Origin of the sequence: Enterococcus sp. GC34 (assembly GCF_040886645.1) — a bacterium.
Classification (GTDB): Bacteria; Bacillota; Bacilli; order Lactobacillales; family Enterococcaceae; genus Enterococcus; species Enterococcus faecalis.
On sequence record NZ_JBFOEF010000002.1, the window covers coordinates 115,343 to 173,013 of the forward strand.

45 protein-coding genes, 1 tRNA gene and 2 other annotated features (2 of these 48 running past the window's edge) are annotated in these 57,671 nt (G+C 36.5%); of the genes, 40 read left to right on the forward strand and 6 right to left on the reverse strand.

Annotated features, from left to right (window positions below; all coding sequences use genetic code 11):
* The 32 genes from AB3I72_RS02955 to AB3I72_RS03110 all read left to right on the forward strand — a co-directional run.
* On the forward strand, nt 1-1,572 hold the 3' portion of the coding sequence (locus tag AB3I72_RS02955; RefSeq protein ID WP_368023537.1) for a glycosyltransferase. 1,572 nt of this gene lie to the left of the window's left edge; the window shows 1,572 of its 3,144 coding nt (coding positions 1,573-3,144); the start codon falls outside the window, past its left edge; it ends in the stop codon at nt 1,570-1,572.
* 11 nt (nt 1,573-1,583) lie between these two features.
* Nucleotides 1,584-3,725: a glycosyltransferase family 2 protein gene (locus AB3I72_RS02960; RefSeq protein WP_368023538.1), complete on the forward strand. Its 2,142-nt coding sequence runs from the start codon at nt 1,584-1,586 to the stop codon at nt 3,723-3,725.
* On the forward strand, nt 3,726-5,729 hold the full coding sequence (locus AB3I72_RS02965; RefSeq protein ID WP_368023540.1) for a hypothetical protein: 2,004 nt from the start codon (nt 3,726-3,728) through the stop codon (nt 5,727-5,729). It begins immediately after the preceding gene.
* Between the two features lie 28 nt (nt 5,730-5,757).
* A complete protein-coding gene (locus tag AB3I72_RS02970) occupies nt 5,758-7,059 on the forward strand; it encodes an EpaQ family protein (protein WP_368023541.1) in 1,302 nt (433 codons plus the stop codon).
* A gap of 105 nt (nt 7,060-7,164) precedes the next feature.
* Nucleotides 7,165-8,562, forward strand: a complete 1,398-nt coding sequence (locus tag AB3I72_RS02975; protein ID WP_002356909.1) for a sugar transferase — start codon at nt 7,165-7,167, stop codon at nt 8,560-8,562.
* Between the two features lie 121 nt (nt 8,563-8,683).
* Nucleotides 8,684-9,517, forward strand: coding sequence for a glycosyltransferase (locus AB3I72_RS02980; RefSeq protein WP_086280175.1), 834 nt, complete (start codon nt 8,684-8,686; stop codon nt 9,515-9,517).
* Nucleotides 9,518-9,532: 15 nt separating this feature from the next.
* Nucleotides 9,533-10,375: a phosphorylcholine transferase LicD gene (locus tag AB3I72_RS02985; RefSeq protein WP_086280178.1), complete on the forward strand. Its 843-nt coding sequence runs from the start codon at nt 9,533-9,535 to the stop codon at nt 10,373-10,375.
* A 319-nt stretch (nt 10,376-10,694) separates the two neighbouring features.
* On the forward strand, nt 10,695-12,806 hold the full coding sequence (locus tag AB3I72_RS02990) for a GW domain-containing glycosaminoglycan-binding protein (protein ID WP_368023542.1): 2,112 nt from the start codon (nt 10,695-10,697) through the stop codon (nt 12,804-12,806).
* A gap of 575 nt (nt 12,807-13,381) precedes the next feature.
* Complete coding sequence (locus tag AB3I72_RS02995) at nt 13,382-14,086, forward strand: 2-C-methyl-D-erythritol 4-phosphate cytidylyltransferase (protein WP_002419736.1); 705 nt, start codon at nt 13,382-13,384, stop codon at nt 14,084-14,086.
* A 13-nt stretch (nt 14,087-14,099) separates the two neighbouring features.
* The gene (locus AB3I72_RS03000; protein ID WP_002419735.1) at nt 14,100-15,158 is read left to right on the forward strand and encodes an NAD(P)-dependent oxidoreductase; all 1,059 of its coding nucleotides are present in this window, start codon (nt 14,100-14,102) and stop codon (nt 15,156-15,158) included.
* Nucleotide 15,159: 1 nt separating this feature from the next.
* Complete coding sequence (locus tag AB3I72_RS03005; RefSeq protein WP_002369106.1) at nt 15,160-16,134, forward strand: glycosyltransferase; 975 nt, start codon at nt 15,160-15,162, stop codon at nt 16,132-16,134.
* A 40-nt stretch (nt 16,135-16,174) separates the two neighbouring features.
* Nucleotides 16,175-17,605: an O-antigen ligase gene (locus tag AB3I72_RS03010; protein WP_016614744.1), complete on the forward strand. Its 1,431-nt coding sequence runs from the start codon at nt 16,175-16,177 to the stop codon at nt 17,603-17,605.
* Nucleotides 17,606-17,659: 54 nt separating this feature from the next.
* On the forward strand, nt 17,660-18,484 hold the full coding sequence (locus AB3I72_RS03015) for a phosphorylcholine transferase LicD (protein WP_002419734.1): 825 nt from the start codon (nt 17,660-17,662) through the stop codon (nt 18,482-18,484).
* A 39-nt stretch (nt 18,485-18,523) separates the two neighbouring features.
* Complete coding sequence (locus AB3I72_RS03020) at nt 18,524-19,495, forward strand: glycosyltransferase family 2 protein (protein WP_002366937.1); 972 nt, start codon at nt 18,524-18,526, stop codon at nt 19,493-19,495.
* Nucleotides 19,496-19,505: 10 nt separating this feature from the next.
* Nucleotides 19,506-20,927: a lipopolysaccharide biosynthesis protein gene (locus AB3I72_RS03025; RefSeq protein ID WP_002366935.1), complete on the forward strand. Its 1,422-nt coding sequence runs from the start codon at nt 19,506-19,508 to the stop codon at nt 20,925-20,927.
* A gap of 92 nt (nt 20,928-21,019) precedes the next feature.
* Nucleotides 21,020-21,979, forward strand: a complete 960-nt coding sequence (locus tag AB3I72_RS03030; protein WP_029656444.1) for a GDP-mannose 4,6-dehydratase — start codon at nt 21,020-21,022, stop codon at nt 21,977-21,979.
* Nucleotides 21,980-22,135: 156 nt separating this feature from the next.
* A complete protein-coding gene (locus AB3I72_RS03035; protein WP_010816632.1) occupies nt 22,136-22,882 on the forward strand; it encodes a glycerophosphodiester phosphodiesterase in 747 nt (248 codons plus the stop codon).
* Complete coding sequence (gene miaA / locus AB3I72_RS03040; RefSeq protein ID WP_368023544.1) at nt 22,883-23,812, forward strand: tRNA (adenosine(37)-N6)-dimethylallyltransferase MiaA; 930 nt, start codon at nt 22,883-22,885, stop codon at nt 23,810-23,812.
* 3 nt (nt 23,813-23,815) lie between these two features.
* Nucleotides 23,816-25,057, forward strand: coding sequence for a GTPase HflX (gene hflX, locus AB3I72_RS03045; protein ID WP_368023546.1), 1,242 nt, complete (start codon nt 23,816-23,818; stop codon nt 25,055-25,057).
* A 202-nt stretch (nt 25,058-25,259) separates the two neighbouring features.
* Nucleotides 25,260-25,643, forward strand: a complete 384-nt coding sequence (locus AB3I72_RS03050; RefSeq protein WP_002388239.1) for a MerR family transcriptional regulator — start codon at nt 25,260-25,262, stop codon at nt 25,641-25,643.
* A 42-nt stretch (nt 25,644-25,685) separates the two neighbouring features.
* A complete protein-coding gene (glnA, locus tag AB3I72_RS03055) occupies nt 25,686-27,026 on the forward strand; it encodes a type I glutamate--ammonia ligase (protein WP_002356929.1) in 1,341 nt (446 codons plus the stop codon).
* Between the two features lie 257 nt (nt 27,027-27,283).
* The gene (gene nifJ, locus AB3I72_RS03060) at nt 27,284-31,015 is read left to right on the forward strand and encodes a pyruvate:ferredoxin (flavodoxin) oxidoreductase (RefSeq protein ID WP_368023547.1); all 3,732 of its coding nucleotides are present in this window, start codon (nt 27,284-27,286) and stop codon (nt 31,013-31,015) included.
* Nucleotides 31,016-31,211: 196 nt separating this feature from the next.
* Complete coding sequence (gene cdaA, locus AB3I72_RS03065; protein ID WP_002389035.1) at nt 31,212-32,096, forward strand: diadenylate cyclase CdaA; 885 nt, start codon at nt 31,212-31,214, stop codon at nt 32,094-32,096.
* Nucleotides 32,093-33,256 carry a YbbR-like domain-containing protein gene (locus tag AB3I72_RS03070; protein ID WP_002374494.1) on the forward strand — a complete coding sequence of 388 codons (1,164 nt, stop codon included), beginning with the start codon at nt 32,093-32,095 and terminating at the stop codon, nt 33,254-33,256. The genes cdaA and AB3I72_RS03070 overlap by 4 nt, the downstream gene beginning before the upstream one ends.
* Entirely contained in the window at nt 33,249-34,604 is a 1,356-nt protein-coding gene (glmM, locus tag AB3I72_RS03075; protein ID WP_002356936.1) for a phosphoglucosamine mutase, read from the forward strand. Before AB3I72_RS03070 ends, glmM begins: the two co-directional genes overlap by 8 nt.
* A 229-nt stretch (nt 34,605-34,833) precedes the next feature.
* A complete protein-coding gene (locus AB3I72_RS03080; RefSeq protein ID WP_002356937.1) occupies nt 34,834-35,385 on the forward strand; it encodes an ECF-type riboflavin transporter substrate-binding protein in 552 nt (183 codons plus the stop codon).
* Nucleotides 35,386-35,485: 100 nt separating this feature from the next.
* A complete protein-coding gene (locus AB3I72_RS03085; RefSeq protein WP_002356938.1) occupies nt 35,486-37,192 on the forward strand; it encodes an ABC transporter ATP-binding protein in 1,707 nt (568 codons plus the stop codon).
* The gene (locus AB3I72_RS03090; RefSeq protein ID WP_002356939.1) at nt 37,189-38,022 is read left to right on the forward strand and encodes an energy-coupling factor transporter transmembrane protein EcfT; all 834 of its coding nucleotides are present in this window, start codon (nt 37,189-37,191) and stop codon (nt 38,020-38,022) included. Before AB3I72_RS03085 ends, AB3I72_RS03090 begins: the two co-directional genes overlap by 4 nt.
* 442 nt (nt 38,023-38,464) lie before the next feature.
* Nucleotides 38,465-40,273, forward strand: a complete 1,809-nt coding sequence (gene glmS, locus AB3I72_RS03095; RefSeq protein WP_368023549.1) for a glutamine--fructose-6-phosphate transaminase (isomerizing) — start codon at nt 38,465-38,467, stop codon at nt 40,271-40,273.
* A gap of 316 nt (nt 40,274-40,589) precedes the next feature.
* Entirely contained in the window at nt 40,590-41,828 is a 1,239-nt protein-coding gene (locus AB3I72_RS03100; RefSeq protein WP_033600882.1) for an aminoacyltransferase, read from the forward strand.
* Between the two features lie 47 nt (nt 41,829-41,875).
* Nucleotides 41,876-42,166 (forward strand): hypothetical protein, encoded by a 291-nt coding sequence (locus tag AB3I72_RS03105; protein WP_002419723.1) that lies wholly within the window; start codon nt 41,876-41,878, stop codon nt 42,164-42,166.
* A 175-nt stretch (nt 42,167-42,341) separates the two neighbouring features.
* Nucleotides 42,342-43,307: a hypothetical protein gene (locus tag AB3I72_RS03110; protein ID WP_002419721.1), complete on the forward strand. Its 966-nt coding sequence runs from the start codon at nt 42,342-42,344 to the stop codon at nt 43,305-43,307.
* A gap of 87 nt (nt 43,308-43,394) precedes the next feature.
* Here AB3I72_RS03110 and AB3I72_RS03115 read toward each other — a convergent pair whose 3' ends face one another.
* The 3 genes from AB3I72_RS03115 to AB3I72_RS03125 all read right to left on the reverse strand — a co-directional run bounded on the left by AB3I72_RS03115 (nt 43,395) and on the right by AB3I72_RS03125 (nt 45,507).
* Nucleotides 43,395-43,574, reverse strand: a complete 180-nt coding sequence (locus AB3I72_RS03115; RefSeq protein ID WP_002383739.1) for a hypothetical protein — start codon at nt 43,572-43,574, stop codon at nt 43,395-43,397.
* A 213-nt stretch (nt 43,575-43,787) separates the two neighbouring features.
* Entirely contained in the window at nt 43,788-45,278 is a 1,491-nt protein-coding gene (locus AB3I72_RS03120; RefSeq protein WP_368023551.1) for a glucosyltransferase domain-containing protein, read from the reverse strand.
* Between the two features lie 156 nt (nt 45,279-45,434).
* A tRNA-Thr gene (locus AB3I72_RS03125) sits at nt 45,435-45,507 on the reverse strand.
* Nucleotides 45,508-45,714: 207 nt separating this feature from the next.
* Nucleotides 45,715-45,960 (forward strand) — a binding site (T-box leader).
* A gap of 199 nt (nt 45,961-46,159) precedes the next feature.
* Nucleotides 46,160-46,410 (forward strand) — a binding site (T-box leader).
* An 85-nt stretch (nt 46,411-46,495) separates the two neighbouring features.
* Here AB3I72_RS03125 and AB3I72_RS03130 point away from each other — a divergent pair.
* The 5 genes from AB3I72_RS03130 (at nt 46,496) to AB3I72_RS03150 (ending at nt 52,233) form a co-directional block, all read left to right on the forward strand.
* Nucleotides 46,496-47,566, forward strand: coding sequence for a methionine ABC transporter ATP-binding protein (locus AB3I72_RS03130; RefSeq protein ID WP_289853686.1), 1,071 nt, complete (start codon nt 46,496-46,498; stop codon nt 47,564-47,566).
* A gap of 18 nt (nt 47,567-47,584) precedes the next feature.
* Nucleotides 47,585-48,265 carry a methionine ABC transporter permease gene (locus AB3I72_RS03135; protein WP_002366918.1) on the forward strand — a complete coding sequence of 227 codons (681 nt, stop codon included), beginning with the start codon at nt 47,585-47,587 and terminating at the stop codon, nt 48,263-48,265.
* Between the two features lie 18 nt (nt 48,266-48,283).
* The gene (locus tag AB3I72_RS03140; RefSeq protein WP_368023552.1) at nt 48,284-49,117 is read left to right on the forward strand and encodes a MetQ/NlpA family ABC transporter substrate-binding protein; all 834 of its coding nucleotides are present in this window, start codon (nt 48,284-48,286) and stop codon (nt 49,115-49,117) included.
* 14 nt (nt 49,118-49,131) lie between these two features.
* Complete coding sequence (locus AB3I72_RS03145; RefSeq protein ID WP_368023554.1) at nt 49,132-50,325, forward strand: amidohydrolase; 1,194 nt, start codon at nt 49,132-49,134, stop codon at nt 50,323-50,325.
* Between the two features lie 369 nt (nt 50,326-50,694).
* The gene (locus AB3I72_RS03150) at nt 50,695-52,233 is read left to right on the forward strand and encodes an ABC-F family ATP-binding cassette domain-containing protein (RefSeq protein ID WP_194177497.1); all 1,539 of its coding nucleotides are present in this window, start codon (nt 50,695-50,697) and stop codon (nt 52,231-52,233) included.
* 54 nt (nt 52,234-52,287) lie between these two features.
* Here AB3I72_RS03150 and AB3I72_RS03155 read toward each other — a convergent pair whose 3' ends face one another.
* The 3 genes from AB3I72_RS03155 to AB3I72_RS03165 are packed head-to-tail and all read right to left on the reverse strand — an operon-like array spanning nt 52,288 to nt 54,816.
* Nucleotides 52,288-53,214: a metal ABC transporter substrate-binding protein gene (locus tag AB3I72_RS03155; protein ID WP_002356954.1), complete on the reverse strand. Its 927-nt coding sequence runs from the start codon at nt 53,212-53,214 to the stop codon at nt 52,288-52,290.
* Nucleotides 53,201-54,070, reverse strand: coding sequence for a metal ABC transporter permease (locus tag AB3I72_RS03160; RefSeq protein ID WP_002364373.1), 870 nt, complete (start codon nt 54,068-54,070; stop codon nt 53,201-53,203). Before AB3I72_RS03160 ends, AB3I72_RS03155 begins: the two co-directional genes overlap by 14 nt.
* Nucleotides 54,067-54,816 carry a metal ABC transporter ATP-binding protein gene (locus AB3I72_RS03165; protein ID WP_002425953.1) on the reverse strand — a complete coding sequence of 250 codons (750 nt, stop codon included), beginning with the start codon at nt 54,814-54,816 and terminating at the stop codon, nt 54,067-54,069. The genes AB3I72_RS03160 and AB3I72_RS03165 overlap by 4 nt, the downstream gene beginning before the upstream one ends.
* A gap of 212 nt (nt 54,817-55,028) precedes the next feature.
* Here AB3I72_RS03165 and AB3I72_RS03170 point away from each other — a divergent pair, with 212 nt between their 5' ends.
* The 3 genes from AB3I72_RS03170 to AB3I72_RS03180 all read left to right on the forward strand — a co-directional run.
* Nucleotides 55,029-56,003 (forward strand): ribose-phosphate diphosphokinase, encoded by a 975-nt coding sequence (locus AB3I72_RS03170; protein WP_002362076.1) that lies wholly within the window; start codon nt 55,029-55,031, stop codon nt 56,001-56,003.
* Nucleotides 56,004-56,159: 156 nt separating this feature from the next.
* Nucleotides 56,160-57,305: a cysteine desulfurase family protein gene (locus AB3I72_RS03175; protein ID WP_002366913.1), complete on the forward strand. Its 1,146-nt coding sequence runs from the start codon at nt 56,160-56,162 to the stop codon at nt 57,303-57,305.
* Between the two features lie 67 nt (nt 57,306-57,372).
* A protein-coding gene (locus tag AB3I72_RS03180; RefSeq protein ID WP_002356959.1) for a DUF1831 domain-containing protein crosses the window boundary here: on the forward strand, nt 57,373-57,671 show its 5' portion. It continues 46 nt past the right edge of the window; only the first 299 of its 345 coding nucleotides appear in the window; the start codon lies at nt 57,373-57,375; its stop codon lies beyond the right edge, outside the window.

Below are 57,671 nucleotides of genomic sequence, written 5' to 3' on the forward strand. Positions count from 1 at the left end.
AAGTGGTACTTTAAACGACAAGAAAAAGCAGAAGCCCCTGTTGACGTGGAGGCAGTTCTAGCGGAAATTAAAACGTTCCAATTTCAGCCTAAAATTTCTGTCGCTGTGCCTGTTTATAATGTCGAAGAAAAATGGCTTGCAGCATGTGTCTCTTCTTTACAAAATCAGTACTATGAAAATTGGGAGTTATGTTTAGCAGATGATGCATCGCCAAGCGAACATATTAAGCCCATGCTAGAAAAATATAAAGAACTAGATCAACGAATCAAAGTTATTTATCGCGAAGAAAACGGACATATTTCAGAAGCAACTAACTCAGCTTTGTCGATTGCTACTGGCGATTTTGTTGGTTTCATGGATAACGATGATGAATTAGCGCCACAAGCATTATATGAAGTGGTCAAAGCTTTAAATACAGACCCAACGATTGATTTTCTTTATACTGATGAAGATAAAATTACAGAAAATGGTCGTCGCTTCAACGCGTTTTACAAATCGGACTGGAATCCAGAACTGATTTTAAACCATAATTACATTACACACTTTGTTGTTGTGAAACGTGATTTATTAGAAAAAGTAGGCGGACTGAACTCAGCATATAACGGCGCTCAAGACTATGATTTCGTATTACGAGCAACGGAACAAGCAACGAAAATCAAGCATATTCCTGGTATGATGTATCATTGGCGTGCCATTGAATCATCGACTGCTCTAAACCCTGAAAGCAAAGGTTACGCCTATGTAGCTGGTCAAAAAGCGGTCCAAGCGGCAACGGAACGCCGTGGCTTAAAAGCACAAGTAGAGATTGCCGAATTTTATGGTTCCTATAAAATTAACTATCTTTATGATCATGTGCCGATGGTATCATTGATTATTACGAATGATACAGAGAATATGAGTAGCTACTTACGTCAATTATTAGAAAAAACTGCCTATACAAATTATGAAATTCTATTGCCTGCACGCTTCGAGAATCAAATAAATATCCAAAATGACCGTCTTCGTTATGTTTCAACAGAAACTCGTCATGGCATGATTCAAGCTGCTAAGGGAGAATATGTAGCTTTATTAAATGCTGGATTGGTACCAACGAAAAATGATTGGTTAAAAGAGTTAATGAACATTGGTCAACAAGAGACCTCTGGTTTAGTGACTGGCCGCGTAGTTGACGCACGCTATCGTGTGGAAACAGTAGGAGTATCAGTTGATACAGACAAAGGTCGATTACTTTATCCCGAAAAAGGCACCCCTGGTAAAAGCTTAGGTTACTATTACAGAATTGCTTTACCAAGAAATATTCAAGCAGCAACTGAAGACTGCTTACTATTCAACAAACAACTTTACCTAAATTTAGAAGGAATTAACGAAAACTTAGGAAAAGAATGGATGGGTGTCGATTTATCGTTACAATTTGCTAGCGCTGGTAAACGAAATGTATATGTGTCCTATGCAATTTTGAAAGCAGACGAAAAAATGCAAAACCATGATAAAAAAGGATCTTATAAAGAACTTGCGGAAAAATGGACCGCGGAAGCTTTAGTTGATCCCTACCGAAATCCGAAACATCTATAAGGAGAATGCACATGAATGAAGACATTAAGGTGATCTTTGATAGTATCTATCGCGACAAAACAACAAATAATTTAACCATTACAGGTTGGGCGTTGGATACAATCACTAAAGAAAGCCCAACTTTCACAATTAATAATGAAAACCAAGTGTCCGCTTATAACATTCAGCGCGTTTTACGTGAAGATGTTAATCAAATTTATCAAACAGAGCCTGCGATTGAAGCTGGCTTTGTTGTTACACTTGAAGGAATTAAACAAAAAAAAGTACTCCCTTTTCATTTTCAATCATCAGCACATGTTGTAACGGTGGATTTTCCCTTGAATAAAAAATATCCAGTGATTCCAGGGACAGAAGATAAAGTGACTCGTCTCTGGATAAAAGCCAAAAAAGGATTTAAGTATATGGCTAAAAATGGTATTTCTCATACCATTCAACGAGCGAAAATTGAGAAACTAAGAAATCAAGCTTCGTATCCTAACTGGTTAGCTAGAAATGAAGTACTAGACATAGAAGCGATGACGCAAGAAATCGCAACATTTCATTATCAACCTAAAATTTCCATTGCGATGCCAGTGTATAATGTTGAAGAAAAATGGCTTCGGTTGTGCATTGATTCTATTTTGAATCAAGTCTATACTAATTGGGAATTATGTATGGCCGATGACGCCTCAACAGATCCCAATGTCAAAAAGATTTTAACAGAGTACCAGCAATTGGATGAGCGAATTCGGGTCGTCTTTCGTGAACAAAATGGTCATATTTCCGAAGCAACCAACTCTGCTTTAGCGATTGCTACCGGAGAATTTGTCGCCTTACTAGACAACGATGATGAATTAGCGATCAATGCTTTTTATGAAGTGGTTAAAGTGCTTAATGAAAACCCAGAACTGGATTTAATTTATAGTGATGAAGATAAGATTGACATGGATGGAAATCGTTCTGATCCAGCCTTTAAACCAGATTGGTCACCTGATTTACTTTTAGGAACCAATTACATTTCGCATTTAGGCGTGTATCGTCGGAGTATTCTAGAAGAAATTGGTGGCTTTCGAAAAGGTTACGAAGGTTCTCAAGACTACGATTTAGTTTTAAGATTTACTGAAAAAACGACAAAAGAACGCATCAAACATATTCCAAAAGTTCTTTACTATTGGCGGATGCTGCCAACCTCAACAGCAGTGGATCAGGGCTCAAAAGGTTATGCTTTTGAAGCGGGGCTAAGAGCCGTGCAAGATGCGCTCGTTCGTCGAGAAATTAATGGTCACGCAACGCACGGGGCGGCGAATGGCTTATACGATGTTTATTATGACATTGAATCTGAAAAGTTAGTCTCAATTATTATTCCAACTAAAAATGGCTATAAAGACGTACAACGTTGTGTTTCATCGATTATTGAAAAAACAACCTACCAAAATTACGAGATTATTATGGCAGACAATGGAAGTACAGATCCAAAAATGTACGAATTGTATGCAGAATTTGAACAACAATTACCTGGCCGCTTTTTCGTTGAATCAATCGATATTCCATTCAATTTCTCAACTATTAACAATCGTGCAGCGAAAAAAGCGCACGGAGAGTATTTGTTATTTTTAAATAATGATACCGAAGTGATTACAGAGAATTGGTTAACTTTGATGGTTTCATTTGCTCAGCAAGAACGGATTGGCTGTGTAGGTGCGAAATTATTGTATCCAAATAATACGGTCCAACACGCAGGCGTTATTTTAGGATTAGGTGGCGTCGCTGGGCATGGTCATTATGGTTATCCCCATGGTGACTTAGGCTATTTTGGTCGGTTAGCTATTAATGTTAATTATTCAGCAGTAACTGCCGCATGCTTACTTATGAAAAAAGCAGATTTTGATGCAGTTGGTGGTTTTGAAGAAGCGTTTACCGTAGCTTTCAATGATGTTGATTTATGCCTGAAAGTCCAAGCTTTAGGACGTGACAATGTTTGGCTTCATGAAGCAGAGCTTTATCATTTTGAATCTCAAACTCGTGGATATGATGATAAAGGCAAAAAGAAAAAACGTTTTGAACAAGAAAAAGTGATGATGGAAGAAAAATGGGGACCTTTAATTGAAAATGATCCATTTTATAATCCTAATCTGACAAGGGATATTCCCAACTTTTCATTACGAATTGACTAGATGCAATTGCGGATGACGAAATGGAGCGAAAAGATGGAACAACAACTAACTACAAGAAAAGAAAAACAACCATTACGCAACCAAGCTGAGCAGAGCGCTCGCTTGGTTGATCATTTGTTACGCTGGCGCTATCTGCTAGCGGCAGTCATTTTTATTTTACTGGTCGCCTTTAAAGTCCATGGTAGTTCATTAAACATGTGGGATGCGTATGTTTCTGAATATGCGGATGGCCAAAAAAGTTCATTAATTGCTGGTGAACCAAGAGGTGTTCGTTCGGATGAATGGCTCGTTCAAACCCCATTTAGTCTGTCGCAAACACAAACGGGTTTGAAAACACATAATGATGTGATTACGTTAAATGGTCAAGACATGGTGGTAGGCTATAATTCGCCAGCGTGGAATTTGGCCACGTTAGCGAAACCTTTTACGTGGGGCTACGTGCTACTAGGTAAAGAATACGGCTTATCGTGGTATTGGAATCTTAAATTAATTGGTTTGATTTTATTCTCTTTTGAAATTGGTTTGATCGTCACACGGCGGAATAAATATTTAGCTTTGTTAGCAAGTGTTTGGATTCCGTTTTCTTCGGCCCTTCAATGGTGGTTTGTCTCGCCAGTTGGAGATTTAGTATTTTTTGGCTTAGGTTTTTTAGTGGGAATTTATAATTATTTCTATTATCATAGTAGTGTTCGACGTCGTGTCATATGTGCGATAACGGCTGTTATTATGGCCTCAGGATTTGTTTTAGTTATTTATCCTGCGTTACAAGTACCACTTGGTTATTTGATTTTATTATTTTTAATTTTATTCTTTTTAGAATTTCGTAAAAAAATTAAGTTGGATAAGTGGGATGGGGTCCTGATAGGTGGGGCACTCTTGATGACGGCGATTATTGTTGGCGGATCGCTATATGGCTCATTAGATTCCTTAAAAGCAGTAATGGATACCGCTTATCCAGGAAAACGGGTAAGTTTAGGTGGCGATATGCCTAAACGCGACATTTTGTTATTTTTAACAAATTGGAAAATGCCGTTTCAAGATGTTCCATATTCAAATAATTCGGAAATCAGTAGTTTTTATCAATTATTTTTTGTTATTTTACCGCTCTCACCATTTATTTTTTATAAAAAAATCAAAGAAAACATTTACGGTTTTGTCTTATTCGTGTATTGTTTATTTAACTTAGTTTGGATGAGCGTGCAATTTCCAACAATTTTTGCTAAGTTGACATTGTGGTCTTATGTGCCAGAACAACGGGCGATGTTATCCTTTGGGTTTGCCGCTGTGTTGTTGAGTTTATGGTTCATCGATTATTTATGGAATCGTCAAGCAAAAATTCCAATGATGGCCTGGTTAGGGGCGCTAGGATTAAATGTTGTTCTGTATTTCTTTGTTTTATATACGGGCAATTTACGGTTATATGTTACACGAATGGACATCATTGGTGTCTTGGTTGTCGCTACCGTTTTAATTGTTGCTTTATTTAAACGTTGGCGCACGTTATTTGTCCTTGTCTTATTAGGAATCATTCTGGTTTCTGGAGCCTTTGTAAATCCAATTTCTCGTGGCGTTTCTGCTGTCTATGGAAAAAAATTAGCGGTAGAAGTGGAAGAAATTAACAAAAAAGACCCCAACCAATTGTGGGTGGGCGAACGCTTGATGTATGGCTATTTGCCAATGTTAGGCGTGCATACATTTAACGGTGTCGCTTTTACACCTGACTTAGAGGCTTGGAAACCATTAGATCCAAAAGGAAAAGACACATTTATTTATAATCGCTATGCGCATATCAATGTCGAAGTAGGGAATCAGACCCCTGTTTTAGAGTTGATGCAAAAAGACGCGATTATTGCTCGTTTATTTCCAGAAAAATTAAAAGAATATGGGATTAAATATGCGGTCGTTTATAAACCATTAGAACCGTTAGACACACCAACGATTCATTTTGAAAAATTATATGGACCTGATCAGAACGGGGCATATATTTATCGAATAAACGACTAGTGATTCATTCATGGAATGAGGTTTGAATATGGGAAAAGTATTGAATAGAATCGGTCGACTTATTTTATTAGTTACAATGATCGGCTCGTATACGATGTGGGTCGTAGGAATTGATGCGCCAGTCACAAAATATATGTATGCCAATAGTTCAATTTTATTATTAATAGCAGTAATACTTGTATTGCTATTAAATTGTACGAAATTAAAATTTATTGACTGGCTAACCGTTGCGTTGGCGTTAGCCACCTGGCTCTTGTTTCACTTTACGGAATCAATCCGTCATAGCACGATGCAAACAGATACAATGATTCCTTTAATTATTTTGTTGGTCCTTTGTTTTAAAGTTTGTGTCTTTGATCGTTTGGATCAAACACTTTTATTAATTGTCTCTTTAGTTGCTTTGAGTGCGACTTTGTATCGGATGTCCGTGGAGTTACCTCAGTTGATTCCAGCAGACGAAATTTTTAAAGAATCAAATAAACTAGAAAGTATTTGGATTAATACCAATACGATTGGTGCAACGTTGATGTTTTCAACAATGATGGCCAGTAGTTTGATCAAAGCATACAGAAACAAGGTTTTTAACCTGCTGCTTTTACCTGTATACATTGGTGGTGTTTTAGGTACATGGGTCAGCCAATCAAAAACCTCTTTTGCCATTTTAGTTGGTTTTATTCTGGTGGATAATCTTTTACCCAAACGTTTCTTGCAACGTTCGAAAGTTTGGCTGTTTGGTTTTGTCGGAGTAGCTGCATTGGGACCATTGTTATTTTACTTATGTGCGGAATCGGATACTGTGGATTTATTTACAGGAAGAGAACGAATTTGGCATGAGTTTTTTGCTAAATGGTTATCTGATCCTCAACATATTAAAGTCGGTATGGAGCCTTTTGTGGCCTCATGGAAACCGCTGGGGACACATAATGCTTTTCTATTTACGTTAAGTAATTTTGGTGTCATCGGCTATCTGATTTTATTTGGTTTTTTAGTCAGTATGATTTTATTGATTGGTTTCCGCAAAAAAACATTGGATCGTTTGCAAGTTAGTTTACTTTTAGGCTTCCTTTTAATCTGGATTCATTCATTTATGGAAGATATTTTATTAGCGCCTCATTGGATGCCGATTGTTTATAGTTTCCTTGGGCTAGCCTTCTACTTCCGGCCAGAGAAAAAACGAGGAAGACATGAAAGACCAACGACGCCTAAAAGAAGAAAACGAATGAAACAAACAAGTCCTGTTAGCAATGAAGAGCGCCCGATAGCACCTGTTGACGAAGAGGGCTGGGACCAACCTGAAGAATTAAGTCGTGTCCAAAGACATCGCAGATAATTTTCATCCTATAGAACTTTCTTGTCCGCTGACATTATGGTAATATAGGGGTTGCATGTTATTACAAATAATGTAATTACTGGAAGTGAAGAGAGGAAGTTTTTAATGACATCAAAAAGTGAATGGAGTAATGCAAGACGAATTGTAATTATTTTAGCAGACGTTTTGCTCTATAATTTATCAATCATCTTAGGGTTTATGGTGAAATTTGGCCGAGAAATTCCTTCATTTAACTTTGTGGCTTATGAAAAATCTGCAATTTACATTTCAATCTTTTTTATCTTTTTGAATTTGTTGTTAGGTGCGTATATTTTTTATAATCGCAAAATTAGTGACATCATTTTTGTCACGGTGATTGGTCAAATTTTAATGACTTTAACGATTATGATTGTGACATTTGCCGGACGTTGGTTTACGTTCCCGCGTTCTGTTTTAGGATATTCCTTTATAATCGGAATTATTGTTCTAAGTCTTTGGCGAATTCTTGTTTATTATCTTTACTTAAAGGTCAGCAATGAGCGAAAAGTTGTTTTACTAGGTAAAGAAAATCAAGTTATGCGGTCAATTCAAAACTTTATGTCTGATAAAAATAACAAGCATAAAGTAACGAGCGTTGTTGTCAGCAATTACTATGAAAACTTAAAAAAAATTATCGATGAAATCGATATTGTTTATATTTCAAGTAATGTTGATGAGAACGAAAAAGTAAAATTGTATCAATTAATTGTCAAACACAAGAAAAAAATCTTTTTAGATACAAGTTTTGAAAATCTAATTATGCTAAAACCAAACATGATGAACTTTGAAGATGAAAGTATTATCGAAGTCTCAAATTTTGAAATCCAACCAGAAGAGAATTTTATTAAACGTTTATTCGATATTTTAGTCTCTGTTTGCCTATTTGTGATTACCTCCCCCTTAATGCTTATTGCAGCAATTTTAGTCAAAGCAACCTCACCGGGACCAGTGATTTACAAACAAACTCGGATTACATTAGATCAACGTGAGTTCTCGATTTTAAAATTTAGAACGATGTCGGCAACAGCGGAAGCAAAATCAGGTCCAGTCTTATCTACAAGTAACGACAGTCGCGTCACTACAGTTGGTAAATACTTGCGCGCTTTACGTATTGATGAGTTGCCACAACTAATCAACGTTATTCGCGGAGATATGTCTATTGTCGGACCACGTCCTGAACGACCATTCTTTGTTGATCAATTTAATCAGGAAAACCCGAATTACTATTTACGTCACAATGTACGTGCGGGGATTACCGGCTATGCCCAAGTTTATGGGAAGTATGCTTCTGACTACAATAGTAAATTGAACTTTGATTTACTGTACATCAAGAATTATTCATTACTATTGGATATGAAAATTCTGCTTCAAACCATCAAAATTCTCTTTGATAAAGTATCATCAAGAGGATTGGATGAGTCTGAAGAACGTGAAGAATTGACGATGGATTATTGTAAAGAGAATGCTATTAGAATTTACCGTTAAGAGGAGCTATGGCTTCTCTTTTTTTTTGAAAAAAAGAGAGACTTCTAACAAAGCTTGAAAAATCAGGTATTCTATGTAAAAATATACAAGCGTGGATGAAAAAAGAAATAGGGGTGAAGAAATGGAAAAGGTACCAGTAAGTGTCTTACTTTCCATTTATATAAAGGAGCGTCCTGAATATGTTATTGCATGTTTAGACAGTATTTTTAATCAAACTGTAAAAGTCGATGAAATAGTATTAGTAGAAGATGGTCCTGTAACTGAAGAAATGACAGTCATTGTAGATAAATATAAAGAAACGTATCCAGAAGTGCTTCATGTTTTACCTCTAGAAAAAAATGTTGGTTTAGGTAAAGCGTTGGCAGAAGGGGTTAAAGCTTGTCGTAATGAACTGATTGCACGAATGGATGCAGATGATATTATGAAGATGGATCGGATTGAAAAGCAGTGGCAATTATTTCAAAAAAATCCTAACTTGGTCATTACCGGTTCTAACATTATCGAATTTGAAGGGAACATAGAAAATATTTTGGGGTATCGTAACCTTCCCAGTTCTAATGAGGCTATTCGTGAATTTTCCAAAAGAAGAAACCCGTTTAATCATATGACTGTCATGTATAAGAAGTCAGACATTTTAGAGGTCGGTAACTATCTGCCAATGTCAGGATTTGAAGATTATTATTTATGGGTACGATTATTGAAAAAAGGAAAGAAAGCGCAGAACCTTTCTGAACATTTAGTCTATGCTCGAACAGGCAGTGATATGTACGCACGGCGTGGTGGTTGGCAGTATTTTAAGTCAGGACTAAAAGGACGCAAAGCAATCTATCAAGCAGGACTTGGTAGTTTTAAAGATTTTTTTGTGAGTTCCAGTGCACATGTTGTCGTAAGTTTGATGCCGAATACTTTACGAGGTAAATTTTATGAGAAGTTTTTAAGGAAAGAAAATGATTAAGATTGAGGTAAAATTATGCAAGAGATGTCCCAAACAGATTTAAAAAAAATACAAGCTGTAACATTAACTATGTCCAAATATTTTGTGCAATTTTGTCAAGAAAATAATTTATTATGTTATTTCTGTGGCGGTGGTTGTATTGGTGCTGTACGCAGTCAAGGATTTATTCCGTGGGATGATGATTTGGATTTTTTTATGCCACGACCAGACTATGAAAAATTAAAAAAGCTATGGCCACAGAAAGCAGACATAAATAGATATCCATTATTAGTTGCTTCTAAAACATATAATGATCATAATTCATTTATAACTATTAGGGATACTGCCACTACTTTTATTAAACCCTATCAAGAGGATTTAGATATCCCTCATGGTTTACCAATTGATATTTTTCCGTTAGATGGTGCGCCAGAAGGGAAATTGCGAAGAAAAATTCAAAAGTTTTGGGCACTGATTTATGCGTTATTTTGTTCGCAAGTTGTTCCAGAAAAACATGGTGGTCTGATGGCTACAGGAAGCAAGGTTTTATTAGGGATTTTTTCTTCAAGCAAAATTCGCTATCATATTTGGCGCTTCGCTGAAAAAAGAATGACCAAGTATTCCTTTGGTTCAACTCCTTATGTCACTGAATTATGTGTCGGACCACGCTACATGGGCAATATTTATCATTTAGAAGATTTTAAATCTGCTATTTTTGTTCCATTTGAAGATACAAAAATGCCAATACCAGTGGGATACAATCGCTATTTGACACAAGTTTTTGGAGATTATATGCAATTGCCACCAGAGGAAGATCGTCAACCTCATCATGAAGCGCTAATTGTTGATACTAAAAAATCGTACACAGAATATATTTAAAAACTTCAATTATTTATACTAAGGCTGAACGTTATCTATAAATAGCGTTCAGCATTTTGTTGTAAAAAAATAAATAACACAATCAATGTAATAAAAAGATAAAGTTTAGAAACAAAATAGTAAAAAAAAGTTAGCAAGATTTTCTTGACGTAAGCTAAAATTTATTAGAAAATTATTTGAAACTAGTGCTCATTCTAATCAGTTTTGAGAAATTTCAATTTGAAAAGTAAAAAATTGTTGGTTTCAAGTAAAATTTACATACTATAATTAAATGAGGATTAATTGTAAAGAATACGTAAAAAGAAGGGTTAAATAAATAATGAAGAGAATAAATAAAATATCTGTTATTACAATGCTAATGCTGACAACATTGGTTCCTAGTTCATCGATAGTGTATGCAATCGATGCATCAAGTAGTGAAAGTGCAGAAGAAGTAATTTCTGCGGATACAGCAGAAACACTAAACTCTACGTCATCTAGTGAGGAAACTTCGACAGAAAGTTCTTCTAGCACCTTATCATCAGTTCCTTCGGAAACAAAAAATAGTTTGGACACGAGTGGTACTACAGACACTCGGCAATCAACAGATGCTGAAGAAACTTCGGAAACGACTAGTTCTTCAGAAGCTAATAAGAAAGATGAAGACGAAATCGTAATAACAGAGGATATGAACAAACCTATGGGATCAGGAATGAAAGGAACGAGAAGAAAAAGAGCCGCATATGCCTACGGTGATCCTATTAGCATAACAGAGGCAAATCGTCCGCCTAAAAACTTTATCGATGTATCTTCTTGGAATGGTAGTTTAAGTGTAGCAAATTATCAAACTATGAAAAGTTATGGGATAGGCGGAGTGGTCGTTAAAATGACCGAAGCGACAACTTATCAAAATCCAGAAAGATTTGCACAAGTTCAAAATGCAAATGCAGTGGGAATAAAAGTATCCGCCTATCACTATAGTCACTTTACAACAAAAGATCAGGCAATAAAAGAAGCAAACTACTTTGCCGATACAGCAATTAATACTGGATTACCAAAAGACACTTTAATGATTAATGATGCAGAAGAAGGTAGCATGAATAATGGACAATTGACAGCTAATTCAATTGCTTTTGCTAATCAATTAAAAGCAAGAGGTTTTACGAATGTATTACATTATTCAATGGCAGCCTGGTTTACAGAAGGAGTTTTATCGCCGACACAACTAGGGACTGAAAATATTTGGATTGCTCAGTATCCTTTTGAACCGACTGCAGATCAGTTATGGCACAAAAATGAAGGTTATGCGGCATGGCAATGGTCTTCATTATTAACGATTCCAGGTGTTGATATCGGCGTAGGTGTGTTTGATATTAATGCTGATTACACTGGACGATTTACATCTAGTGGTGGAAAACAGTATGATGTAATTTTAGATGAAAAACAATATGATTACACGGCAAGGGTAAAACCAGCAGATGAATCAGGAAAACACGGCGTGTTTAATGGGATTATGAATACAGCTCCTGGAATCGTTAATATCGGTATGGGAGATAAATATGCGAACCAAAGCGTTCATATCATAGGATATGCCAAAACAAGCCGGACAGAGTTACTCCATTTTACAGTAGGTGGAAAAGATGCAGGCTGGATGGACAAACGAGCATTCACAGCTACACTAGATAAAGCCACGTATAGTAAAATGAGTCGAGGAGCCAAAATAGGCGATGCAGCAGTTTCATCGAAGCATGGATTATATACAAAACCAAATAATACAGCAGAAGATGGAGAAAAAATAGGTTTAGGCTCTCTATATGCGAATCAAAACGTGCAGATTATTCAATCCGCTAAACTATCAACAGGTGTTACGGCTTATCAATTTCAAATAAATGGACAAACAATCGGCTGGTTGGACAGCCGTGCCTTCAGCAATGTGTATGATGAGCTGCTAGATGAAAAACGCTATGATTACATGGCAAAAGTAAAACCAGCAGCTGAATCAGGAAAACATGGCGTGTTTAATGGAATTATGAATACAGCTCCTGGAATCGTTAATATCGGTATGGGAGATAAATATGCGAACCAAAGCGTTCATATCATAGGATATGCCAAAACAAGCCGGACAGAGTTACTCCATTTTACAGTAGGTGGAAAAGATGCAGGCTGGATGGACAAACGAGCATTCACAGCTACACTAGATAAAGCCACGTATAGTAAAATGAGTCGTAGAGCCAAAATAGGCGATGTAGCAGTTTCATCGAAGCATGGATTATATACAAAACCAAATAATACAGCAGAAGATGGAGAAAAAATAGGTTTAGGCTCTCTATATGCGAATCAAAATGTGCAGATCATTCAATCCGCTAAACTATCAACAGGTGTTACGGCTTATCAATTTCAAATAAATGGTCGAACAATTGGTTGGTTAGATAGCCGCGCCTTTAAAATGTAGAATAAGTTTATAAAGGTAACGACCAACGACCAAACAATCTATCGAGGTTCTTTGTCAAATAGTATTGCTAAATAAAAATAGTGAACATCGTGAAAGTCAGAGGAGAAAATCCTCTGGCTTCTTTATTTTTTATTAAGTGCTTTTTATTATGAAATTATTTTTTCTCAAACATATGATCATGGTCTATTTAACGTATTTAAATAATAAATAGTATTTTCTGAAATACTTATATCCGCGATAAATGGCATTGACATGCCTGATATTTAAATCGATTTTTACTCACTTCTAAATACAGCTTGAGTTCTACTATTTGAATTCTACAGAATTTTGAGATGTTTTTTGTGAATCAAAAAGTATAGAGTTTTTCTCGTTTGTCCGTAATTTTTTTATTAAAATAACGAACAAAAATATTTACAGTTCGATTAAGGTCTACGATAAATTATTGAAACTTACTGATAGTTATGAGAAAATGTAAAAGATTGAATGCAGTTTTGGCTGTATTGATGAATATATAAGTTAAACAAAATTGAAATAAAACTAGTCATTGACTAGTTAGGGAAAGGATTTTGTATCAAATGATTACAGCTTTAATTATTGCCGGTGGAGTCGGTAAACGAATGGGGCAGGATATTCCTAAACAGTTTATTATGATTGAGGAAAAGCCAATCATTATTTACACATTGGAATCTTTTCAAAAGCATCCACTCATTGATCGAATCTTAGTTGTGTGTAAAAAAGGTTGGGAACAAACACTAGATGCCTATGCAAAAGAGTACCATATTGACAAATTACAATGGATTATCCCAGGGGGAAATTCTGGTCAAGAATCAATTAACAATGGGGTTAATTTCTTAAAAGAACATTCAAACCCAGAAGATACTATTGTTATCCATGACGGAATTCGTCCATTAGTTGATGAATTAGTTTTATCTGATGTAATTGTTAAGTGTCAAGAATACGGCAATGCAGTGACTTCGTTGCCATATAATGAACAAATTTTTGTAAAAGAAACTGAGGAAACAACTCGACAATATATTAATCGTGAAACATTACGTCGCGTGTCAACGCCACAAGCCTATAAATTTGAAAAATTAACTTGGGCTTACGAAAAAGCATTCCGTGAGAATATTGGTATTTCTGAATCGTCATATACGAATACTATGATGGTGGATTTAGGCGAAACATTGTATTTTGCTTTAGGCTCAGATAAAAACATTAAGTTAACCACACAAGATGACTTACAGTTATTTAAAGGCTTCTTGAAAATGAAAGAAGAGTAGTGGAGGGGATACCATGTTATTTACAGATGATAATTATTTATCAGACGTTGAACGAGTTTTAGAGAAGACACCAGATTGGACGAAAGTAACAAATAAATCTGTTTTTATAACTGGTGCTTCAGGCATGATTGGGACCTTTTTAATTGATGTACTTATGTACCAAAACAAAACGAGAAATGCGAATATTTCAATCTGGGCGATGGGACGAACATTGTCGCGTTTGGAAGAGCGATTTACTAGTTATTTAGAAGATCCGTTATTCCATATAGTTATCGGAGATGTGACAGAAGAAATTCAGGTAGCAGAAGCTTGTGACTATGTGTTGCATTGTGCTAGTAATACACATCCTAAATCATATGCCAGTGATCCAATTGGAACGATTATGACCAATATTGCTGGTACGCAGCATATTTTAGATTATGCAGTTAAAGCGAATAGTGAAAAAGTGTTATTTTTATCAACTGTTGAAATCTATGGAGAAAATCGTGGAGATGTTGATAAATTTACAGAAGACTATTGCGGTTATATTGACTGTAACACGCTACGGGCTGGTTATCCTGAAGGGAAACGAGCAAGTGAATCATTATGTCAAGCTTATATTCAAAAATATGGTATTGATGTTGTTATTCCAAGAATTAGTCGTACGTTTGGGCCTACGATGTTACTTTCGGATAGTAAAGCTTCTTCTCAATTTATTATGAATGCAGTCCATAAAGAAAACATTGTGTTAAAAAGTGCAGGGACCCAACTATACTCTTATGCATACGTTGCAGATATTGCATCTGCTCTTCTGTTTTTATTAGTTAAAGGGCAAACAGGGGAAGCTTACAATGTTTCAAACGAACATTGCGATATTACGTTACGCACTTTTGCGGAAACATTAGCCAATGTGGCTGGAACAAAAGTGATTCATGGGGAAGCCACCGCCCAAGAAAAACAAGGATTTTCTAAAGCAACAAAAGCACTACTAGACAATCAAAAAATCTACGCATTAGGTTGGCGGCCACTGTTTGACAGTATGGAAGAACCATTAAAACATACAATTAAAATTTTAGAAGGTAGCGGAAATTGATATGCCCAAAATTAGTATTATTGTTCCTGTATACAATGTAGAAAAATATTTAGAAAAATGCGTACGCTCTATTTTAGCTCAAACGTTTACTGACTTTGAATTGATTCTTGTAGACGATGGCTCTCCAGATAGTTCCGGAGCAATGTGTGATCAGTTTGCTGAACAAGATCAACGAGTAAAAGTTATCCATAAAGAAAATGGAGGGCTCAGCGATGCTCGTAATGCTGGAATTGAAATAGCAACAGGTGAGTATTTAGGTTTCGTAGATAGTGATGATTACATTGCAGATGATATGTATGAACTATTATATACAAATATCGTAAAAGAAGATGCCGATTTATCAATCTGTGGTATTTATGATGTCTATGAGGGGAAAGAGCCAATTGTAAAAAGTTTAATACAGGGAACTTTTTCCAGAGAAGAAGCATTATTGTTAATTTTACAAGGAAATATTATCTCCGTACATGCTGTAAATAAGTTATATAAACGAAAACTCTTTGCGGATCTAAGATATCCTAAAGGAAAGTATCATGAAGATTCATTTATTATAGTAGATTTGTTGTCTGAATGTCAGAAAGTTTCTATTGATTCAACACAAAAATATTACTATTATCATCGAATGGGCAGCATTAATACAGAAACATTTTCAGATAAACAATTTGAGTTTATAGAAGCTTGGGAGAAGAATGAACTTAAATTGAAAGGTAAGGGAGCAGTTATAGAAGAAGCTGCCCATCAAAGAGTTTGTTTTGCGAATTTTTTAGTATTAGATAAAATTTTGATTAGTAATGCTTCGAAGGAAAAAGAAACGAAACAAATTGTTCGCTATCTTCGGAAAAACTTTATTTTTATTATGAAAAATAAAGTTTTTACAAAAAGTCGTAAACTATCAATGATTTTACTTATGTTTGGTCTTCCTTTTTATAAAATACCAATTAAATTGAAAAGAAAATATATAGAAAAAACAATAGATTAACAAGTTGTAATCTAAAAGTTGTTTTAAATAATTGGAGGATATGATGATTATTAATTTATCACAGCAGATGCAAAAAATAGAAAAAAGGATAGCTATACCATATATTGTTTTTTTTGAGTTAGTTCTAATTTGTCGAATGGTTAGCATTTATTCGACTTTACCAACAAAAATAGATTCATTATTTACCTTGATAATTATGCTATTGTCAGGTGTTTACTTCATATGTCACTTCTTGCCAATTTTTATAGAAAAAAAACAAAGAAGAATAGAATACTGGCTAATTGCTTTTATAGGAATTTTATTTTTAACAACATTTATTAATCATACGTATGCTTTTTCAGAGAACATTAAGTTGATCATTTGGCAATGTATCTTTTTCTTTTCCGTTTACGAAGTAGGGCGTTCGAATGATGAATCTGTTTTTAAAGCTTTTGAGTATGTACTTTTAATTGTTTGGACCGCATTAGTCATCGTTGGGTTATACTTATTTTTTGCGCGAATCAGCTTTTCAAAACCAGTAGAGTCTTTGTATTACGGAATGAGAATCGGTTTTTTTGAAAATCGATTATATGGTGTTTTTGTGGAGCCTAACTATGCATGTACCATCTCATTAGTTTGTATTTTGGTTGGCGTGCGGAATTTTATTAATACCAATAGCAAATGGTTAAAAGTGGTTTGTGCAATGGTGATTTTTCTACAATTTAGTTATGTAGCATTGTCTGGATCAAGATCAGGAGTTATTCAGTTGATTTCAATGGTAATTTTCGGGATGTTCTTTACAATTTGGTTCTTTCAAAAAAATACATCCAAAGCAGTTATAAAAAAAGTTGTGCAAGCAGTATTAGTTTCTTTTTTCTGTGGTGCTATTGTTTTCGGGGGCTTACAGTTAATAGAAAAAGGGTATATTGCTGCTGCAAATTCAGTGAATATTGAAGTACCAAAAGTTTTAGATAATAAAGAAAATGAAATTCTAGGAAATAAGAAAATTACTACTAAGAGACCAGATGTTGAGGGGAAAGACGATATTTCAAATAGTCGATTTGCTCTTTGGCAAAGTGCGATAGATTTAATGAAATTAAATCCTATATTTGGCACTTCTCCAAAAGGTTTTGCAGATATAGCTAAAGATAAATTGCCTCAATCTCATATTGCTAAGACAGCTCAAACACCGCATAGTTTTTTCTTCTATTTATTAGCAGCTACAGGGATTTCAGGTACAATTGTATTTCTAATTTTCTTGCTATCTAAAATGTTTAACTCTGCTAAATTGCTGTTTAGCGTTCGAATTAAAAATTATATGGATTTTGTGTTAGATAACCAAATTGTGTTAGTCATTTTAATTTCTGGATTACTGATAACTGAAGTCATTTTAACAAGACGTTTTGCAACAGTTATCTTTTGGTTATACTTAGGTAAAATTCAGTATCGTACTGACATGGAAAATGATTTGATTAGAGGAAATGAGCAATGATGCTCATTTTTTCTACTATACAATTGATTATTATATAAGTGGGAGAGTAATATCATGCAAAAACTTACGTTAAACGAAGTTCAGGCGAAGGCTGTTGAAATATTAGTGTATATCGATAATATTTGTCGATCTAACAACTTGCATTATACATTATTTTATGGAACCTTGATTGGTGTAGAACGTCATAAAGGTTTTATTCCTTGGGATGATGATATTGATATAGTTATGCCGAGACCAGATTATGAAGTGTTAATTAAAATCCTTGAAAACGACTCTAACTATCAATTACTTTCTTTTGAAACAAGGAAACATTTTCGTTATCCTTTTGCAAAGTTAGTTGATCCTAATACTGTAGCTCATTCAAAACAATATTTTGGTGGAGAAGATAAGGACTTAGGAGTTTTTGTAGATATTTTTCCAATTGATGGCATCCCTGATAGTCAAAAGGAGAGAAATGAACTGAGAAATAAAACGGAACAGTATCGGTTAAACTTAATGGATACTTTAGGCTTAAGCTATGCGCGAAGTTTTTATCTTAGTAAGGCTTTAATAAAATTAATAACACGTTATCCTCATCATTTTAAAACAAAAAAAACAGGAAACGATCAATATTGGCGTGATTTATATCAAACGGAGGCAAAAAAAATCCCATTTGGAACAACAAATCATTGTGGTTATCTCGAATGGATTCATATAGATTGGGGTGTGTTTCCTAATGAGTGGTTTTTGGAATATGAAGATGTAGAGTTTGAAGGACATCAATTTATGGCCATTAAAAAGCGAAAACAATTTTTGACTTTACGCTATGGAGATTATATGGAAATGCCTCCGGTAGAAGAAAGAATCACTCATCATCCCTATGATTTTTACCAAAAATAAAGATTATTTATAGGCTTTTTAGAAAGAGGGCGTACTTAAATGGACCAACAATATACAGCAACTGTTGTTATGGCTACCTATAATGGAGAAAAAAACATCTTAGAACAGTTGGATTCTTTAAAAAATCAATCGAAAAAAATTGATGAAGTATTGATTTGGGATGATTGTTCTACAGATTCTACAGTTAAAATAATTGAAAAATTTATCTCTGAAAATAAATTAGGTGAAACGTGGCATTTGAAAATCAATAAGGAAAATTTAGGTTGGCGCAAAAATTTCTTTAATCTATTGAATGCTGCTACAAAAGAAATTGTTTTTACTTGTGATCAAGACGATATTTGGGATGTATCTAAAATTGAAGTGATGTGTAACGCTTTTGTAAACACTGATGTCAAAGTTTTAGTAAGCGATTATACTGAATTAGTAGAACCGGGAGGATTAGCAGAGGAATTAAAAAAAATTGATTCAGTTAAACTGCCTAATCAAAAAGAAGAACAGGTTGTATTTAATGAAAACAATTTATTTTTACGTCGACCAGGTTGTGTATATGCAATTAGAAAGAGTTTTATTGCAAACGTTAATCTATACGCATCTGAAATGGAAAATCCTGTACATGATATGGCGATGTGGGGAAGTTCTTTACTAAGTGATGGGCTCTATATCGTTAGGGAAGAATTAATTAGATGGCGTAAACATGGACAAAGTTCCTTTAAAAAAGAAATTGATTTAGCTAAGAGACAAAACCACTTTGAAGAAAGATTGAATACTTTACGCCGGAGATTACAGCGTACAAAGGCTGCAAAGAATTATTTAAATAATCAACCACATGTTGAAGAATTTGAATATAAAGACAAAGTTCTTTCAAACTTGATTAAAGAGTTGAATATGCGAGTATCTTTATTAGAACGAAAAAAAATTATTCCGATTCTATGTGCCTTTTTTAAGTATCATCATAAGTTTTATTTTAGCACAGATATGTACCATATCATGAAATATAAAATTAGAAAGTGAGCATAATGCTATGAATTCAAAAGCAAAAATGGTGGCTAAAAACCTTTATTATACTGTGGCTGCAAATTTTGCAACGTTGGGTATTTCGGTTCTCTTAAATTTATTTGTTCCTAAGTTGCTAGGCGTTACAGAATACAGTTATTGGCAACTTTATGTTTTTTATTCTTCATATGTTGGATTTCTCCACTTAGGCTGGATTGATGGTATCTATTTAAAAATCGGGGGAGAAGAATACGAAAATTTAGATAAAAGAAATCTCGGTTCTCAATTCTGGTATTTAGCGATTTTTGAATGTTGTATTTCTGCTTTTGTCATTCTTTGGGCTTACTTTTTCATGCCGAAAGAATATCAAGGGATTATTTTGATATTGACGGCCATTGTTTCAGTAATTACAATTGCAAAAACGTTTATTCTGTATGTTTTTCAGTCAACAAATCGTATTAAGGAATATGCTCAATTATCCAGAAATGATCGCTATTTATATGTCCTGTTCATTGCAATTTACTTTGCATTAGGAGGACGAGATTTTTATTGGCTAATCATTATGGATATACTTTCTAAACTGATTATTACGGTTTGGGGAATGTTTAGAGTTAAAGACATGTTGCGTGTGAACATGATGAGTTTGAAGGAAGTTACTCCTGAAATAGTTGATAATATTAACATAGGTAGTAAACTAATGCTCAGTAGTATAGCAAGTATGCTAATAATGGGAACCATTCGCTTTTTTGTTCAACAGCGTTGGACTATCGAAACCTTTGGTAAATTGTCCTTTACTTTAAGTTTATCAAATATGTTTTTAACTTTTATTAATGCTGTTGGAATTGTAATGTTTCCGTTGTTAAGACGGACAAATAAAGAGCGATTGCCGTCTTTATTTGTCACATTAAGAGGTGTTTTTGTTCCGTTGACGTATGCAATTCTGCTGTTATATGTACCCGTCAAATTTGTTTTAGGTATGTGGTTACCCGAATATAGCGAGAGTTTGAAATTTATGGGAATTCTATTTCCTATAGTTATTTATGAAGGTCGGATGTCTTTACTAATTAATACGTATTTAAAAACGTTGAGAAAAGAAAAAACAATTTTATTTGTTAACGTATTGACACTTGCCTTGTCGTTAATCCTGTCGCTGTTTGTGATTTTCGTTGTTGGGAACTTGAATTTAACTGTTGGGTTGATATTAGTAAGTTTAGCATTTCGTTGTAATTTAGCGGAAATTTTTCTATGCAAAGATATGAACGTTAAAATAGGTAATAGTACTGTATTGGAAACGTTGGTTACATTATTGTTTATCTTTAGTAATCTTTGGTTTGGCGGTAGTATTTATAGTTTCATTTCTTATGGAATTGTGTACATTATCTATTTCTTATTCATTCATAAGAGTTTTGTGAATAACGCAAAGAATTTAAAATATTTAGTAAAAGGTTGAGAAAGTTATTTTCTCTCCTTTTTTATTGAAAAAAACAAACTGTAGTCTTTGACACCTAAAAATGGTAAAATTAATGTATTATTTTAATTGGAGTGGGAAACTTGAGGAACTTTTTAATCACAGGCGGCGCCGGCTTTATCGGCTCAACCTTAGCAAATTATTATAGTAAAGACAATCAAGTTGTGGTCATTGATGATTTATCAATGGGCCAAACTGAAAATTTAAACGCATCTGAAAACATCACGTTCATTGAAGGTAGCGTGACTGATCAACAATTAATGGAAAAAGTACTACAAGAGTATCAGTTCGATTACATTTTTCACTTAGCAGCGATTGCTAGTGTAGCAGACTCAGTAGCACGTCCAGTGGAAACACACCAAGTGAATTTTGAGAGTGTGTTACAATTACTGGAATTAATTCGGAAATACCAGAAAGATTTAAAACGTTTGGTGTTTGCTTCTTCTGCAGCAGTTTACGGCGATGAGCCAACTTTACCAAAACAGGAAGAATCAGTAATTCGTCCGTTAACGCCTTATGCGGTGGATAAATTTGCTTCTGAAAAATATGTGTTAAACTATTGTCATTTATATGATGTTCCAACAAGCGCTGTTCGGTTCTTTAACGTTTATGGGCCAAACCAAAATCCTAATTCGCCTTATTCTGGCGTTATTTCGATTGTGATGGACTCTTACAAACGCTTATTAGCCAATCAAGAAGTGACATTCAATATCTTTGGTGATGGAAAACAATCTCGTGATTTTGTCTTTGTTGAGGACGTGGTTCAAGCGTTGAATCTTGTCGCTCATTCTGACCAATCACTTGGGGAAGTATATAATGTCGGAACAGGGAAAGCAACCGATTTAAATGAGTTAATTTCTTCTCTAAATGATATTATGAAAGTCACTTTGCCAGTTGAATACAAAGAAGCGCGAGCTGGGGACATCAAAGATTCTTTAGCGGATATATCTAAATTACGTGCCATTGGATATGAACCAAAATATAGTATCCAATCTGGTTTAGATAAATACGTTAATTATGAATTAAAAGATTAAGAGAATAAAAAGACGGATTTGAGACTAAATTGTTTATAAGACTTAAAGAGTAGGATATCAGTCGCTTTGATTGATGTCCTACTCTTTCTTTTAGTTTTTCCCATATTTGAACCCACCTCACTCCAATGGTACAATAAACAAGATTGGAGTGAGAGCATGACAGATATTATTGCACATCGAGGAAGTAAAGGCACCCATCCTGAAAATACGTGTATTGCTTTCAGAGAGGCTGTTCGTATTGGTGCTGAAGGAATTGAATTAGACGTTCACCTATCTAAAGATGGTTATTTAATCGTTATGCATGATGAAACGGTGGATCGTACGACAGATGGTCATGGTGAAATCCAACAGTTAACATTAAACGAATTAAAACAACTAGACGCTGGAAGCTGGTTTCAGAAAAATCCTTCTGTTCAATGTGTTCCAACATTGGAAGATGTTTTAAATTGTCTTGTAGAAGAACAATTCAATGGTTTTTTGAATATTGAACTTAAAACGGATATTATCCATTATGAAGGAATTGAGAAAAAAGTCGTCCAACAAATGAATCAAAAAAACTGGCCGTTTCGTTATTTATATTCCAGTTTTTATTTTCCAAGTTTAGTTAAATTAAAAAAAGCTGATCCTAAGACAGAAATTGCCTTTATTTATGAATCTGCAGAGGATTTAAGTCAAGCGGGACCGGCATTCGCGCTTGTCGATAGTTTACATCCAAAAATGTCTTGGGTGTTGGCTCATGAAAAAGAACTTATCACAATTGGCAAACCGCTGCGGCCGTGGACTGTTAATCGGATGGAAGAAATGGAAAATTGTTTTCAGCTAAAATTGGCAGGTGTTCATACAGATTTTCCTGAAGAAGCAAAATTTGCTCGTCAAAATTGGCAAGAAGAAGGAGAAACATAATTGGAGAAAGTATTAGTTATTGTAGGACCCACCGCGGTGGGGAAAACAGCATTAAGTATTGCTTTAGCAAAAAATTTTAATGGTGAAATTATTAGCGGTGACTCCATGCAAGTTTATCGCTCGTTAGACATTGGCACCGCTAAAGTCACAGAAACAGAAAAAGAAGGGATTCCTCACTATTTAATTGATTGCCGTGAAGTCAGCGAGACTTATTCTGCTGCTGATTTTCAGAGAGAGGGTCGTCAAAAAATCAAAGAAATTACTGAAAAAGGGAAACTGCCAATTATCGTTGGAGGAACAGGTTTGTATATTCAATCACTTCTTTATGATTTTCAACTAGGAAGTCGTGAGATAGATGACTCGCCTGAAATTAGAGAAACGTACAATTTATTTGCGGAAGAAAAAGGGAATCAAGCCTTATGGCAGTTATTAAAACAAAAGGATCCTCTAGCGGCTAACAGCATCCATTTTAATAATCGCAAAAAAGTGATTCGTGCGTTAGAGGTCTTTGATAAAACCGGTTATAGTATTTTGACCCCGAAGGAAAAACCAGCTCGTCTCTATGATTATTATTTATTAGGTTTGGAAACAGATCGCGCTTTATTGTATGAGCGTATTAATCAGCGGGTGGATCAAATGATGACAGAAGGACTGTTGGAAGAAGCAAAACAGATGTTTCAGCAACCACATGCACAAGCAGCTCAAGGCATTGGCTATAAAGAATTTTTTCCGTATTTTTCCGGTGAACAATCATTAGAGATGGCGGTTGAAACAGTCAAACAGCAATCGCGGCGATATGCAAAACGTCAATTGACTTGGTTTAGAAATCGAATGGCTGCGCATTGGTGGGATTTGGTTCAACAGCCAACAGATTTGCCCAAGTTGGAAAAAGAAGTAGCGGAATGGCTACAACAGAAGGAGAGTGAGTAGGCGATGACCACTCATGAAAAAGTGATTCTAGTAGGAGTTGAGACGGAAAAAAATTATCAGACGTTTTCTGCATCAATGGAAGAACTGGCGAATTTAACGGAAACCGCTAATGGAGAAGTGGTGTTTGTTTTAACGCAAAAACGACCACAAGTTGATCGACAAACCGTAATCGGTAAGGGGAAATTGGAAGAATTAATTCAATTAACAGATGCCTATGAAGCGGATCTTGTGATTTTTAATCATGAGCTCACACCGCGTCAAAATCAACTGTTATCTGAAGCATTAGCTGTGCGAGTAATTGATCGTGTACAATTAATTTTGGATATCTTTGCTTTGCGTGCGCGCTCCAAAGAAGGAAAGTTACAAGTTGAATTAGCACAATTGGATTATTTATTGCCTCGCTTGGCTGGTCAAGGAAAACAGTTGTCCCGACTTGGAGGAGGTATTGGGACACGCGGGCCTGGTGAAACGAAATTAGAGTCGGACCGCCGACACATTCGGAATAAAATCTTAGGCATCCGTCGTGAGTTAAAAGAAGTCACTGCTCATCGTGAACGAAGCCGCCAAAAAAGACAAAATTCAGAACTATTTCAAATTGGCTTGATTGGTTATACCAATGCTGGCAAATCAACCATTCTCAACATGTTGACAACAGCAGGAACTTATTCAGAGGATCAATTGTTTGCAACGTTAGATCCTTTAACCAAAAAATGGCAATTGCCTCAAGGCATGGAAGTTACTCTGACCGATACGGTTGGCTTCATTCAAGATTTACCAACACAACTGATTGAAGCCTTTCAGTCGACATTGGAAGAAAGTCGGACGATGGATTTACTGCTCCATGTGGTGGATGCAAGTGCGCCAGATCGGTTACAACATGAACGCACGGTTCAAACATTGATGAAAGAATTAGCGTTGGAAAATATTCCGTGCTTGACGGTTTATAATAAAAGTGATCAAGTGGACAGCAAAGAATTTGTCCCAACCTTATTTCCCAATGTATTGATCTCAACTAAAATTTCTGAAGATAAAGAACAACTGGTTCAAGCTATTCGTGCCCAAATGATGGAATTACTCGAGCCTTATCAATTAGAAATTAGCCCAACTGATGGACAACTATTAAGTGAACTTCGCCGGATGACACTAATGGTTTCAGAAGAATATGCTGAAAATGAAAATCGGTATATCGTGAAAGGATTTGCGAAAAAAGAGTCTAAATGGTTGGCTGAATCCGAAAAAGAATAAAAAATGGTAAGTTGATTAGAAATGATTTGTAAAAACAAATCATTTCTATTTTTTTGATTAGTAGGAGAAAATCAGCTGTGAAAAGATGGGAAAGTCCATATTTATCAGGTTTTTTGTTTTATGTTAGAAAATCTAACATAAGTTCTTGACAATTTGTCATTCTATTGTTATTCTAAGAAATAACTAAGAGAGGAGGATGGAGATGAGAGAAAAAGAGTTACGCCGTTCCATGTCAGTTTTTCCAATTGGTACAGTTATGAAACTAACGGATTTGACCGCTCGACAAATTCGCTACTATGAAGAACAGGGATTGATTCATCCAGAACGTAGTGAGGGCAACCGACGCATGTATTCTTTAAATGATATTGATGTTTTGTTAGAAATTAAAGATTATTTATCTGATGGATTGAACATGGCAGGGATTAAGCGTGTGTATGAAATGAAATTAGAGGAACAAAAAAACACCGCCGAGGCGACTCGTCCGTTAACCGATGCAGATGTTCGTCAGATTTTATACGACGAAATTCTTTCGCAAGGAGGACTTACTCAGCAAAATCCGTTCCAATCGAATGTACCAAGGCTTTAACGTTTCAGCAGCCAATAAAAATGAAGGATGGGGATCAGACCGATGACAAGAAAAGCCAAAACGGCAGAAGAGATTAAACATATTGCAGAAGAAGAAAACGTACGTTTTTTACGACTAATGTTTACCGACATTATGGGAACAATTAAAAATGTTGAAGTTCCTGTGAGTCAGCTAGATAAAGTATTAGATAATAAAATGATGTTTGATGGGTCATCCATTGAAGGATTCGTTCGTATCGAAGAAAGTGACATGTATTTATACCCTGATCTATCTACATGGATGATTTTTCCGTGGGAAAGCGACCATGGAAAAGTTGCGCGCTTAATTTGTGATATTTACAATCCTGATGGTACCCCTTTTGCCGGAGATCCCCGCGGTAATTTAAAACGCGCCTTAGCTGATATGAAAGAATTAGGCTTTACTTCTTTTAACTTAGGACCAGAACCAGAATTTTTCCTATTTAAATTAGATGAGAATGGTGAAATTACCACTGATTTGAATGATAAAGGTGGCTATTTTGATTTTGCGCCAACCGATTTAGGTGAAAATTGTCGCCGTGATATTGTTTTAGAGTTAGAAAGTTTAGGCTTTGAAGTGGAAGCTTCGCATCATGAAGTAGCACCTGGTCAACATGAAATTGACTTTAAATATGCTGATGTAGTTGATGCTTGTGACAATATTCAAACGTTCAAATTAGTTGTGAAAACTATTGCGCGCAAACATGGCTTGCATGCAACATTTATGCCAAAACCTTTGTTTGGAATTAATGGTTCTGGCATGCACTGCAATATGTCATTATTTAATGAAGAAGGTAATGTTTTTTATGACGAGTCAGGAGAGATGGGCTTAAGCCAAACTGCGTATCATTTCTTAGGTGGTTTATTAAAACATGCCCGTGCCTATACTGCGGTATGTAACCCAACAGTGAACTCTTATAAACGCTTGGTACCAGGTTATGAAGCGCCTGTTTATGTAGCTTGGAGCGGCAGAAATCGTTCACCACTCATTCGAGTTCCTGAATCTCGTGGTTTATCGACTCGTTTAGAATTACGTTCTGTCGATCCTTCAGCGAATCCGTATTTAACAATGGCAGTCTTATTACAAGCAGGTTTGGATGGTATTCGTAATGAACTTACGCCACCGCCAGCAGTTGATCGTAACATTTATGTGATGAATGAGGAAGAACGTCAACATGCACAAATTGAAGATTTGCCATCAACCTTACACAATGCCATCAAAGAATTACGTAAAGATCAAGTAATGATTGATGCATTAGGTCGTCACATTTTTGCCAATTTTGTAGAAGCAAAACGAATGGAATGGGCAGCCTTCCGTCAAACCGTTTCTGAATGGGAAAGAGAACAATATTTGGAGTTGTACTAAAAGCCGTTACTTTTAATAATCTTAACGTTTAGAAAGAGGGAGATAAGTCGAAACGCTTATCTCCCTCTTTCATTCTTTAGTTTGTGAACGAATAGATAATTTCTATTTCACAAAATAAAGTAATTTTAATTCAGTGAAATAGTTTGTTTATAGAGGATAAAGTGGTTTTTTCTCAATTTCTCTTTTATTTTTAAGCAAAAAAATTGACAAAATCTTTCATAATTTGTGAAATTTCGCTATAATAAACAAGAATATGCGTGCAACTATTCTATTTTTTAGATATAAAGGATGAGAAAAACATGCGGAAAATGAAAACAATGGATGGGAATGCAGCAGCTGCTTATATTTCCTACGCCTTTACAGAATTAGCAGCCATTTATCCAATAACACCAAGTTCAACAATGGCTGAGCTTGTTGATCAGTGGTCGGCCGAAGGTAAGAAAAATATCTTTGGTCAACCTGTGAAAGTAGTCGAAATGCAATCGGAAGCTGGTGCTGCCGGCGTGGTCCATGGCTCTTTAAAAACAGGCGCGCTTACCACGACCTATACGGCTTCACAAGGGTTACTTTTAATGATTCCTAATATGTACAAAATAGCTGGAGAACTATTACCATCTGTTTTTCATGTGGCGAGCCGAGCTTTAACCACGAATGCTTTAAATATTTTTGGTGATCAAGGAGACGTAATGGCCGCACGCCAAACAGGCTTTGCTATGTTGTCAGAAAGCAGTGTGCAAGAAGTGATGGATTTGGCACCAGTGGCTCACTTGGCTTCGATTGAAGCGAGTGTTCCATTTATGAACTTTTTTGATGGCTTTAGAACAAGTCATGAAATTCAAAAAGTGGCAGTTCTTGACTATGAAGAATTAGCACCCTTAGTAAATCAAGAGAAATTAGCCGAATTTCGTCGTCGGAGCATGAACCCGAATCACCCTTCCGTTAGTGGAATGAACCAAAATCCAGATATTCACTTTCAACAACGAGAAACAATAAATCCTTATTATGAAAAATTACCTGGTATTGTTCAAAAATATATGAAAGAAATTAATCGGTTACGGGGAACCAATTATGATTTGGTGACGTATTATGGCGCAGAAGATGCGGAAGAAGTGATTGTCACAATGGGTTCAGTTGCGCAAACAATTGAACAGACGGTTGATTATTTACAAGAACAAGGAAGAAAAGTTGGCTTCCTTAATGTCCATCTTTATCGACCATTTCCAGTTGAAACATTTCTTGAAAAAATACCACAATCAGTTAAAGCAATTGCTGTCTTGGATCGGACGAAAGAGCCCGGTGCTGGTGGCGAACCGTTATTATTGGATGTCCAAAGTGCGATGTATGAAGCGGACATTCGCCCAACAATTATTGGTGGACGCTATGGTTTAGGTTCTAAAGATGTGCTGCCAAATCAAATTGTTGCGGTTTTTGATGAATTAATGAAAGAACGTTCTGCCATGAAGAAGCGTTTTACAATTGGGATTGATGATGATTTAACTTATACTTCATTAGAAGTTGGCAAACCACTTGATTTGACGAATCCGAAAACCTATCAAGCTAAATTTTGGGGCTTTGGTTCTGATGGGACAGTAGGGGCGAACAAGTCAGCAATTAAGATTATCGGTGATCATACAGACAAGTATGCACAAGGATTTTTCTATTATGATTCAAAAAAATCAGGCGGGTTGACCGTTTCTCATTTACGTTTTGGCGAGACGCCTATTCGTTCAACGTACCTCATTGAACATTCTGATTTTGTGGCTTGTCATACAGCCGCTTATTTGCATACTTATGATTTAGTAAAAGGGTTAAAAAAAGGCGGGACTTTCCTCTTAAATACCATTTGGAATGATGAACAACTAGCACGATTTTTACCAAATCAATTAAAACGGTATCTAGCTGAAAATGAGATTCAGTTTTATACAATCAATGCAGTGAAATTAGCTAGTGAAGTCGGACTAGGCGGGCGAATTAATACCGCGATGGAAACAGCTTTCTTCAAATTAGCGGAAATTATGCCTTTTGAGCAAGTGTTGCCAATTTTAAAAGAAGAAGCACTGAAAAGTTATGGTCATAAGTCCATGAAAGTTGTCGAAAAAAATATTCAAGCAATCGATAAGACCGTTGAATTGTTGCATCAGGTACCTGTTCCAGAAGAGTGGAGAACGCTTGAAGTTCAACCGCGAAAACGTTCAGAAAATGTTAGTGATTTTGTTCATGAAATTGTTGAACCGATTAATCGTCAAGAAGGCAATGCGTTATCTGTTGCGACACTAGCGAAAAATGGGATGACCGATGGGCGGATGCCTTTGGGAACTGCGGCAGTTGAAAAACGTGGGGTGGCATTAGAAGTACCTGAGTGGATTAGCGATCGATGTACCATGTGTAATGAGTGTGCCTTTGTATGTCCCCATGCGGCGATACGACCATTCTTAGCCGATGAAGAAGAAATGACTGAAGCGCCAGAAGGATTCATTGTGCGTGATCTACGTGGTGCCGACGGCTTGAAGTATCGTATCCAAGTCTCAGTCAAAGATTGTACTGGCTGTGGTCTTTGTGTTGAAGCCTGTCCAGCTAAAGGCAAAGCTTTAGTAATGAAACCTTATGAAGAAGAAAAAGAGCAGGCTATGAACTGGGCGTTTGCTATGACGTTACGTCAAAAGGAAAACCCAGCAAAACCGAATACTGTTTTAGGTTCGCAATTTAATAAACCTTTATTAGAGTTTTCTGGTGCTTGTTCTGGTTGCGGCGAAACGCCTTATGTTAAATTATTGACGCAAATGTTTGGTGACCGAATGCTGATTGCTAATGCAACAGGTTGCTCATCGATTTGGGGTGCTGCAGCGGGTGTGACACCTTACACTACGAATGAACAAGGACAAGGTCCAGCTTGGTCAAATTCTCTTTTAGAGGATAATGCCGAGTTTGGTTACGGCATGTTGTTAGCAACGCAAGCGCGTCGCGAACGTTTGGCTAGTAAAATGACCAAAGCTTTTTCTGTATCCAGTGACTCATTGCGTCTATTGATGGAAGATTGGATAGCACATCTGTCCGAAAGTGAAGGTACGCAACAACGTGCAGCTAAATTACGTGCAGCTTTGCTTGAAGAAAAAACGAATCAACCTTTATTGGAAGCAATTTATGACGATCAAGACCTTTTTGTCAAACCAAGTCAGTGGATGATTGGTGGGGACGGCTGGGCCTACGATATTGGCTACGGCGGGATTGACCACGTGTTAGCCAGTGGCGCTGATGTGAATATGTTAGTTCTAGATAATGAAGTCTATTCCAATACAGGTGGTCAAACTTCCAAAGCAACTCCTGCATCAGCGATTGCGAAATTTGCTGCCAGTGGGAAGTATGCCTCTAAAAAAGATTTAGGGATGATGGCAATGACTTATGAAAATGTCTATGTCGCTCAAATTGCCTCAGGTGCAAACCAAATGCAGACGATTAAAGCTTTTGAAGAAGCAGAAAAATTCCCTGGACCATCGATTATTATTGCTTATACACCATGTATTACACATGGTTTAGCAGGTGGGATGAGTCAAACCTTGAAAGAAGCGAAAGACGCGGTTCATTCAGGTTACTGGTCTTTATATCGCTATAATCCATTATTGCGAGAAAAAGGCAAAGAACCAATGACATTGGATTTCAAAAAACCAGATTTTTCATTAATGAAAGAGTTTATGCGCCAACAAGTTCGCTTTGCATCCTTAGAATCTAGTCAACCAGATACAGCGGAATTGTTATTTAATAAAACAATTAATGATGCTAAGAGACGTTTCTATAATTATGCTCGTTTAGCTGGTCAAGAAGAAAAAATTCGAGCAAAACTAGAAAAACAAAGTGAACCAGAAATAACTGCGCCAGAGAACGAAAAGCCACGAGTGAAAAAAGAACGCGTAGTTGATCCGGAAGCGGAAGCAAGAAGGGCTGCCCGCCGCGCAGAACGAGCTGCCAAGAGAAAACAACGTGAGCAAGATTAAATAGAAATCAAAAAAACGTGTCTGAGCTTTTTGCTTGGACACGTTTTTTAGTTAGAAATGCGATTTTTTGATGAAAAATTTCAAGTTATTTGAAAAAGTTCCTAAATTTTTTTGATGTTTCCGCTTGCGTTCTGTGATGAAAGAAAATAATGTGGTATACTTGTTAGGAAATCTTGAGAGAGAAGTGAGGGGTATGATGTCGTTTCAATTGAATCAATTATTAGATTTGAATTATTGGCAGCAAGTCATCTCAACGGATTTCTTATCTAAGGATTTTGTTATCAATATCATAGATATCCTAGTCGTATGGTACCTCGTTTACAAATTAATCATGCTTGTTCGTGGAACAAAAGCAGTTCAACTATTAAAAGGTGTCGCTGTTTTTATCATTATCCGCATTCTAAGTGAGATAATTGGTCTACATACATTATCTTGGTTAATGAATCAAGTTATCATGTATGGTGTAATCGCCGCGGTTGTTATTTTTCAACCAGAAGTGCGAAGAGGGCTGGAACATCTAGGGAGAAGTTCGTTTTTTCGCCCGAATAAAGGTGCGCAACAAGAAGATGAGCGTATTATTCAGGCCTTTGACAAAGCCATTCAGTACATGTCAAAACGGAAAATTGGTGCTTTGATAACCATTGAGCGCAATACTGGTTTAGATGAATACATTGAGACAGGTATTGATTTGGATGCCGATATTACTGGTGAATTACTGATTAATATTTTCATTCCAAATACACCACTACATGATGGTGCAGTGATTATCAAAAATGAAAAAATTGCTGTTGCTAGTGCGTATTTACCGCTATCAGAAAGCAATTTAATTCCAAAAGAATTTGGAACGCGCCATAGAGCCGCAGTCGGTATCAGTGAAGTCAGTGACGCCATTACGATTGTTGTTTCTGAAGAAACTGGTGACGTTAGTTTGACGTTGAACAATGAATTAATTCCTGGCCTAACGCAAGAAGAGTATTTAACAATTTTGCGTAAGGAGTTAATTTCGGAATCATCGGAAGATAAAAAAAGTGCTTTACAGCATTTTATCGATGATGTAACAAAGGGGGTTAAACGCAAATGAGAAAAGCCTCCCAAAAAAGCTGGTTTAATGGTTTGCTTTCATTGCTGTTTGCATTGTTGTTATTTTTTAATGCCAATGCAACAGGCAATAATCCCTCCAATTCAGGTTCAAGCCAAACGTATAGTGAAACACTGAATAATATTCCGGTCCAAGTCCAATACGATAAAGACAAATATTATGTCTCTGGATTTGAAGAGAGTGTAAATGTTCATTTACGTAGTGCGAACCGCATTCAATTAAACATGGAATCAAATGCTGACACACGAAATTTCCAAGTGGTCGCAGACTTAACCAAATTGCCATTAGGGACTTCGGAAGTGCCTTTGACAGTTCGGGGACTAAGTTCAGCTGTTACAGCTGAAATTGAACCGAAAACAGTGACTGTAACGATTGAAAAGAGAGTAACAAAAAAATTCGATGTAGAAGCACAACTTTCTGATAACATTGAAAAAGAAGGCTACAAAGTAAAAAATATTTCTGTAGATCCAAAAACTGTAGAAGTAACAACTGGAGAAGAAACAGCGAAAGCAATTGACAAAGTGATTGCGCCAGTCTCAAGTGCCAAACAAACAATTGATACGATTAAACAAACGGTAAATGTTCAAGCGCTAGATGCCAAAGGTCAAGTCCTAAGTATCGAAAATCCAGCACCACAAGTCAAAGTAACAGTAGGCTTAACCGCGCCAACGAAAGATGTACCACTGAATGTTAGTATGACAGGTACGCCACCTGCTGGGATCGCTCATTACAATTATAGTTTATCAACGTACCAAGTTAGGGTCAGTGGCCCGCAATCAATTTTAGATACGCTAGAATCAATTGAGGTACCGGTAGATATTTCTGATATTCGCAAAGAAACAAAACAATCAGTGACTATTCCCGTTAATGGAGAATACGTAGTTACACCAGATGAGGTTGACGTTTCTTTGAGCCCCGTGTACAATCAACAACAGTCATCAAATACAAATGAAACTTCAGGGGAACCTGCAAGTTCAACAACGGTTGGCTCAGGTAGCCAAGCAGTACAACCAAGTACATCCAGTCAAGTAGAATCAAATACTTCTGAAACAACAAGTGAGGGATCAACAGTAGAAAGTACAACTGCTGGTTCAACTGAAAATACAGAGAATCAAGTGACTAAGGAGAATCAAAATGGGTAAATATTTTGGAACAGATGGTGTAAGAGGAATTGCAAATAAGGAGTTAACACCTGAATTAGCTTTTAAATTAGGGCGTTACGGTGGTTATGTGTTGAGTCAACATGAAGATAGTTCAAGAAAACCTCGTGTTCTCGTAGGCCGCGATACACGTATTTCAGGTGAGATGTTGGAACAAGCATTGATTGCTGGGTTATTATCAGTCGGGATTGAAGTTTTCCAATTAGGGGTGATTTCAACACCTGGTGTAGCATATCTTACTCGTTTACAAAAAGCATCCGCTGGCGTAATGATTTCAGCTTCACATAATCCTGCGGAAGACAATGGGATTAAGTTTTTTGGGGCAGATGGCTTCAAATTAGTAGACGATCAAGAAGCAGAAATTGAAGCATTGTTAGACGCAGAAGAAGACACCTTACCAAGACCTTCTGCAGAAGGCTTAGGCTCGTTAGATGAATTTCCAGAAGGCTTACTAAAATATTCGCAATTTTTAGTTCAAAGTATTCCTGGCGATTTAGCAGATATGACTGTTTGTTTAGATGCTGCCAACGGAGCAACCGCAACAGCAGTCAATCGTGTCTTCGCAGATTTAGAGACAGATTTCTATACAATGGGAACAAGTCCTAATGGATTGAATATCAATGATGGTGTGGGTTCCACTCATCCTGAAGCTTTGGCAGAAATGGTTGTTGAAAAAGGCGCCGATGCTGGTTTGGCTTTCGATGGCGACGGCGATAGAATTATTGCGGTCGATGAATTAGGACGAATTATCGATGGTGATAAAATCATGTATATTTGTGCCAAGTATTTAGCTGAGAAAAAACGTTTGAAAAAAGATACAATCGTTACAACAGTGATGAGTAATCTAGGTTTCCATAAAGCTGTAGAAGAAATTGGCTTAAAAGATGTGGTAACGCAAGTGGGTGATCGTTATGTTGTAGAAGAAATGCGTAAAAATGATTACAATTTTGGTGGCGAACAATCTGGTCACATGATCTTTTTAGATTACAACACAACAGGTGATGGCATGCTTTCAGGGATTCAATTGTTGAATGTTATGAAGCAAACGGGCAAAAAATTATCTGAATTAGCGGATGAAGTGACGATTTATCCACAAAAATTAGTCAATATTCGTGTCACAGATAAAAATGGTGCAATGGAAGTTCCGGCAATCAAAGCAGTTGTCGAACAAGCAGAAGCAGAAATGAATGGCGAAGGTCGTATTTTGGTTCGTCCTTCTGGAACAGAACCATTGTTACGTGTGATGGCTGAAGCGCCGACACAAGAAAAAGTTGATTATTACGTTGATAAAATTGCCGAAGTAGTACGTGCAGAAATCGGCGTTGAATAAGAACAAATTAGAAACCAGACACTTAATGCTAGCTTGCGTTAAGTGTCTGGTTTCTTTGTTGGAAATCAAAAAAAGAAAATAGCTAATAAGCTTCGTCTATCATTGACATAGAGCGGTTAAAAGGGTACTATTTTAGAAGTAAGATGCACCGCGTATCTTCTTTTTTTATTCGATAAAATCAAGAAGGGAGCGGCTGTAAATCAATGGAGTTATAGAATGGAGGAGCGAAATGAAAGAAAAAATGTCCGTCAAGACAATTGTAGCAATTGGAATTGGCTCTGCAGTTTTTGTTATTTTAGGTCGATTCGTTGTGATTCCAACTGGGATTCCTAATACGAACTTAGAAACGTCGTATCCATTTCTTGCTTTAATGTCAGTTGTTTTTGGACCAGTAGCTGGAGGGCTAATTGGTTTGATTGGTCACACATTAAAAGATTTTACCACGTATGGTAGCGCTTGGTGGAGCTGGATTATTTGTTCAGGAATTATTGGTATTATTTTTGGCTTCGCTGGTCGTAAAATGGATCTTCAACATGGTGAATTTACAACAAATGACATGGTGCGTTTCAATATTTTCCAAGCGTTTGGTAATATCGTCGTTTGGGGCTTAATCGCGCCTAGCTTGGATATTTTGATTTATAGTGAACCCGCAAGTAAAGTGTTTACACAAGGAGTATTCGCGACTGTTTCAAATATTGTCGCTGTGGGGATTATTGGAACATTGTTGATGAAAGCTTATGCATCAACAAGAACAAAGAAAGGCAGTTTATCAAAAGATTAAGAAACTGTCGAAATAATTTAAATGGTTAAGGGTCTGCCCTAGTAATTACTTTGCTAATGCTCAGACCCTTTCTTTTATGGAGAAACTGAGGTGAGGCCGAATGAAAAAACCAATCATTACTTTTAATAATTTTTCCTTTCAATATCATAGCCAATCTGAACCAACATTAAAGGGGATTCAATTAACCATCTATGAAGGAGAAAAGGTTTTAATCGTTGGGCCTAGTGGTAGTGGCAAATCAACATTGGCGCAATGTATCAATGGGTTAATTCCCAATATTTATGAAGGTGAAATTCAAGGAACAGCTACGGTTGCTGGTAAAAATATCCAAGAAACAAGTTTATTTGATTTGTCTTTTGATGTAGGAACTGTTTTGCAAGATACCGATGGGCAGTTTATCGGTTTAACGGTTGCTGAGGATATTGCTTTTGCTTTAGAAAACGATGCAGTTGAACAAGCAGAAATGAAAAAAGCGGTCCACAAATGGTCCGAGATTGTTGAACTGAATCAGTTATTGCAACACCGTCCACAAGATTTGTCAGGTGGTCAAAAACAACGTGTATCTATGGCGGGCGTTCTAATTAATCAATCAAAAATTTTACTTTTTGATGAACCTTTGGCTAATCTTGACCCACGAGCGGGACAAGAAACAATGACTTTGATTGACACCATTCAACAAGAAACAAAAGCGACTGTTTTAATAATAGAACATCGCTTAGAGGACGTTCTTTGCGAATCAGTTGATCGAATTATTGTCATGAATGAGGGCGCAATTATTTCTGACACAACACCAGATGAATTGTTACGTCAAGATACGTTGACCCAACAAGGGATTCGTGAACCTTTGTACGTTACAGCCATGAAATATGCTGGGATTGATTTAACACAAGTTAGTCATTTAGACAAATTAGCCGAAGTATCAGGCGAAACGGTTTTGCCTAAAATGACACAGTGGTCTGTCCAACCTAGTTCAGTTAGTGCAGTCAAAGGAGCTGAACTATTACGTTTGGAACAAGTGTCCTATCAATATGATCGTCATGGTGAAAAAGTGTTAGATGACTTCTCAGTAACTATTCATCATGGAGAAATGATCAGCATTGTAGGAAAAAATGGTGCCGGGAAGTCTACACTTTCTAAAATAATTTGCGGGTTCATCACGCCTCAATCGGGCAAGATTTTATGGGAAGGACAGGATTTTTCCAATTATTCAATCAAAGAACGTGCAGATAAAATTGGTTATGTGATGCAAAATCCCAATCAAATGATTTCTAAAAAAATGATTTTTGAAGAAGTAGCTTTAGGATTAGTTTTACGAGATGTGCCACAAGCAGAAATTGAGGAACGTGTGACGAATATTTTACATATTTGTGGGCTGTATCCCTTCCGGAACTGGCCGATTTCTGCATTGAGTTTTGGTCAGAAAAAACGGGTAACTATTGCATCAATCTTAGTTTTAGAACCTGAATTATTAATTTTAGATGAACCAACAGCTGGGCAAGATTTTAAACATTATACAGAAATGATGACATTTTTAGAAGAATTGAACCGCTTAGGTGTGACTATTTTAATGATCACTCACGATATGCACTTAATGTTGGAATATACAACACGTGCGTTAGTAGTTTGTGATGGACGTTTACTAGCAGATGCGACTCCAGTTGCTGTTTTAACAGATGAAAAATTAATTCAAGCGGCTTCTTTAAAAGAAACGAGCTTGTTTACCTTTGCTAAAGCGTTAGGCTTGGAAAATCCCTTGCTATTTACGGAAAAATTTGTTGCTTACGATCGTGAGGTGCGTTTTGGATGAGTGAACGACAAATGTTAGGCTATCATCCTGATTCAACCTGGATTCATCGCTTAAACGGCACAAGCAAATTAGTCTTTTTAATCGTTGTCTCTGTGGCTTGTATGACCACGTATGATACTCGTTATCTGTTAGGAATGTCTGTGGTTTCGCTTGTTTTGTTAAAATTATCAAATATTAAATGGCATCAAATATCTTTTGTTATTAAATTTATTGCTATTTTTTCTTTGTTAAATATCTTAACGGTTTACCTTTTTGCACCTGAATATGGGGTTGATTTATATCAATCACGTACCGTGATTTGGGAAGGAATCGGACGGTTTACTTTGACACAAGAAGAATTATTTTATGAATTTAATTTAGTTTTAAAATATTTCTGTACGATTCCGTTGGCATTAATCTTTTTATTAACAACAAATCCTAGTGAATTTGCCTCCAGCTTGAATCGAATTGGTGTGAGTTATCGGATTAGTTATGCAGTAGCGCTGGCTATTCGTTATATTCCCGATATCCAAGAAGATTTTTTTAATATTTCTTTAGCACAACAAGCGCGAGGCTATGAGATGTCTAAAAAGGGACGGTTAGGCCAACGAATCAAAGGCGTAGCACAAATCGTTTTACCCTTAATCCTATCTAGTTTAGATCGAATTGAAACTGTGAGTACCGCTATGGAATTAAGGCGTTTTGGTCAAAAGAAAAATCGAACGTGGTATGCGCAACAACCTTTTCATCTGCGTGATTTTTCGGTAATGATACTTGCCTTATGCTTATTAGGAATCAGTTTCTGGTTGTTCCATGTGAATGGTGGACGGTTTTATAATCCATTCCAATAAATAACAAATTGATAAGGTTCTATAAATAGAACGGATATTTTTTTATTATTAAGAATCTAGTACTTTCTCTTACTATGAGTGTACTAGATTCTTTTTTTACAACTTTAAAGAACTAGACCAATTTTAGTTTTTTAGATTTTTGTTGACAAGCACCTACTTTTAATTGTATTATTGTTTATGTTTCTACGGAATATATTTGCAAAGGAGGTATATAGACCAATATTGGATAGCGCCAGACCTGAACGCTCAGGTGACGAGGAGAGAGCTTATCGAAGATTCGGCGGGTGGCTCTAGGGACTGCACTCTACAGATAACAAAGAAAAACTAATTGTGAAGTTAGAACAAAGCGGTTATCACGCAGGTAGAAACATATAATGGGATTTGCTAGTTAAACAGGACCTAGTAAATACAGAATTTCAATTGGAAAGTAGGAATTAGCATTATGTGTGGAATTGTCGGAATGATTGGAAAAGAAAATGTCACGGAAAGTTTGATTCAAGGATTAACAAAATTGGAATATAGAGGTTATGATTCTGCTGGGATTTGTGTGAATGATCAAAGCCAACAGCCCCATGTAGTTAAGGCAGTTGGAGGCATTGCCGATTTAGCAGCAAAATTAACGCCAGAAATCGATGGAACAGTTGGTATTGGTCATACTCGTTGGGCTACTCATGGCGAACCAACTGTCGCCAATGCACATCCCCATGTTTCAAGCGATCAAAGCTTTGCATTAGTGCATAATGGTGTCATTGAAAATTTTGAAGAATTAAAAGAACAATTTTTAAGTGGTGCTCACTTAATTGGTGATACAGATACTGAAATCGTCGTTCAATTAATTGCTCATTTTGCTGAAAATGGTTTTTCAACAAAAGATGCTTTTAAAGCGGCTTTAGCCGAAATTAAAGGTTCATACGCTTTTGCTTTAATGGATAAAATGGACCCCAATACTATCTACGTAGCGAAAAATAAAAGCCCGTTACTTATCGGTCTAGGTGAAGGCTTTAATGTTATTTGTAGTGACGCGATGGCGATGATTAAAGAAACCAATCAATTTGTTGAGATTGTGGATGGTGAAATTGTAACTGTTACAGCGGACAAAGTAGTAATCGAAACGCCAGAAGGACAAGTAATCAACCGAGAACCTTTTGAAGCGCAATTAGATTTAAATGACATTGAAAAAGGAACATATCCGTTTTATATGCTCAAAGAAATTGATGAACAACCTGCAGTGATGCGCAAAATTGTTCAAGCGTATACTCAAGGTGAAAAAGTGACTTTAGATGAGGCGTTACTTGAAAAAATTAATCAATGTGACAGAATTTACATTATTGCTTGTGGAACAAGTTATAATGCAGGTTGGGTCGGAAAATCTTTAATTGAAACGATTGCCAGTATTCCTGTGGAAGTTCATTTATCAAGCGAATTTGGCTACAACATGCCTATTTTATCTGAAAAACCGTTCTTCATTTTCTTAAGTCAAAGTGGTGAAACGGCGGATAGTCGTCAAGTACTGGTACAGGTTAATGAATTAGGGCATCCATCACTGACATTAACAAATGTTGCTGGCTCAACATTATCACGTGAAGCGGACGATACCTTGTTATTACACGCAGGACCAGAAATTGCTGTCGCTTCCACCAAAGCTTATACTGCCCAAATCGCTGTCTTAGCTATTTTAGCAAAAGCAATTGGTGAAGAACGCCAAACATTAGCAGCTGTCTCATTTGATGTGGCTCACGAATTGAGCGTGGTAGCAGCTGTCATGGAAACCTTGATTGATGAAAAACAACAAATGAAAGCCTTGGTGGAAGATTATCTGACGTATACTCGAAATGCCTTCTATATCGGGCGAGGAGTCGACTATTATGTGTCGATGGAAGCGGCCTTGAAGTTGAAAGAAATTTCCTACATTCAAGCAGAAGGCTTTGCGGCAGGTGAATTGAAGCATGGAACGATTGCCTTAATTGAAGAAGGAACACCTGTGATTGGGATTGTGACAGATGCCAAAGTCGCAGCGCATACAAGAGGCAATTTAAAGGAAGTTGAAAGTCGTGGAGCAAGAAATATTGTGATTGCCTTGGAATCCTTGGCAAAACCACAGGACCAACTGATTATTCCAGATGTTCATCCGTTACTTTCTGCCTTAGTTAGCATTGTTCCAGGCCAATTATTAGCGTATTATGCAACCTTACAAAGAGGCTACGATGTTGATAAACCAAGGAACTTAGCCAAAAGTGTAACTGTTGAGTAAATCAAGAACCTGAGAGAGAGATGTTTAACGGGTTCTCATAAGTTTTTGAGCGTGGAGCAAAAATCCAAAGTGATTTTTGTCCCACGCTCAAATATTTTTTATAAAAGAAAGATATTCAGTCAAAAATGAAAGATTCCAAAGAAATTCTTTTTTTCCGTTGAAAACTGTTTGCATTTTAGCAAAATTAGATATAATTAATAAGAACCGAAAAATAAGAATTAGCCAGTGAGGTAACTTTGTTTGAAAGAAAGCAAAAAGTAGGTTAAGCTGAAAAGTGCTAATTTATTTAACAAAAAAAGATTGTGAGTTGTTTGATATGGATCAGTTTAGTACATTAACTGAACAAGAATTTACTACCTTTGCAATGACACATCCTGCAGGTAACTTTTTAGAAACACCCGAAATGAAACATTTATTGGAACGACGTGGCTGGCATTGTGAATACGTTGGCGTCAAACGAGAAGGTCAACTAATTGCTGCGTGTATCCTAAGCAAGAAAAAAGTCAAAATTGGTTATGCTTTCGACATTGACGGCGGGATTTTGATGGATTATACAGATAAAAAATGTGTAGAAGCCTTTTTCACAGGCTTAAAAAAATATGTGAAAAAAAATGATGGCCTTTATTTAACCTTTACTCCAAATAAACAAATTTGTTTACGTGATTTTAATGGCAGTGAAGTTGAAAAGGTCAATCAAGAAACATTTGACTATTTCACATCAATTGGTTTTGAACACCAAGGGTTTGATGTGCACAATTTTGATGGCGCGCCACGTTGGCTGTTTGTCAAAGATATGACTGGATTAACAGAAGAAGAGCTTTGGAAATCTTATGGAAAAGATGCTAAATATGACATCAAGAAAACATGGGAATATGGAGTAACAACCCGAGAACTTCGTTACGAAGAGCTACCTCTCTTTAAGAAATTAACGGAAGAAACAAGTGCACGGCGTAATTTTGAAGATAAGGATTTAGCTTATTACCAAGCTGTTTATGAAGAGTTTGGCGAACGAGCGAAATTTATGGTGGCGGAACTAAACTTTGCTACTTATTTAGAAAATCTTCATGAGAAATTACGCAAATTACAAGAGACGCTCAACGAAGTCAATGAAGCGTTAATTGCCAATCCTAAAAGCCGTAAAAAAAATAACCAGAAACGTGAATTTGAAGATGAAGTTCGTACCGTGCGCAAACGGATTGACGAAGCTAAAGAAATGAAAACATCAGATGAACCTGAAATTTTAGCAGGCGCCTTATTCATTGTTCATCCACAAGAAGTGGTTTACTTGTTTAGTGGTACGTATGAAAAATATAAACAATACTATGCACCGTATTTAATTCAACATAAAATGTTAACTTACACAGTAGAAAATAACATTCCCAAATATAATTTTTATGGCGTTGACGGTGTCTTTGATGGAAGTGATGGGGTTCTTAAATTCAAACAATCCTTTGGCGGTCATGTCGAAGAATTAATGGGCAATTTCCAATGGAAAGCCAAACCAATGAAATATGCCTTATATCACGCATTAAAAACAATTAAAGAAAAAGTCTAAAATTAAAACCTAATCCTTAAAAAGGAATGGCAAAGTGAGGCGTTTAAATGGAAAATCAAGTCGAGGTTATGACGTATGCAAAGTTAAAAGAAATTATGCAGGCGTTAGAAGCAAACGAAGCGATTACAGAAGATACAAAGGTCTTTATTGATACAGGCTGGGATAGCGTGCAAGAAGTAGCCCCAGATGCGGTCAGTATTGAAAAAGTTGCTAAATTTACAGTAGCAGATGTTTTAACAAACGAAAGTTTTGCTGGGTATAGTTTAGAAGAAAAGGCGGAGAAGATGAACGCTGAGGGCGACCTAGAAACAGCAATTATTATTCGTAATCTTTACTAAAAAAGTCCGTTTGAATAGTTAAAATCGAGGTCGGGACAGAAGTGTATAGCTCCGAGCAATGCGTAGTGTTGGTTCTGTTCCCGCCGTTTATCAGGTTTTGAGCCTGGAGCAAAAATCCAAAGGGATTTTTGTCCCAGGCTCATCTGCTTTAAATAAGAAATAAAGGAGGTTAGATATGAGTACCATTCATGAATTTCCCAAAAACTATGAACGTTTTATTGCGCAAGGAGAAGAAGCACTTGTAGAACATAATCAGATCGCCGCTTTAGAAAATTTTCAACAAGCCTATCAGCTACAACAAACGCCGCCAGTAAATCAAAAAATTGTCCAATTATTGTTGGAAATGGGCGAAGCTGACGAAGCACTAGCATTGGCAGAAGCGTTTCAAGAGTCTTATTTTGAGAACCTTGAAACAGCGGCAATTTATATGCAAATTTATAGTCAGAGCCGTCGCTTTATTGAAGGATATATTTTATTGAAGCAACTACTTCAAACTAAAAAAATAACGCTAGCACAACAAAAAACGTTAGAACAGCAATTAATGCAAGTGGAAGAGGCGTATCAACAATTAGAAACGCAGCAAATTCAAGCAATTAAAAGGAACTTGTTAGTAAGCGATCAATTGCCCGTTTATCAACAATTAGCAAACATTAAAACCAGTTTATATTTGCCTAAACCAGTATTTGTGGAAGTCGCAAAAGATTTAGTTATGAACCAAGCACTTAGTTATTTTGCTCGGGAATGGTTCATTGAAGAATTAGCACTGTTGCAATTTTCAGAACCACTGACCTTTCTTTGGTATGACAATCAGCCTCAGACAGTCTTACTAGAAGGAAAAACTGGACCGTTAAATACGCCGATCTATTCCGAAATTTGTACTGAACTTAGGAATCGTTTAGAAAATGATGATCCAATTATGCTACAGCATTTGGAAGAAGAAATTCGATTGCATCTTGCCTATTTGTATCCATTAGCAGAGACTGTTATTTCAAATCCAACTATCTGGGTCTTGGGTTATTTGGCAACCTACTATCCTGAATATATTGAAAAAGAATTGACTGAAGCAAAAGGCCATCAAATCGCTGCTGTTCAAAATGTTCAACAGGCGATACGAACGGCATTTACACAAATAATGCTTTAAAAAATGGCACGTCCTAAAAGCGAGGACGTGCCATTTTTTCGGTTTCAGAAATTTGATGAATCTGCTCTAATTGCTTTTCTTGACTGATTATTGCGGATAATAGAAAAAAGCAAGACAGAAATAAGTAAAAAGAATTCCTTGAATCAAGCAAATCACAACGAACAATGGCGTTGCTCCTGGAAAAGAATCAGAAATCCGTGTAATTAAAAATTCAACTAACCACAAAATCATTGAAAATAAAAATAATTTTTTCTGACGAGTTCTCATAGTCCGCAACAACCTTTCTGGTGATTTTCACTTCTCTATCATAACATAGAAAACGAGCTGTTTTTTCTCAAAAATTTTGTTACTTCATAAGAAAAATGGGAAATAAACAAGTTTCAGGAAGTAATAAATGTACCCGAAAAGAATACTTAATCCATCTTAATCAAACCATACAGTCACGTTTATTGCAAAAGAAGTGTTTTTGGATGGAACAAATTATTTCATAAACACAAATATTTCTTTGTTGTTTGTATAAATGTCATAAAAGTGATTACTTACTACTTTTTGATTTTTAGACATATCCGTGTCGGTCAGTGGTGCCATCTCTACTCCTAAATTCGATGAAGTATTGAACCAAACATAATTAGGGAAATATAGACCGTCATTTGGTGGCACGATTTTTGAAAGAATTGGGTAGTTTCGACTTGTATTAGCATAAACAGTTGAATTTTTGAAAAACGTATTTAAATAAACTTTTTTTCGTTCGTTTGTTACAACATTTTTTAAATCATCTGTTAAAACGGCTGCTTGTCGATTGAATGCTTCTTTTTGATAGTTTAATGTGGAAGAATACACCAAAACAAACGATAAAATATAATAAGATAACAAGCTGGCCACAAGTAACGAAGTTAGATAAATTGCTTTCACTTGTCGATTGTTAAATAAACTTAACATGCTGATTGTAACAAAAACAGCAAATCCGTAAATATAGCGAGGCGCATCACCTGCGATATTTCTTGAATAGACAATAAAAATACCAAAACTTAAGAGAGAAGCAAGTCCTAAATACAAGATACAATAAAGGAAACTTAAGCCCAAGCTGATTTTGCTATTTGATAGATGACTAATAAAAAATAAAACAAGCAGTAGGAGCAGTAATAAAAGCCATAAACGATTACTTTGGTTCAATAGCTCTGAAAAATAATGGTAACTATTTTGATAAGCCACACTGGGAATATCGTGCAAACTTGGTAAGGCCTGACTGCCTCCAATGTTGTTTGTTGCGGAAGGTACAAATTTTAACTCGATAAGGTAGCTGACTATAGAAAGTAGATAAGCGATAGCAGCAAGTGCGACTTTTTTACAAAGATCGATGAAATTTTCTCCAGCAAGTAACTGCTTGAAAGTAAGGAATAAGACGATAACTATATAAATTCCTGACGAGGCTTGGTAAGTATTAAACATAACAAACAGCGAAAAGACAGAAACCAAGAAAAACGTAAAAGAATTACGCTGCCACCAATAAAAAGGAAGAAACGAACAAAAAATACTCAATGCCATATAGGGACTATCAAACCTGAAACTAAGACATTGGAGGAACCAAGGATTGAGGCCAATTAAAGTAGCTACTAAAGAGGAACCCCAGCTAATTTTTTGATTATTGATGATATAAATAGCCAGTATGCTTGTGAGAGATAAGATAAGACCTGTTAGAATCGGTGTGGTCAAGCCCAGATCTGTCAAATGACGACTTCCTTGAACAAACCATGAGAGAAATTCACTGCCCCAACGTGCGTAAGTCGTACCAAAATCTGTCATTCCAGCGACTTGGCGAGCATTATCATCTAGGTAAGGGAAATTGATAATGCCGATGGATAAAACTGCCACTTGATAAATTAAAATGATCAATAGAAGATAGGCTTTATTTTCAATACACCAATTCTTTAAATCAAATTTTTTTGATTCTGTAGGTAATTGTTTCATCATTGTACTCCACTCCAATAATTATTTAACAATTAAAATATACCATAACGAGTGGAATGAAGAAATTGCTTTTGTTATTTTCTCATCTTGACAGAACACTAAGGATAGGCAAAACAAAAAATCCCAACTCTTTATTAAAGAGTTGGGATTTTACCAAAAAGCCACCTGCCGGGCTTGAACCGGCGACCCCCACCTTACCATGGTGGTGCTCTACCAACTGAGCTAAGGCGGCACTTTCAAAGGTTACACTGCGACGAGTAATCGTCAAAGTTCCTTTTGAAAAATCGTACAAATCTCGTGCACAAGAAATAGAATAACGTATAGACGAAAGTTTGTCAATTGCTCTTTCGTAAAAAAAGAAAAATGATTTTTTTCTGAGAAAAACTGTTGACAATCTCTTTTTTCTCTAGTAAAGTGTAAATCAACATCACAGATAACTATTCATTCGTTGAAGAGAAGAGTAAATTTTGATGACCTTCAAAAGAGAGTCCTGATTGGTGAAAAGGGACAAGGTTCAGAAAAGTTGAAGATGGCCTCTGAGAATAAATTGCTGATAAGTAAGCAATTTCGGCTAAGCACCCGTTACCATGTGCACCAAGTTAATAAAGACTTGGATAAGAGATGAGATATAAAGAATCAGTTATATTTCGAAAAAAGGTGGTACCGCGAATCATTCGCCCTTTACTAGCAAAACGCTAGTGAAGGGCTTTTTGCTGTGAATCACTACGACTGGCGCGAAGCGACAGAGTAGATGCTGTCTGCGGTTACTCGACGCAGTATGGCCTTTGTAAGTGATGAACAGTACAAGCTGTTCGAAGGGGACATTAACTCTAGTCTGTTTAATTTTGAAAACAGATGAAAATCAGTTTAGAATGAATAGAAATAAAAAAGCAGTGATATAGTAAGTACAAGACTTGATTTGTCTAACAGAGAGCCTAGGTAGCTGAGAATAGGTGACAAAGACGTTTTGGAAAATGGCTATTGAGCAAGCGCTCCGAGTGTTAAACACAAGGCGGCGACGGGGGCTCCCGTTATCGAGCTAGGGTATCGAACATGTTGTTCCGTACTTGAAAAGGGAATTTGTGTGAGCAAATTCTGAACATGAGGTGGTAACACGCAAAAAAGCGTCCTCAACGACACAACTCGAGTTGTATCGTTGAGGACGCTTTTTTCTTTTTTGTGAAAAAATGCAGGTTGGTAAGAATGAAGGGGGATAAAGAATGATTGAACTAAAAAATATCAGTGTGACATTTCAACAAAAAAAACAAGAAATTCAGGCTGTCCAAGATGTTTCTTTGACAATTGATAAAGGGGATATCTACGGAATCGTTGGGTATTCCGGTGCTGGAAAAAGTACGTTAGTACGGGTAATTAATTTATTGCAACGACCAACAGCGGGCACCGTTATTATTAACAAAGAAAATATTTTAACTTTTTCTAAAAAGGAATTACGACAACAACGAAAAAAGATTGGAATGATTTTTCAACATTTTAATTTGATGAAAGAGCGGACCATATTTAGTAATATCGATTTTTCATTAAAATATTCTGGGCTAAGTAAAAGTGAACGGCGTCAAAAAATCAGCCATTTATTAGAGCTAGTTGGACTAAGTGAAAAACGGGACGCTTACCCCAGTCAACTATCAGGAGGGCAAAAACAGCGGGTTGCGATTGCCCGCGCTTTAGCAAATGATCCTGAAATTTTACTTTGTGATGAAGCGACGAGTGCGTTAGATCCAAAAACAACGGGACAGATTTTAGCTTTGTTAAAAAAGTTAAATCAAGAACTGAACTTGACGATTGTCTTAATCACCCATGAAATGCAAGTGGTTAAAGAAATTTGTAATAAAGTCGCGGTGATGGAAAATGGCTGCGTTGTCGAATCAAACGATATTGTTTCGATTTTTAGTCAACCCCAACAACCTTTAACCAAAGATTTTATTCGGACGGCAACTCATATTGACCAAGCGTTAACCACGATTCTTGAACATCCTAAATTAGCTGATTTAGATAAAAATCAAGAATTAATTGAATTTTCTTATGTGGGGGATCAAACGAACGAGCCATTAATTGCACAATTGTATAGCCAATATCAGGTGTATACGAATATCCTTTATGGTAATGTCGAAATTGTTCAAAATGTTCCTATTGGCCATTTAATTGTGGTGCTTTCTGGTGATGAGGCCCAGCGTCAACAAGCCCTTACTTATTTAGCGAAACAAGGCGTGCGAACCAATGTTTTGAAAACCTATCAGCAAACGAAGCAAAATCAGAATTTACAGGTGATTTAAAAAAGGAGTGAACTGAGAATGTATCAATTATTTGAGAAATATTTTCCGAATGTTGTCCAATTAAAACAAGAGTTTCTTCAAAGTACATGGGAAACAGTATACATGGTTTTTTGGACAGCCTTGATTGCTGGTGTGTTAGGAGTCTTGTTGGGTGTCGTGCTTGTCAGTACTGGCCCCAGTGGTGTTTTGAAAAATCCACCCCTGTATAGTGTCTTAGAAAAAATTATTAATGTTTGCCGCTCTATTCCTTTCATCATTATGCTCGCACTGATTCAACCATTAACACGAATTTTGGCAGGAACGACAATTGGTACAACTGCAGCGTTAGTCCCATTAGTTATTGGCGTAATCCCGTTCTTCGCGCGCCAGATTGAAAATGCGTTATTAGAAGTAGATCCTGGTGTTATTGAAGCGGCAGAAGCCATGGGGACGAGTCCCTTAGGGATTATTTTTCGGGTCTATTTAATTGAAGGGTTACCAAGTATTATTCGTGTTTCAGCAGTGACAATTATTAATTTAATTGGATTAACAGCCATGGCAGGAGCAATTGGGGCTGGTGGTCTGGGCAACTTAGCGATTACTCGAGGCTACAATCGGTTTCAAACCGATGTGACATTTATGGCCACGTTAATTATTTTAATTATGGTATTTATCAGTCAAGCCATTAGTAATCAATTAATCAAAAAAACATCACATTAGAAAAAGGAGAAATGACAAATGAAAAAATTTAGTAAATTAATTGGACTTATTGGGGTATTAGCTTTTACGATTGCAGGTTGTGCATCGGGGTCTGCGAAGGATACTAAGACAGAAACCGTTAAACTAGGGGTTGTAGGAACAAAAAATGATGAATGGGAATCGGTCAAAGACCGTTTGAAAAAGAAAAATATTAATCTACAATTGGTAGAATTTACAGACTATACGCAACCAAATGCAGCATTAGCAGAAAAAGAAATTGATTTAAATGCCTTTCAGCATCAAATCTTTTTAGACAATTACAATAAAGAGCATGGGACGAAATTAGTATCAATTGGCAATACAGTCAATGCACCATTGGGAATTTACGCTAATAAATTGAAAGATATCACGAAAATTAAAGACGGCGGAGAAATTGCTATTCCTAATGACCCAACGAATGGTGGGCGGGCGTTAATTTTATTACAAACTGCAGGACTGATAAAAGTTGATCCTGCGAAACAGCAACTACCGACTGTCAGTGATATTACTGAAAATAAACGCCAATTGAAAATAACTGAATTAGATGCTACGCAAACAGCGCGCGCTTTACAAGATGTCGATGCTTCAGTGATTAATAGCGGCATGGCTGTCGATGCTGGGTATACACCAGATAAAGATGCTATTTTCTTAGAACCTGTAAACGAAAAAGCGAAACCTTATGTGAACATTGTCGTGGCCCGAGAAGAAGATCAAGAGAATAAACTTTATCAAAAAGTTGTAGAAGAATATCAACAAGAAGAAACGAAAAAGGTCATTGCAGAAACATCAAAAGGCGCCAATGTTCCAGCCTGGGAAACATTTGGTAAAAAATAAAGGAGGCATTTATAATGAGTACAACAACGATTCAAACAATCCAAGAAGCTATTGCTACAGAAAATGAATGGATAATCCATTTAAGACGTCATTTTCATCAATACCCTGAAGCAAGTTTAAAAGAATATGAAACGATTAAGCGCATTAAAGAAGAACTACTAGCCTTAGCTATTCCGTTTGTAGAAGTAGGGGAAACGGGTGTTTTAGCAACCATTGAAGGAGGTCTTGGCGCTGGCAAAACGATTTTGTTACGTGCAGATATTGATGCGTTGGAATTGCCAGATGCAACAGGTGCTGCCTATGCTTCTAAAAATCCAGGACTCAATCATGCTTGTGGACACGATGGTCATGCGGCAGCATTGCTAGGTGCAGCTAAAGTGCTCAAAAAACATCAGGATACCTTTTCAGGAACGGTTAAACTGGCCTTCCAGCCAGCGGAAGAAATTGGTGCAGGCGCTCGACAATTTGTGGAAGGAAATTATTTAGAAGCAATCGACCAAGTGTTTGGGATTCATTTAGATTCCAGTGTGCCAGTCGGAAAATTAGTTGCTACCAAAGGCGCCACCAACGCCTCTTGTGATATTTTTAAAATTGAAGTCAGTGGTCAAAGTAGTCACGTCGCCCAACCACAGAATGGCCGGGATGCTGTTTTAGCAGCGGCCAGTATCGTTGTGGAATTACAAAAAATTGTAGCGCGCGAGATTGATCCTTTAGATTCTGTCGTAGTAGGAATTGGCGTTTTACAAGCAGGAACACGCTATAATATTGTAGCAAACCATGCAACCATTGAAGGCACTGTTCGAACATTTAGTCAGGAAACGCGCCAATTTGTTTTACAACGAGTCGAAGAAATTGCCCATGAAATTGCCCAGTCTCATCGCACAGAAATTGCTGATTTTTCTGTTTATGCGGCAGCGAATCCATTAATTAATGAAGAACAAGCAACCAACCGTGCACAGCAGGTAGCCAGTGAGATTGTTGGTTTTGAAAATGTTGTGACCGATCATCCTAAAAGTTTAGGGGCGGATGATTTTGCTGATTACTTAGCGGTAATTCCTGGTATCTATGGACGGGTCGGTTCACGAAACCCTGAAAATCCTGCTACTCATTTTGGACACCATCATGAACAATTTGATATTGATGAACGTGCCTTACTTTTAGCAGCAGAGTACCACGTACGCTATGCATTAAACTATTTATCAGAATAATAGGGATAGGGAGCCGACAAAATGATGGTTTGTGGGCTCCTTTCGTTATAAACTAACGTGGCTTGCTTTCTTGTCATTCTATGGTAGAATACAAGCATAAGAAAGGTGATTCACATGTTTTTTGTTTTAACTGATAAATTAACAAGAAAAGTAGCTCCCGATAGTTTAAGAACAGATGAAGCACTGTTGTGGAGCCGAGCAATTAATTTCTTCATCGCTTGATAGGACATTTTGTGACTAGAAAAGCTAGTCTTATTTGAGTGTACGTACAAGCGGTTGTCGGGATTTCTGTCAGGATGGACGACGTGCAGACGTGGTTCTTTTTTTGTTGTCCCAAAATAATCAGTTAACAAGAAAGAAGTGACGAAAATGAGTATTTTAACTATTGAACATTTAACGCATCGATTTGGCGAAAAGGTCTTGTATGAAGAGGCTTCATTGCAAGTGAATAAAGGGGATCATTTAGGCTTAACTGGCCAAAATGGGGTCGGCAAATCCACCTTAATTAAAATTTTAACGGGGGAAGTATTGCCAGACGAAGGAACGATTCAGTGGCAAAAAAATTGTAAGATTGGCTACTTGGATCAGCACGTTTCTGTAGAACAATCACTAACGATGGTTGATTTTTTGAAACAAGCCTTTCAAGAACTTTTTGATAAAGAAGCGAAACTGACAAAACTTTATGAAGAATACAGTCAAACGGCTTCGGAAAAACTTTTAGAACAAGCAGGCAAATTACAAACAGATTTAGATGAAAGTAATTTTTACCAAATCGACACGATTATTCAGGATTTAGCCAACGGGTTAGGACTACAAGCAATTGGTTTGGATAAAAAGTTAGGGGAGCTAAGCGGTGGTCAACGTTCAAAAGTGATTTTAGCAAAATTATTGTTAGAGGCCCCTGATGTGTTACTTTTAGATGAACCCACCAACTATTTAGATGATACACATATTCAATGGCTTATTCGCTATCTGAATAATTTTGAAGGAAGCTTTCTATTAGTCTCCCATGATTATCAATTTTTAAATGAAGTGACGAATTGCATCGCAGACATTGAGTTTGGCAAATTAACCAAATATACTGGAAATGTAGAAAAATCTTTTGCACAAAAAGAGCAGAATAAACAAACCTATTTGAAACAGTATCAGGCCCAACAAGAAAAAATTGAAAAAATGGAAGCCTACATTCGTAAATACAAAGCTGGAAATCGAGCAACGATGGCTAAAAGTCGACAAAAACAATTGGACCGGTTGGAACGATTGACTCCGCCAGGTTCCTTGACTAAGCCGGCGATTGAATTTCCTTATCAAGGGTTAGTTGCAACGCAAGCACTAACGACCCAGAAGTTAGTTGTTGGCTATCGGGAACCTTTGTTAGAACCGTTAGATTTAATGGTTCATGTCGGTGAAAAAGTCGCATTGAAAGGCTTTAATGGGATTGGCAAATCAACATTAATTAAAACGTTAACCAAAGTGATTCCTTCATTAGATGGAGAATTTCATTATCCGCTGAATACAAAAATTGCTTATTTTACCCAAGACTTGGCGTGGCCTAATGAGCAGTTAACGCCGCTAGACTATTTATCAGATCGTTTTCCAGATACAACGATTAAAGAGCGAAGAAGTCATTTGGCTAGAGCAGGTTTACCAGATAAGTTAGCAATGCAGTCGTTAGCCCTGTTAAGTGGTGGTGAGCAAACAAAAGTAAAACTAGCGGAACTAATGATGCAAACAAGTAATTTGTTATTTTTAGATGAGCCAACCAATCATATTGATGAAGCGGCCAAAAAAAGTTTACAAGAAGCAATTCACGTTTACCCAGGAACGGTTTTTCTGGTTTCCCATGAAGCAGATTTTTATGAAGAAATTGTGGATCGAGTAATTGATATTGAGGAATTAGTTAAATAAAGAAGAAAGAACCAAGTTGAGGGGGAGTCAACTTGGTTCTTTCTTCTTTATTATTTATTTACTCATTAAGCCATCATGGATTTTTGTTAAATTCCAGTTCATCATGCTGTAGTACGTATCGCCTTCTGTTCCTTCTTTGGCAAGAGAGTCTGTGAAAAGTGTATCGTAAATTGGTCGTTTCACTTCTTTTGAGACACGTTCCATACTACGTTTATCAACACTGGTTTCAACAAATAATACAGGTGCTTTTGATTTCTTAATGGTATCAATAATCGTGGTCATTTGTTCAGGTGTTCCTTGACTTTCTGTGTTAATTTCCCAAATATAAGCGGCATTTAAATCATAAGCTTTGGAGAAATATTTAAAGGCACCTTCACTTGTAACTAATAATTTTTTATCATCAGGAATATCAGCAAATTTAGCTTTGGCTTCCTCATGTAGTTTGCTAAGTTTTTCGGTATAATTTTTCGCGTTTTCTGTATAGAAATCTTTATTTTTTGGATCTTTTTCTACTAACACGTCACGAATGTTTTCTACATATTTAATGCCATTTTCAATGTCTAACCAAGCATGCGGATCTTCTGTTTGTTCTTGACCGGCACTTGTTAAATATTGTGGCGTAACATTTTTGCTTGTAGAAAAGTAATCTTTATTCTCAACTTTTTTGGCCGTTTTCATTAATTTGTTAAACCAGCCATTTCCGCCTGTTTCTAAGTTCAAGCCGTTAAAGAATAAAATGTCCGCTTCAGAAGCTTTCGCAATGTCTTCTGGTAACGGTTCATATTCGTGAGGGTCTGTCCCAATTGGCACAATACTATGCAGCTCAATTTTGTCTTGCCCAACATTTTTCACTAAATCAGATAGGATCGAGTTCGTTGTCACAATTGCTAATTTTTCTTTCTTTTCAGCGGCTTGATTCCCGCAAGCAGCTAACGTTAACCCTGCTAAAAGTGTTAAAAAAAATAAACTAAATTTTTTCATTCGTTGATTCCTCCATTTCTTTCTCACGGTTTACAAATACTAGGCCTTTCTTTGGTGAGAAAAAGAAAGCCAATAAAAAGAATAAGGCGGCGGTTAAAACAATCGTCGCACCAGAAGCTAAGTTATAAGAATAACTGAAGAATAGGCCAATCACTGAACTTAAAATCCCAAAAGTAGAGGCTAAGCCAATCATTGTCGGTAAGTGATTTGTTAATAGATAAGCTGTTGCCGCTGGTGTAATCAGCATGGCAATGACTAAAATAGTTCCGACGGTTTGCAAAGAAGAAACAGCGACTAATGTTAGTAAAAACATCAATGCATAGTGGAAAAATTGAATATTTAAACCATAAGCCTGAGCCATTGTGGGATCAAAAGAAGTGAGTTGCAACTCTTTATAAAACAATGCCACAAAAATCAAAACAATCACGCCGACGACACAAGTAATTAAAATATCGGTATCTGCGACCGCTAATACATTTCCAAACAGAATATGATATAAATCGGTGGAACTTTTTGCAAAAGAGATAAAAATAATCCCTAAAGCAAAAAAAGAACTAAAGACAACACCAATGGCAGTATCATTTTTTAGTGGACTTTTTTGGGTAATAAAGCCGATCGATAATGCAGCTAGTAAGCCAAAAATAGAAGCGCCAAAAATATAATTGAAACCAAACATATAAGAAACAGCGACCCCTGGTAAAACAGCATGTGAAATCGCATCACCCATCAAAGACATCCCACGTAAAATAATGAATGAACCAATTACCCCTGAAATGAGTCCGACAATTATAGACGTCAAAAGGGCATTTTGTAAAAATTGATAACGGAATAAACCATCAATAAATGCAGCAATCATTTTGCAACCCCCTGTATTAATAAATCACCTAACAAATCACCGTATGCTTCTTGGAGCGTTTCTGCAGTAAACGTTTGTTCAACAGGACCCGCAGCAATTAGCCGGTTTTTCAAAACGATTAATTCATCAAAATAGTGGGATACTTTGTGCAAATCATGGTGAACAATGATAATCATTTTACCTTGACTTTTTAATGATTTGAGAATATCCATAATCACTTTTTCACTAGACATATCAATGCCGACGAAAGGTTCATCTAAAAAAATCACCTCAGCACCTTGGGCCAAAACACGGGCGATAAACACACGTTGTAATTGGCCACCAGAAAGTTCGCCAATCTGGCGTTGCGCATAGTCTTCTAATTGCACCATTTTTAATGCAGCCATGGCTGCTTGCTTTTCTTTCTTTCCTGGGCGTTTTAATAGTCCCAAGTTTGGATAGGTTCCTAGCAAGACCGTTTCAAAAACGCTAATTGGGAAACTAAGATCCAAGGCGCTACGTTGTTCTACATAGGCAATGGTTGTTTTTTGTTGGTCAATCGCTTGATTATTTAACAAAACATCACGTTCCTTTGTTTTAATCAAGCCTAATAACCCTTTAATAAATGTTGACTTTCCAGCACCATTTGGTCCGATAATTCCAGTAATTTTACCGGAGGGAATAGTAACGTGGATATTATTTAAAGCGGTCCGTCCTTGATATTGAACGGTTAACGCTTGAACAGCTAAGTTAAAGCTTTTTCTCATGAAATTCCTCCTTTTTAGGTTTGCCTTAAAATCAGTATAAGGGATAGTTTAAGAAAATGCAAATAATTTTTAGGTGCACCTAAATACAAGCGCTTTTTTCACAAAGAAAACCGTTTCTTTCAATAAATTAAGGAGGATCCCATGATTTTTATGACAAAAAATGGTAGAATATGAATGAAAACGACTATTATTTTATATTGACGGAGGATATCATGACCGAAAACTATCAAGATGACACCTTACGCATCTTCAGTTTAAATGCAAATCGACCACTTGCTGAAAAAATCGCAGCATCAGTAGGAACAGAATTAGGAAAAAGCACCGTGCGCCAATTTAGTGATGGCGAAATTCAAATTAATATTGAAGAAAGTATTCGTGGCGATCATGTCTACATCATCCAAGCAACGAATGCCCCTGTAAATGATCATTTGATGGAATTGCTTATTTTAATTGATGCATTAAAACGTGCTAGCGCAAAAACAATTAATGTTATTTTGCCTTACTATGGTTATGCTCGCCAAGACCGCACAGCGAAACCAAGAGAACCCATTACTGCGAAATTAGTTGCTAATATGTTAGTAGAGGCAGGCGCAACACGTTTGTTAACATTAGACTTGCATACTGTTCAAGTCCAAGGATTTTTTGATATCCCAGTAGATAATTTATTTACAATGCCTTTGTTTGCTCATTATTATCGTCAACAAGCATTAGTAGGGGAAGAAATTGTGATTGTTTCGCCTAAAAACAGTGGCGTTCAACGCGCACGTAGTTTATCGGAGTACTTAGATGCGACCTTAGCAATTGTCGACCATGAAGAGATTGATGGGGTGCGTCAAGAAGGTTACGTTATTGGGAATGTCGCTGGGAAAAAATGTATTCTTGTTGATGACATTTTGAATACTGGTCAAACGTTAGCCACAGCGGCGGAAGTTTTAATGAAAAATGGTGCGCAAGAAGTGTATGCTTGCGCCTCGCATGGTTTGTTATCAGAAGGCGCAAAAGCAACCTTAGAAAATGCGCCAATTAAGGAAATTAGTATTACTGACTCTGTTTATACGACAGCAGACCGCCAACCAGCAACCTTGAATATTATTTCTTGCGCTGAGTTAATGGGGGAAGCGTTACTTCGTATTCATGAAAATAAACCAATGAGTCCATTATTCCGTTTAGAACCAAAAGGAGAATAAGTGGTTCCTTAAACTAAAAATAGGTCTAACAACTTTAATAGTGTTGGGCCTATTTTTCTTATCTCTTTTATAAATAGAAGAGAAAGTATTCTGATTTTGTGTTTTAAGCTTTTTATGCTAGAATAACGCCAGAACATAAGGAAAGGGACGAGTCATTTGGAACCTATTTATTTAGATCATGCGGCAACAACGCCGCTTCATCCCACGGTCATTCAAGCGATGACTGAAAATATGCAAACGACTTTTGGCAATCCATCAAGTATTCATCAGTTTGGACGAAAGGCACACGGTCTTCTGGAAGAAGTGCGTCAAACGATTGCTGAGAGCTTACAAGCCAAACCCCACGAAATTATTTTTAATAGTGGTGGCACAGAAGGGGATAACACAGCTATCTTGGCAGTTGCTTTTTCTCGTCAAAAAGAAGGAAAACATATTATTACTACGGCAATTGAACATCCCGCTGTGTTACGAACGATGGAATATTTAGAAACGCTAGGCTTTGAAGTGACTTACTTGCCTGTGAATGAAAATGGTCAGATTTCAATGGATCAATTCAAAAAATCTTTACGCGAAGAAACGATCTTGGTTTCAATGATGTATGGCAATAATGAAATTGGAAATCGATTACCGATTGCTGAAGTTGGTGCAATTCTTAAAAATCATTCGGCGATTTTTCATACAGATGCCGTCCAAGCTTATGGAAGTGAAGTCATTTTACCTCATGAATTAGGGATCGACTTATTAAGTATTTCCGCTCATAAAATCAATGGTCCAAAAGGCGTAGGTTTTTTATTTAAAAGCGATGCAATCCAATTACCACCTCTTTTACATGGTGGGGAACAAGAAGAAAAACGACGTGCGGGCACGGAAAACTTAGCTGGAATTATTGGCATGGGTACTGCCGTTTCATTACTAACTTCTACAGAAAAGCAAGCAAGAAAAACAGCTTATCAAAGTTTTCAAACGATTATTTTAAAAGCGTTAGAAGAAGCCAATATTGATTTTTCAATTAATGGTGAACCAACCAATCGTTTAGCGCATGTCTTAAATCTTCATTTAAAAGGAATTCCCAGTGATTTGCTCTTAATGCATTTGGACTTAAGAGGTATTGCGATTTCAACAGGCTCGGCTTGTACAGCGGGAACTGTGGATCCTTCGCACGTGTTGACAGCGATGTATGGAGAAAATTCCTCAGCTATTAAAGAATCAATCCGGATTAGTTTTGGCTACGGGAACACACCAGAAGAAATTGCGACTTTTTCTGAAGTACTAGTTGCAGTGATTCAACAATTGAAAAAATAATCTGATTGCGGCAGCTAAAGGTTTTCGCTATAATGAAGATAACAATGAAAATAACGAGGTGGAACCCATGGCATTTACAACAACGGCTGCTGTTGAAGGCTCAACAGTTTTTTACAAAGTACATCCTAGTGCAAAACGCTATACATTAAAAGATAACGGCTTTACTGAAACAAAATCAGGGAACTTTCAATTGATTCGTTCCTTAGATCCAACGCCTCAGAGAAATGAAGGCTTCAAATTGAAAATTACGATCACTGCTGATCTAAAAGAGTTGAAAATGTCCATTACAACGGCAAATGGTTTAAAACCAATGAATATTTTCAAGAATGAACAACATGAAATGAGTAAAGAAAAATACTTTTTCTT

What these genes read in the sequence shown, in the direction of transcription:
- AB3I72_RS03025 (WP_002366935.1), top strand. Translation starts at nt 19,506, where the DNA reads ATGAATTCAAAAGCAAAAATGGTGGCTAAAAACCTTTATTATACTGTG.
- glnA (WP_002356929.1), top strand. Translation starts at nt 25,686, where the DNA reads ATGACAAGAAAAGCCAAAACGGCAGAAGAGATTAAACATATTGCAGAA.
- AB3I72_RS03105 (WP_002419723.1), top strand. Translation starts at nt 41,876, where the DNA reads ATGGAAAATCAAGTCGAGGTTATGACGTATGCAAAGTTAAAAGAAATT.
- AB3I72_RS03120 (WP_368023551.1), bottom strand. Translation starts at nt 45,278, where the DNA reads ATGATGAAACAATTACCTACAGAATCAAAAAAATTTGATTTAAAGAAT.
- AB3I72_RS02985 (WP_086280178.1), top strand. Translation starts at nt 9,533, where the DNA reads ATGCAAGAGATGTCCCAAACAGATTTAAAAAAAATACAAGCTGTAACA.
- AB3I72_RS02990 (WP_368023542.1), top strand. Translation starts at nt 10,695, where the DNA reads ATGAAGAGAATAAATAAAATATCTGTTATTACAATGCTAATGCTGACA.
- AB3I72_RS03015 (WP_002419734.1), top strand. Translation starts at nt 17,660, where the DNA reads ATGCAAAAACTTACGTTAAACGAAGTTCAGGCGAAGGCTGTTGAAATA.
- AB3I72_RS02980 (WP_086280175.1), top strand. Translation starts at nt 8,684, where the DNA reads ATGGAAAAGGTACCAGTAAGTGTCTTACTTTCCATTTATATAAAGGAG.
- AB3I72_RS03145 (WP_368023554.1), top strand. Translation starts at nt 49,132, where the DNA reads ATGAGTACAACAACGATTCAAACAATCCAAGAAGCTATTGCTACAGAA.
- AB3I72_RS03005 (WP_002369106.1), top strand. Translation starts at nt 15,160, where the DNA reads ATGCCCAAAATTAGTATTATTGTTCCTGTATACAATGTAGAAAAATAT.
- cdaA (WP_002389035.1), top strand. Translation starts at nt 31,212, where the DNA reads ATGTCGTTTCAATTGAATCAATTATTAGATTTGAATTATTGGCAGCAA.
- AB3I72_RS03165 (WP_002425953.1), bottom strand. Translation starts at nt 54,816, where the DNA reads ATGAGAAAAAGCTTTAACTTAGCTGTTCAAGCGTTAACCGTTCAATAT.
- AB3I72_RS02965 (WP_368023540.1), top strand. Translation starts at nt 3,726, where the DNA reads ATGCAATTGCGGATGACGAAATGGAGCGAAAAGATGGAACAACAACTA.
- AB3I72_RS03150 (WP_194177497.1), top strand. Translation starts at nt 50,695, where the DNA reads ATGAGTATTTTAACTATTGAACATTTAACGCATCGATTTGGCGAAAAG.
- glmS (WP_368023549.1), top strand. Translation starts at nt 38,465, where the DNA reads ATGTGTGGAATTGTCGGAATGATTGGAAAAGAAAATGTCACGGAAAGT.
- glmM (WP_002356936.1), top strand. Translation starts at nt 33,249, where the DNA reads ATGGGTAAATATTTTGGAACAGATGGTGTAAGAGGAATTGCAAATAAG.
- AB3I72_RS03100 (WP_033600882.1), top strand. Translation starts at nt 40,590, where the DNA reads ATGGATCAGTTTAGTACATTAACTGAACAAGAATTTACTACCTTTGCA.
- AB3I72_RS03070 (WP_002374494.1), top strand. Translation starts at nt 32,093, where the DNA reads ATGAGAAAAGCCTCCCAAAAAAGCTGGTTTAATGGTTTGCTTTCATTG.
- AB3I72_RS03140 (WP_368023552.1), top strand. Translation starts at nt 48,284, where the DNA reads ATGAAAAAATTTAGTAAATTAATTGGACTTATTGGGGTATTAGCTTTT.
- AB3I72_RS03130 (WP_289853686.1), top strand. Translation starts at nt 46,496, where the DNA reads ATGATTGAACTAAAAAATATCAGTGTGACATTTCAACAAAAAAAACAA.
- AB3I72_RS03115 (WP_002383739.1), bottom strand. Translation starts at nt 43,574, where the DNA reads ATGAGAACTCGTCAGAAAAAATTATTTTTATTTTCAATGATTTTGTGG.
- AB3I72_RS03080 (WP_002356937.1), top strand. Translation starts at nt 34,834, where the DNA reads ATGAAAGAAAAAATGTCCGTCAAGACAATTGTAGCAATTGGAATTGGC.
- AB3I72_RS03135 (WP_002366918.1), top strand. Translation starts at nt 47,585, where the DNA reads ATGTATCAATTATTTGAGAAATATTTTCCGAATGTTGTCCAATTAAAA.
- AB3I72_RS03035 (WP_010816632.1), top strand. Translation starts at nt 22,136, where the DNA reads ATGACAGATATTATTGCACATCGAGGAAGTAAAGGCACCCATCCTGAA.
- AB3I72_RS03000 (WP_002419735.1), top strand. Translation starts at nt 14,100, where the DNA reads ATGTTATTTACAGATGATAATTATTTATCAGACGTTGAACGAGTTTTA.
- AB3I72_RS03085 (WP_002356938.1), top strand. Translation starts at nt 35,486, where the DNA reads ATGAAAAAACCAATCATTACTTTTAATAATTTTTCCTTTCAATATCAT.
- AB3I72_RS03155 (WP_002356954.1), bottom strand. Translation starts at nt 53,214, where the DNA reads ATGAAAAAATTTAGTTTATTTTTTTTAACACTTTTAGCAGGGTTAACG.
- AB3I72_RS02960 (WP_368023538.1), top strand. Translation starts at nt 1,584, where the DNA reads ATGAATGAAGACATTAAGGTGATCTTTGATAGTATCTATCGCGACAAA.
- AB3I72_RS02995 (WP_002419736.1), top strand. Translation starts at nt 13,382, where the DNA reads ATGATTACAGCTTTAATTATTGCCGGTGGAGTCGGTAAACGAATGGGG.
- AB3I72_RS02970 (WP_368023541.1), top strand. Translation starts at nt 5,758, where the DNA reads ATGGGAAAAGTATTGAATAGAATCGGTCGACTTATTTTATTAGTTACA.
- AB3I72_RS03010 (WP_016614744.1), top strand. Translation starts at nt 16,175, where the DNA reads ATGATGATTATTAATTTATCACAGCAGATGCAAAAAATAGAAAAAAGG.
- AB3I72_RS03020 (WP_002366937.1), top strand. Translation starts at nt 18,524, where the DNA reads ATGGACCAACAATATACAGCAACTGTTGTTATGGCTACCTATAATGGA.
- AB3I72_RS03050 (WP_002388239.1), top strand. Translation starts at nt 25,260, where the DNA reads ATGAGAGAAAAAGAGTTACGCCGTTCCATGTCAGTTTTTCCAATTGGT.
- hflX (WP_368023546.1), top strand. Translation starts at nt 23,816, where the DNA reads ATGACCACTCATGAAAAAGTGATTCTAGTAGGAGTTGAGACGGAAAAA.
- AB3I72_RS03090 (WP_002356939.1), top strand. Translation starts at nt 37,189, where the DNA reads ATGAGTGAACGACAAATGTTAGGCTATCATCCTGATTCAACCTGGATT.
- AB3I72_RS02975 (WP_002356909.1), top strand. Translation starts at nt 7,165, where the DNA reads ATGACATCAAAAAGTGAATGGAGTAATGCAAGACGAATTGTAATTATT.
- AB3I72_RS03170 (WP_002362076.1), top strand. Translation starts at nt 55,029, where the DNA reads ATGACCGAAAACTATCAAGATGACACCTTACGCATCTTCAGTTTAAAT.
- AB3I72_RS03160 (WP_002364373.1), bottom strand. Translation starts at nt 54,070, where the DNA reads ATGATTGCTGCATTTATTGATGGTTTATTCCGTTATCAATTTTTACAA.
- AB3I72_RS03110 (WP_002419721.1), top strand. Translation starts at nt 42,342, where the DNA reads ATGAGTACCATTCATGAATTTCCCAAAAACTATGAACGTTTTATTGCG.